Below are 47322 nucleotides of genomic sequence, written 5' to 3'. Positions count from 1 at the left end.
AAATAGCCGCGCAAGTTAGTGCCTGGCAAAATCAAAGAAATAATAAAATCTGTAAAATAAATTGGCAGTTCACAAATAAAGAAGCACGAGTGAAATTGAAAAGACTTTATCCGTCAATTGAGAATTAACATAACACTAGTAGATGTTGTTGTCATTTTCTTTTACTGTTGTGATTTGCTTTCATTCTTTGATTTACTGATATTTACCACAACTAAGGTACATAAAGGCTGCGTCGCGCCGCCGTTGTGATTTGCTTTCATTCTTTGATTTACTGATATTTACCACAACGTACTAAGCGGGAACGTTTTACGCGCCCAGTTGTGATTTGCTTTCATTCTTTGATTTACTGATATTTACCACAACTTAGCAGATAAGTTAGCTGGTAGGCAACGAGTTGTGATTTGCTTTCATTCTTTGATTTACTGATATTTACCACAACTGGTATTATGTCATACCTTAACGATCGTTTGTTGTGATTTGCTTTCATTCTTTGATTTACTGATATTTACCACAACTCATCATAGGTATAATCAGGGTCAAGCCTGTTGTGATTTGCTTTCATTCTTTGATTTACTGATATTTACCACAACCTCCCTTTGGTTTAGCTTTCTCGATATTGAGTTGTGATTTGCTTTCATTCTTTGATTTACTGATATTTACCACAACACAACGGCATGCGAGCCGGGCGTAACACGTGTTGTGATTTGCTTTCATTCTTTGATTTACTGATATTTACCACAACTTTATAACCCATTGTCGAACCCCCACCGCAGTTGTGATTTGCTTTCATTCTTTGATTTACTGATATTTACCACAACTGCTGCTGCTTATGCTGCTGCTGCAAGTTAGTTGTGATTTGCTTTCATTCTTTGATTTACTGATATTTACCACAACTGTGCCGGTTTTGCAATCGGCTCTTCCGCGTTGTGATTTGCTTTCATTCTTTGATTTACTGATATTTACCACAACTAAGGCGCACGTGTAGGTGTATTCTGCCAAGTTGTGATTTGCTTTCATTCTTTGATTTACTGATATTTACCACAACTTCTCGAGGAACTTTGTTTACTTGACGGTGTTGTGATTTGCTTTCATTCTTTGATTTACTGATATTTACCACAACATCCCTTCCAAGAGTTCCAACGGCATCCGAGTTGTGATTTGCTTTCATTCTTTGATTTACTGATATTTACCACAACAATAACAGCTTACATATTGGATCTGAAAGAGTTGTGATTTGCTTTCATTCTTTGATTTACTGATATTTACCACAACGTTTGGGATTAACCAATGGCACTCAGGAGGGTTGTGATTTGCTTTCATTCTTTGATTTACTGATATTTACCACAACTCGATGTAAATTGAAAACGGTAGTGTGTTGTTGTGATTTGCTTTCATTCTTTGATTTACTGATATTTACCACAACGACTCTATTTGCGACCACGCCAACAGAGGTGTTGTGATTTGCTTTCATTCTTTGATTTACTGATATTTACCACAACTGTCGAGAGTACGGAACGAGAAAACCATGGGTTGTGATTTGCTTTCATTCTTTGATTTACTGATATTTACCACAACTAGCATGGACTTATAATTTATAGTAACAAGTTGTGATTTGCTTTCATTCTTTGATTTACTGATATTTACCACAACATACCAGCATTCAAAGTATTTATTATCAGTAGTTTAAGTCAAAAATTAGAATTAAAAAAATCCGGTTGCTAAGCTTCCGGATTTTAAATTCTAAAACAATTCTAATTGCTGCGGTGTTTTCGGGCGCTCTTTTTCGTCTTTTCCATAGAATAATTCCATCATGCCGAATTGCTTATCGGTGATCGTCATAATCCCAACATGCCCTTTTGGTGGTAATATTTTCTTCACCCTTTTGATGTGTACATCTGCATTTTCCCTGCTGCTGCAATGCCTCAAATAGATGGAAAACTGAAACATGGCAAATCCATCACGCATAATATCTTTACGAAATCTGCTGTATATCTGCCTTTCCTTTTTCGTTTCGGTGGGCAGGTCGAAAAATACTAAGATCCACAAAATCCGGTATTCATTTAGACGCATTGATCAAAAGGGTAAAGCATCGTCATTTGTACTGCTCTCAGGCTTATCTGGCTCATCTACCAACTTTACTTCAGAGTCATCAGCCAGATCATTATAAATTGATTTATATTTTGATCCAAAAGCTTTTATTGCCGGGTAATTAATTCTTCGTAAGCTACCCTCATAACATTTGGCGAGGGAAGAAGTGGTACTTTGCAAGCCAACCATTAATGGACTTTTGCCCTTGTCAAATTGTACATCCACACTCGCAATACCCAGCAGCTGTGATTTGATTGATGTGCCCAGCTCCAGAAAATTTTCACCTTTGTCGATAATTTTTAATACGATCCTGTCAACATAAGGACGGTATGGCTCCATGATATCATCAGCAAGGCAATAGGCATTATACTTATTCCTGTGATGTATTCCTAAGGTGGGAAGTAAGCCGGAACAAACCAGACCTCGTGCTACTATGGCTCTTAAGATCGCATATCCATAATTTAACAGATTATTAGGCGGGTCGCCTTCACGGCCTCTAAAGAATTCTATTTTCTTGGGGAATACATTTTTCCAGTAATAGGCTGCCGCACGCCCTTCATAATTATCAGGATCGCCTGAACGTACAGATCTGGCCCAATATAGCATGTTTTCATGTTCTATGTCCCGTTCTGCAAGTACAGCGGCCTGATTCATTATTTTAGCCTGAACGGTTTGCTGCCAGAGTTGCTTTTTTAAGGGTTGAGATGCATCGATCTGGTAACGGAAGCGCTCACTTTGGATATCATGTCCGTCTATAGGCAGCATCATACCGGTAGGGTGGTGGGTTTGGTTACAGGTAATGATTGCGGCATTATTTTCAAGAAGTGCGGCCATGCAACCATGTGTAATAGTGATTTGCTGATGGTCGAGAAGTACAATTCCAATGTCTTCGATAGGGACAGTTTTTTGAGATTCTTTTTCACCCAAATCTTTTAAATGGGGGAGTTTGATTGATAATTGATCCTGTTGCAGACTAAGATAGGCCGGGTTACTGAAAAGGAGTGTTCTTTTAATCATATTTCCTATTTGCCTGTATATGTATGGGTTATCTATTTGAATATACTCATTAAGCCTGAAAATTTAAAATTGTTTACATGGTAATGAGCGTTCCGGCTGGCAAGGGGAAATATTGATGGTTGGTGATAACATCAATTATAGGGAATAGAAGACACCAAGTATGGGAAAACCAAAGAAAGGACCCTTAGGCCTCTTTCAAGATGGTAGCTCTAAGCCATGGGAACAAAAACTTAAAGTACTACCTCTTGTATGGTGATATTATTGGATTAATACCTCCAGATATCGTCGAAGCCATTCTTAATTTGCTTAAGCTCATCCGCAGATATTGTTCCTATTTTACGAACCAGCCGTTCTTTGGAAACGGAGCGAATATGAAAGATAAGAATTTCAGAACTTTCGCGCAGTTTATTTAATGCATCAGGTATGAGCAACACATTGCCCTTATATCCTTTGAGCTTTGTTGTGAGTGGACAACAAATCAGCGTGCTTAAATACGTGTTTGCAAGATTTCCACTCACAATTACTACCGGACGGGTTCCGGATTGCTCGCTCCCTTTAACAGGGTTCAGATCGGCGTACCAGAGCTCACCTTGCTTCATTTTCCAGTTGCTCAAAATATTCTGCCATGCCTTCTTCGGCTATTGCCAGTAAATCGGCATCTTCAGCCATTTGCTTATAAGAACGGATATAGGAAGCCCTGTTCAGGTGATCGAGGTAAAGCCGGAGTGCCTGTTCAATCAGCTTATTTTTGGGCATTGAGAGTTCTTTTGCTTTCTCTTCAAGCAGTTGAAGGAGCCCGTCAGGAAGGGAACTGGTAAAAGTTGCCATACAATATATTTATATAATGCAAATATAAAATATATTTACAAAATTTATAGTATGATGATTTTGAAGGTTATTCTGGATTCGAGAATAGTACGGATGTGCTTTAATTGATATTACTACTTAAGAGATGAAGGAGTTGAGGAGTCTGGAGACTCCTCTTCATTTGCCTATCCGTAGAGGCGCTGCGCTGAAACTGTACAACAGCAAATTATTGTTGTATTGAAAAATCAATTTTCGTAATCGATGGAAACTCTACGGACAGGGGGGACTCCTCTTCATTTGCCAATCAGTAGGAGGCACTGCGCTGAAACTGTACACCTGCGATATAATTATGTACAAAAACTCTTTTTGATAATCGCTGCAAAACCTCTGGACAGTTGAGAGGTTCCATCAATAGGGCTAAAGCCCCATGTAGTTCCTTATAGCTTTCTGAATGTTGGGCTGAAGCCCGAAAACGAGCAAAATCTTAGCTCCAGCTAAAGCTGGAGCCTATTGAACGACCGTACTGATGTGAGGTCATAAACTGTACAACAACGATTTAATTTTGTACAAAAAATCAATTTTGGAAATCGCTGGAAACACTAAGGGCAGGGGGGTAATAAGCACTATGTTTTATTCTCAGGATTGATCTCTGTACTTGTTTATTCTCCTAAGTTCTTCTATGTCGGCAAGGTCTTTGGCACGGGAGGTTCCTGATTTGGTCAATACCTTATCTGAATCTTATTTTTTTATTCATTGGCCTACTTAGTTCGTCTGCAAATAGTTTTCGGATAAGGGCATTGACATTTTGGAGATGTTCAGTCGGTGATAGGGCTGCCATTTCTTTTGCGAAAGCTTCATTAGCATCTTCATTGGAACTGAAAGCTTTCAAATTGTGCTTTTGATATGCAGTTTGAGACCCCGGTTTAATTCCTTTCATTAACTTCATATTTTTCATGATCGATGTGATATTAGGTTATATTCAACTTTTCCAATACTGTCCCTGATTTTATTTAAATCATAATGTATCAAACCCCGGTCATATATCTTTACAGATTGTATGCTGATTAATGGGTTTGCGGGTAAGATTAGACCGCTTGTGCCTAAACCTAAGGATCTGATAAAGTCTGTACGGTTCATTCTTTATGCTTTTGAGATGTTGCCTAAACTATCCAGTTTAAGTTTAATGCAAATGTCTTTGATTTGTTTACCGTCAAGACTTGCTGTTTTTGTATCAAATGAACCTATTATTTTGCTTTTCTTTTCATCATAATGCATATCTACTTCTTTTGCAATGATTGCCTGTGCAATACTATTTGGGGTAAAATAACAAGTCGAAGAAAAGTCATTTACATTGTATAGTCTTTTCTTTTGTTCATTCGTCAAATTGGCAAAATCTATTACAATGTTATTATTCAATTCATCACCAGTTGGAACATACACCAAATCATTTGGCGATAGAATTATATAATCATCTGTATCTTTTACATCATTATTTCGGTTTAATATTTTTTCTTTTTCATCTTTTATTGCAAATCGAAGGGGAATCGTTTCATGATCAATATTTCCATCATTTTTTGCAATTTTAAAATGATAATTACCTCCTGTTTCTACCCATTTATGATTATTTGTTTTTTTCTTTCCTATAGAGAATTTAAGTGAAGCACTTTCTGCGATAGGTAGTCTTTTTACGGAGAATTTTCTACACTTATTAAATTCATCAATTCCCTCAATAGAAAAAGCCCTGTCAATATCATCGTCATTATTTTTCAGATGAAGTAATAATTCATTCCTTAGTTTTAAATCGGCTACTTTATTGATTCTGTCTTTTACAGCATCTATAGTGGATAAAGCCCCAGTTCCCGTTCTTATAGAAAGATTTGTGATAGGTTGTCTTTTTCTGTATTTAATATTCAAAATTTTAAAATCAGTATATTCAATAGGTTTCTCATCTATAATAATTGGATTTTTAGACAAATACTTTTTAACTTCTCCAATTTTATTGTCGTGCATTCCTGAAATTTCTTTAACCACATCTCTAATTCGGTTATCTATTATTAGCTCAGCTTTTCCTGTATTCTCTATAATTTTTAGCCTATCAAATTGCAGTGTTATCTTTGAACTTGGATTGTCGGTATGCAACGCCTTTCTTATGCTCCAATGTTTTTGATTCTTATTATTTTGGCTGATAAATTCCTTGACTGGCTTTCCGTTTTTATCCAATCTTAAGTTTCCATTCTCATTATAAAAGCTTTCATATCTATTAGACGATTTTGATACCAGTTTAAAATCATTTTTGAATGAAATGATGCAATGCGAAAGTGCTTCTAAAACTACTTTTTTGTAATCTTTACTTGCAACGTCAGAATAATTATTTTGCCAATCCATATCTGCAACCGATGATTTGTCGTTACCTGCAGATGATTTCATTCTAAAAGAACCGGGCAGCATATAAATCCAAACTTTTTCTTTCGGATTTTCCTTGTCGGGTTCGCTGTACATTATTTGCCGTTTAATTCCTGCTCTTTGTTTTTTTATGGCTTCTGTTTTTTCTTTCTTTTTATTTGTGATTCCGGAATTGATATTGTTAATGAACTGAACATGGTTTTCGGTACAAAGAGCTACAATTAAAGCATCTAAAGCGTGATGCCGGTGGTCTAATCTTTTCAGCTCAAAATTTTTGTTTTGTTCTAAAATATATTTGGTATCAATATCAAAATATCGGTGTCCGCTTTTTGAAATCTCATACTTCCCAAAATCTTCCGAGTTGTGTAGTGTATTCAATCGTTCAAATCTTGGCGTTAAAAGCTCTGTCCAGACCTCATTAAACTTCCATTCCCTTTTAAGCCTATCCGTAATCATTCCTGAAACCGGAAGCAGATTTTTTGAACGAAACTCCACTTCACCTTCTTCTCGCACCACGTGACTGAGCAGCTCCATTGCTTTTCGGGCAATGTGCTTTGAATTGTTCATCTGGCTGTCCGTAAAACCGGTAGGAACTTCTTTTGATAGTAAAATGAACCTCTTAGCATCTCTGAATTGAGTTTTTACCAAACTCACATACGCATCTTCATCCACCAATTCAAATGTGATATTCTTATTTAGATTTTCATCAAAAATAGTGTGTGATTTTCCGCCAAATTGCGCAATAAATTCCCTTGCGGTTTTGTCGGACTTAAACCTGTTTAAAAATGCTTCGCAAACCACTTTATTATTCAGCGAGTCATTTGTTACAGAAGCTCTTGGCAAAATATGGTCAATATTGTACTTGTTTCCGTTGAACAGGTCGGTAAGTGTTATGGGCTTATTGGTATAAGGAGAGCGGTATCCCTGTTCTATCCAAAGTTTGTATTTTTCAAAATCCGGTTTACTTATTTTTTGCTTTTTCAGAATACTCTCAATCTCTTTTTTATCAAATTTTTCGATATTATTAGCATAAAAATCTTTCTCTGAATAGCTTCTTCCCTTTGCTCCTTCTTCCACAATTTTCAAGCGCTCGAAATGGTCTTGATTTCCTCTTTTGGCATTATATGGCGATTGACTTAAAAATTCTTCTAGAATATTTCTCAATCTTTCATTTTCTGTCCTGCTATTTTTTTGTCGTTCGGTAATTTCTTTCTTTTCTTGATTGGACTTTTGCAATTCCCTTGCTACTTCCAAATGAATTTCAGAAAAGAAATTTTTGGTTGATGCACCATAAATTTCCCAAATATCCGCCACTACTTTCATCGTTTCTTTTAGTACTTTTTCGGCAACCGGATTATTCAAAGAATGGTGTTTCAATTCTTTGTTTATTTCCTCTCTTATTTTCTGCGGACTGTCCCAATATTTTGCCTGTGCTAATTCCGAATGGCGACCATAAACCAAATATGAAGCCTTGGTTAAATTCAAATTGGTAAAATCTTCGGGCTTATTAAAAGTTTTGAACGTGTTGAACAACCCTTTAGGAAAGGACAGGTTATCTTTATCAATACTCATCACTTTAGAATAATCAATCTCATCTGACGAAAAATCAATAATTTTTAGCTTTTGTAAAATTTCATCAATTCGCTTGTTGATAGAGTATTTCCAGAGAGCTTCATACAGATTTTGACGTTTTTTTTCTAATATTCGTCTCTCATCATCACTAAGTGACTTCAGTTTTTCTTGTGTGATTTCAAGGTAAGCGGGGATTTTTGCTTTTTGAAATTGTATCTTTTCTATATCCGATTGAAAATTTGAAATATCAAACTTCCCTTTAAAGCTGTTATCGCCCATCCTTATAAATTGAAGAATTTTCTTCAATGCTTTTTCAGAGTATGCACAATACTTTGACGGAAATTTTGGGTAATTATTAAAGTCTTTTACCAGTTTTTCTTTTATTTCATCTGAGGCGTTACTACCATTCAAGAATTTGTTGAAGAATGACTTAATACTTTTACAATCTTCATATGTACGTTCTTTCTGATTGACAGAATATAGATAATGCCACAGTTCTATCTCTTTTTCTTGCGTCATAAACCTGTCAAGATCTTGAAAGCCACATCTCTTAAACCTGATTTCAAAGCTTTTTCTGGTTTCGTTTCCTTTAAATCCTTCTTCTTCGGGATAGTTCCACAAAATTTTCCGTTCTCCTTTCTTGCCAATATCTAATCCGAATTGCGTCTTGCAAAACTCCAAAAAATCATTAATTGCAACTGTTGAGCGTTTATTGAAATGCTCAAATAATACCTGATAATCCTCTGGCTTAAAATACTGGGACGTTATATCAACATTGGTTTCAGATTTTCCTTCTGCATCTTTTGCCTCTAATTGTATCAATCTGATGTTATGGATTTTATCCCATATCCGAAACTCCTGAAACAATGGGTGCGAGGCTGACACCACTTTTTTATAGACAGGTCTTTTGGTAACTTCTCCTGTCGTTGTATCAACCTCTTCTTTCCAATAATCAATTTCATATTTACAATCCGAAATCTCCGATTTTTTCGGTTGCAAAGGTCTTTGATACAGCAAAATATCTTCAACAAGCAAATGGGCGAGGGCATTTTTATTTTGCAATAATGCTTTTGCGTGTTCCGCGTTATGAGGATATAAAAGTTTTACACACTTCTCAAAAACTGACTGGTCTTCAAATGTTTTGTAAAATTGTTTTTGTGTAGCAATTATTTGCTGAAGCTCCTCACGGTAAAATTTCCTGTCAATGGTTTGAAATAAACCACCAATAATTTTGGTAGGTTCGCCAGTTTTCGCATCATTTATCAATACATTATAAATTTTCGGAGAGATATAATATTTAGCACTGTTATCCTCATTTATATATCCTTTATCAATATTAAACTTAATGGCGTCTTTTTCAGTTTTCTTTTTTAATAAAGTCCAGTCTTTGCTTCCTTCACTGTTAAAGTCAGGTATTTTTATGCTCGGAATGAGCGTTTCAGGCTGTCCTTTGAAATTGTATTTATTGGAAATGACAAACAAATCAGAAAAGATTTTAGGATTTTCCTTTTTAGATTCATCTTCTAACTTTTTTTCTAAACTATTATACGGTTTGTTCCATTTTTCTTTTTTCTTTTCATTTTCCCAACCGTTAGAGTAAATGAAATTGTATATATGCTTGAATTTTTTGTCGTCCGTTTCTTTGTGTTCTATTTTTGAAAGAGTGAGGTTGTATAAATCATTGATTTGATATATCACTTTTTCTTTTTCGATATTTCCGGCATCGTCTAATTTTGAAATTTTCAAAACCTCTTTTATATCATCTTTGAATGTAAGTTGCTCGTTTGTATATTCCTTATAGGTAAAGTTTTCGGCATCGTTGAGTGTTATTTCATAAAAAGTACCGTTCTTATCCGATTTTGGATCAGAGCTGATTACTTTCAAATCCAGCAACTCTTTTATTTCGTCAGATTTCTCATTCTCGTTTTCAATTTCATCGAGTTCTGTTCCTCTTTTTTGATTATAGCTTAGAAGTACCCAAGCCAGTTCTTCTAAAGAGATTTTTTCTTTCAGGGCTTTTTGTCTTAAGTAATAAATTGTCCAGTCTTTCGGTACTCTTTTGCCTTTTTCATTTTTAATTTCGGGATTTACTTTTTGTATATCCTTCACCATTTCTTCAAAAGCATCTTCAAAATAAAATGAGCGTTTGTTCTCGCTATTTTTAGTAGGTAAATAAGCAATTTTAGGCTCAGTTTCGTCTTTGAATTGTCCGCATTTTTTACCATTTCTTTCAAAATCAATTTCAATTTTGTAATGTCCTGGCAATGCTTCCAATAAATTCAAAACCAAATGCAAGCGGTCTCTTCTTAACAGATACCGTTCCTTTGTAATTCTTGCTCGGTGCAGCGTTGTTCTGTTTCCGGCAGCACTCGTGATTTTTTGTCCGGCATTGAATTTTGAAAATTCCTGTCCGTCCATCGGGATTATACGACTACCTAGACCCACAATTTTCAATAGTTTCTTTTCATGGTCAATATCAATCAACGCCCACCCTATACTATTCGTTCCTAAATCAAGACCTAATATTTTTTTCATAAGAGTATATTTTGTTGTCGAACGAAAATGAATCGAACTTAAGCGAATTCTTTAGTACTAAACAATATCCGATTATTTTTTAATTATAACATATTCTGGATGGTTCATATTTAAGCATTATCGTCAAACTTAAATAGATGTTCATTTATTTTTTAACGGTTTCCCGTATTTGATAGGTTAAAGAATGTTGTATATTTGTATTGAAAGCAAATCACAATAAGGATTATTCCGTTGTGAAAACATTTAAGGCGGGGCAACTCGCCTTTTTTATGCACTAATGTTTTGTAAATTGATTTTCAGGATGAAATAAAATTTATTCTTAGGCAAAAGTGGCGTCATGGTTTAAGCAATCTTAATCCGGATTCCCAATTTTTCTTTTATGTGGGAATATCATTTCTTCAGAAGGATTGGAATTGGTTTTAATGAGATTAAACAGGCCTTGTGGAAAAGTGAGCATGTTGTTTTTCATTCTAGAGATATCAGGAAATGTGAAAAGGAATTTAAATATTTGTTTGATTTGGATCTTAAAGCCAGGTTTTATAAAATGCTGGATCATGTAATCAGCAATTCGGACTATAAAATAATAGCATCGGCTATTCAGAAGGAAAAATATATCAAATTATATGGAAGACTTTCTGATGATGTTTATGAAATCAGCTTATCATTTATTATAGAGCGGGCGATTTTTTATTTAGATGGCCTCAAAGAAGAAGATCTGTCACTGGAGATCATCATTGAAAAAAGAGGGTTTAAAGAGGATAAGAAACTGCAAGAGCATTTTCAAAGGATATTGTCAAGAGGAACAGGCTATTTACAGTCTGATAGATTGGGGAAATATCACTTGACTATTAGTTTTAAAGATAAAAAAGAAAATATTAATGGCTTGCAATTAGCAGATTTGATCGCTTATCCTATTGCAAGGCATATTCTGGAGCCAGATCGCATCAATCCCTCATTTGAAGTTTTTAAAGATAAATTTTACGGGAGATTAGGAAAGAGATACGGACTTAAAATTTTTCCTTAAAAAACAAAGCCGGTTTTACCCGGCTTCGTTCCGATTGGGGACACCCCGATCCAATGTTTTTGACCATACAAATATCAGATTATTTTTTTTTTAGCCGGAAAATTAATTTGGAGTTTTGTTGTGATTGAATCGTAATTAAGATCATTTCCTTAGCTAAACATTTAAGGCTGGTAAATACTTCCTTTATTCCAGGCACATTTTAAATCGTATTTTATTCTCCCGTCCCCCGTATAAATTCAAAACTCCAAGCTTACAATCAATTATGTATTTTTGCCCTAAGCTTAAGAATGAAACTACTCCGACTGTTATTATTTCCTTTCTCAATCCTTTATGGCCTCGGAGTGATACTCCGAAACCTTGCCTATGATTTTGGGATATTTAAGTCGCAGAAATTTGAAAGCTCTGTAATCTCTGTCGGGAATTTGTCAGTTGGAGGTTCCGGTAAAAGTCCGATGACCGAATACCTTGTCCGTTTTTTAAAGGATAAGTATAAAGTTGCAACATTAAGCAGGGGCTATGGCCGTAAAACATCAGGATTTCTATATGTTGATACAAATTCTCTAAGTTCAGAATCAGGTGATGAACCGCTTCAGTTTAAACGTAAGTTCAGGGATATTACAGTGGCTGTGTGTGAGAACAGGGTGACTGGAATCACTGAACTTGAAAAAAATCATGAACTGGTCATCCTCGACGATGCTTTTCAGCATCGTGCAGTGAAGCCTGGATTAAGTATTTTGCTTTTTGAGTACAGTACTTTGCTTAAACAACAATGGCTTCTTCCCACTGGCGACCTCAGGGAGCCTCTATGGGCGATCAACCGTGCCGATATCGTGGTTATATCCAAGTGCCCGGAAAAGATGAACTCCGAGCAACAAAATGTGATACATAGTAAATTTCGTACTGATACGTTGTTTTTTTCTTTTCTTAAGTATGGGAATTTAAAATCATTCAATGAAGATACTCCCGGGCGGAGTCTTAATTCGATAAATGAAAAAAGTAAGGTCATTTTATTAACGGGTATTGCCAATGCAGCTCCATTGTTTGCAGAGCTGGCATCCTATGGCCCTGAACTGATCCACCATCAATATCCTGATCATCATCAGTTCAGCGAAAAAAATATCGCTAAACTTGTAAATGCATTCAACGAGCTTAGCGGGGATGACAATTTGATCATCACTACTGAAAAAGATGCTCAGCGATTAAGAATTGCGGGCATCAGAGAGCAATTAAAAGACTTAGCTCTTTATTACCTGCCGGTTGAAGCAGCGTTTAAAGAGCCGGAAAAGACGAGATTTAATAATTTAATAGAAGAATATGCATCAAAATCTGCAGGCAACAACTGATTACATCAAAAAAAAGATAGGTGATTTTGAGCCCGAGATCGGAATTATTTTAGGAACAGGTTTAGGAGGATTGGTAGAGGATATTGAAATTCTTCATAATTTAATGTATTCCAATATTCCGAATTTTCCGATTTCAACCCTGGAATTTCATTCCGGGAAGTTGATTTTTGGGATGCTAAGTGGAAAAAGGGTTGTTGCTATGCAAGGCCGGCTTCATTGTTATGAGGGTTATGATATGAAGCAAATTACTTTTCCTGTCCGTGTGATGAAAATGCTTGGGATTCAAAAATTGTTTGTTTCAAATGCAAGTGGTGCCCTGAATCCGGAATATCGCAAAGGCGATCTGATGATCATTCATGACCATATCAATATGCAGAGTGATAACCCGCTTCGTGGAAGGAACACTGAAAGTCTGGGTCCCCGTTTTCCGGATATGAGTGAACCTTACGACAGGGCAATGATCGAAAAGGGCATGGAAATTGCCCTTAAAAATAATATTCGGTGCCATTCAGGAGTTTATGTTTCTGTAAATGGCCCGAATCTTGAAACAAGGGCTGAATACCGTTTTTTACGTTTGATCGGAGCTGATTCGGTCGGCATGAGTACGGTGCCTGAAGTTATTGTTGCCAATCATATGGCTCTCCCTGTTTTTGCTATTTCAGTACTAACAGATGAGGGCTTTCCAGATACACTGAAAGTAGTATCATTAGAAGAGATCATAAAAACTGCAGAGGAAGCTGAACCCAAAATGACTAAAATATTAAAAGACCTCATTCTGGAACTTTAATGATCAAACGCTTAGCCTTAGGATTATTTTTAGTACTGTATCTGTTTGTTCCGGAGGCATTTGCTCAAAGAACAATCAGGGCAGAGGGGAGTGTGGGCTCTTCAGGCCGTATGGGCCAGACCGGTGAACGGGACACTTCTCTTAATAAAACCAGTGATGCGGATTCTATTTATTATTATGCCAGACATATCCGTTATACCAATATTAATTTACTAAAGGAAGGTACCCAGACAAGGGGAATTGATACAACCGTACATAATTTTCAGAATTATAGTCCATTGTATCAGCCTAAAAGGCCTACTATCGGACTTGGAAATGCTGGAATCGCTTATCGTGAAATGCTTTTTAGCCCGTCAAAAACAATTGGTTTCGATGCAGGATTTCATAGTCTTGACCTCTATCGCCTGATACAGGATTCAATTAAATTCTATCGGGCCAAATCGCCCTATACTGAGTTATATTATGTCAATGGAAAAATACACGAACAGACGTTTAAAGTAACTCACTCGCAGAATATAAAACCCAATTTGAATATTGGGGCGCACTATAACCGCCTGACCGGCGATGGTTTTTATGTGAATCAGAAGGCTGATCATTTGAATGCAGCACTATTTGCCTGGTATGAATCACCCAAGAAACGCTATAATATCCTGGGCGATGTTATTTTCAATACTTTAAAAGCAGGTGAAAACGGATCCACAAGGAACGACACTATTTTTAAGGCCAGTTCCCTTGATAAAAAAGCTGAGCCTGTTTATTTGAAAGCCACAGGGGCCGATCGCCCTATGCAGACCTGGCGACAGACTCAATTCTTCCTGAAGCAGCTTTATTATATTGGCAGAATGGATAGTCTTCAGGGGCCCGATTCTTCTGAACGGATTTTACCTACACAGCGCGTTTCGCATACCCTAACTTATACCCGTGATCAGTATAAGTTTTTCAGGAATGAAGAGGATGTATATGGAGCTTTTCCTATACTTCCTTCTCAATCGTTTACATTGACCAACGATTCAACCAAATTATCGAATCTTAGAAATGAGTTTACTTATAGTTTTTACCTGAGGGGGAAGGCATTGAGTTTTATAAAGAATGAACTTAAGCTCGATCTGGGTATTCAAAATGAGTTATATCATTATGAACAGTTGGCTTATGAAACGAATTTCTCGAATACAATGCTCAAAGCAGGTCTCGGATATCGTTTCAGTGATAAGGTAAATATTGATGCAGATCTGAATCAGATAGTACAGGGAAAGAATGCAGGGGACTTTTTCTATGAAGCTAATACCAGCTTCTTATTGAGCAAATCGATTGGCAGGATTGTACTTGGAGCATACGTTCAAAATAAATCTCCTGAACAGATGTATGAGCGTGTCGATTATCAATACCATAGCTGGAATAGAAACTTTGATAAGTCAAAGATCAGCAACCTCTCCTTTCTGTACCAGAATCTGAAATATAAACTGGCGGCAAAAGCTGAATATTTTCTTGTCAGTAATTATCTCTATTTTAAAGAAACTGCAAGTGCAAAACAGATTACACCAGACCAATTTGGCACCAATATCAATCTGCTGAAGCTTAGCCTGTCAAAGGATTTTAAGTTCGGAAAGTTTAACCTTGATAATCATATAGTGTATCAAAAGACTGATTTTCAATATATTATCCGGACTCCTGAAATATATACCTATAACAGTTTCTATTATGCGAGCAGGCTCTTTAAGGTGCTTTACACCAATGTTGGCTTCGACCTTCGCTTTAATACCCCGTTCAAAGCCCCGGCCTATGCAATCAATATTAGCCAATTTTACAATGACAATACTCCCCTTGAATATTCTACTTATCCGGTAATGGATGTTTGGGTAAGGGCAACTTTAAAGCGGGCAAATCTGTTTCTGAAATACGATTACGTCAATCAGGGATGGCTCTCCAAAGGATATTACACAGTCAGATCTTACCCGATGCAGGATAAAGTGTTAAAGTTTGGAGTGAGCTGGAAATTCTATAATTAGTTGACAGTTGTCAACTAAATCTTAAATCCCTTTCACAGCAGATTAATTATAGTTAATTTTGGTTCTTAATGAGATTCCTGTCGCCCGGATTTTTATTTGCCCTACTGACAATCGCCATACCTGTCATTATCCATCTTTTTAATTTCCGGAAGTTCAAGAAAGTTTATTTCAGCAATGTTCGTTTTTTAAAGAATGTGCAGATTCAGACGTCTTCACGTCAGCATCTAAAAGACAGATTGATTCTGGCCACAAGGATTCTTGGTATAAGTTTTCTGGTTTTCGCATTCGCACGCCCATACATCCCGATGGCAGATCAGCAAAATGCGTTTCAGCAAGAGGTTTTGAGCATTTATATTGACAATTCCTACAGTATGGAAGCCGTGAATAAAGAAGGAACCCTGCTGGATGAGGCGAAAAGAAGAGCCCGGGAGATCGCATCAGCCTATACTCTAAACGATAAATTCCAGCTCCTCAGCAATGATTTTGGAGGTAAATACCAGAGGCTGCTGAGTTTCGAAGAGTTTCAGACGGCTGTTGATGAAGTGAGTATTAGTTCGGCTAATCGGAAACTGGATCAGATAATCAGCAGGCAAAAAGATGTTTTTCTGAAAGAGCCAAACTCCCGAAAAACAATATACCTCATTTCTGATTTTCAGAAAAATATGCTTTCGGCAACCACTATTCCTGCTGATAGTACCGTAAAAACACGTCTTATCAGGTTAAATTCAAATTCCCAACCAAATATTTCGATTGATTCAGTATGGTTTAGCACTGCTATTCATAAACCGGGTGATTCTGAGAAACTGATGGTCCGTCTTCAAAATAATTCAGATGAAGAGGCCATAAATATTCCGGTAAAATTGCAGGTCAATAAGGTTCAAAAATCCATCGCCAGCATGACTATTAAACCCCGCAGCACTAAGACAGATACCCTGACTTTCAGTGGATTGCAATCGGGCTGGCAGGAAGCTGAATTAGAAATCACTGATTTCCCCGTAGTTTTTGATGATAAGTTCTTTTTTAGCTTTAATGTTCAACCATCTCTTTCAGTACTGATAATTAACGGCAGTAAAGAAAATGAGTATTTGAACTCGGTGTACCGCTCTGATCCATTTTTTAAAGTGCTGAATGTTGCTGCAGGTAATATTAATTATTCAGGATTGGCAGAATATCCATTGATTATACTTAACGAAGTTGCTGCAATCAGTGATGGATTGGGCCAGCAATTGAACAACTATACTCGGAATGGAGGAAGCCTGATTGTATTCCCTGATCTGGAAAACGATCAGTCCGCTTTGAAGAAATTTCTTAGTTCGGCAGGTACAGATGTCCCGGTTGAGGTTTTGAATACCGAAAATAAGGTTTCATTAATCAATCTTGAGCATCCTGTATTCCAGGGTGTTTTCGAGAATGTCCCTAAGCAAATTGACCTGCCTGTTGCGAAGAAATACATTCAATACAGTTCACAGAATACTACAAACCGGCAAATTTTACTAGAAATGCCAGGTAAAGTCTCATTCTTTAGTGAATACAGGCTTGGTTCAGGAAAAATATATCTGTCGGCAGTACCTTTGAGTTCAGAAACGAGTAATTTTGCCAGACATTCAGTTTTTGTGCCTATCATGTACCAGACGGCTCTTTTATCTCTGCGTAACCAGGACTTGTTTTATAAATTGAACAGGGAGCAGCAAATTGAATTACCAAAAATATCCTTAAACTCAAATCAAACTCTTAAATTGAAGAATGAGAAGTTTGAGGCAATACCTGATTTGAGGCAAAATGAGAATTTTTCACAACTATACATTGCTGATCAGATCAAACAAGCAGGAAATTATCAGTTATTGAAAAACGATAGTCTGATAGCAGTATTTTCTTTTAATGAAGCCGGTTCTGAATCAGATATGAGCTATGCAAGTGATGAACAGATAAAAGAATTGTTTCCTAAGCAGAAAGTTGAAATTTTGAATACAGATCCGGGTTCTTTGACGAATGCTGTAAAATCTATTAATCAGGGAACTTCTTTATGGAAAGTTTGTCTGATATTGGCCTTAGTTTTTTTTGCTGCTGAGATTTTGCTCATCCGCTTTTACAAAAAGACTCAAATTAAACCGTTAAACAATTGAAGAATTTATTAATTCAGTCTGCAAAAATTTTAGATCATCGAAGTCCTTTTAATGGAAAGATTGCTGATGTTTTGATCCGTGATGGAAAGATTTCTGAAATAGGGAAGAACATCAGTTTTTCGGACAAAAGCACTATTATTATCTCTGCAAAAGGGCAGGTACTATCGCCCGGCTTTTTTGATCTCAATGCGAATTTTGGGGAGCCCGGTCTCGAAACCAAGGAAGATATGGGAACTGGATGTATGACAGCAGCAGCAGGAGGCTTTACAGGTCTTGCTCTGATGCCAAACACGCAGCCTCCGATTCATTCAAAGGCAGAGGTTTCTTACCTGATCAGTAAATCCAAAAATAATCTGGTGGATATTTATCCCCTGGGATGTATAAGCCATAACAGGGAAGGTAAGGAACTTGCAGAAATGTATGATATGCAACAATCCGGTGCCATTGCTTTTACAGATGGTAACAGACCTGTGTCAAATGCGGGTTTAATGAGCAGGGCTTTATTGTATACCAAATCATTTAACGGACTTATTTTCGCATACGCTGAGGATCAGGATATCGCTGGCAAGGCGAAAATGAACGAAGGGCTGATGAGTACCTATCTGGGTATGAAAGGAAATCCATCCCTTGCCGAGGAGTTGATGATCTCCCGTGACCTTTATCTTGCAGAATACAATGATTCCCGGATACATTTCAGTACGATCAGTTCTGCAAAGAGTGTGGATCTGATCAGAAAAGCTAAGAAAGCGGGAATTAAAGTAAGCTGTGATGTTGCGGTTCACCATTTGATATTTACCGAGGATGATCTTGAAGGATTTGACAGCAATTTTAAGGTAAAACCACCGCTGCGGACTAAGAAAGATCAGAAAGCTCTCATAGCAGGTCTAAAAGATGGAACCATTGATGCGATAGTTTCTCAGCATTGTCCTCATGAAATAGAATTTAAAAATGTGGAATTCGAAATTGCATCTTATGGTATCACCGGTTTACAAACCGCATTACCTGTTGCACTGAAAGCCGGTTTAAGTTTGGAGACAATTATCGAAAAAATGGCAATTGCCCCAAGAAATATTCTCGGAATTTCAATTCCTGAATTGAAAACCGGAAATTCTGCTAACTTTATTCTGTTTAATCCGGAAGAAGAGTGGGAGTTGAATGAGGAGAGTAACAGATCCAAATCATCGAATTCACCTTTTTACGGACAAATATTGAAAGGGAAAGTGAAGCTTGTATACAATAATGGCCAGTACATTATATTTTAATCGAAAATTATGAATACAAGTATAGATCAGGCAATGAATGCGGCTTTGACGCAGTTTGCTTCAGTAAATAAGCAGGATTGTAAGTCATTTTCCAAGGCTTTGACAGGTGTTTTTAATCTGGAAAAACCATATCTCGAAAAAGTGGATGCGCTGGATAGTGTTTTTGATGATCAACCCGTTTTTGAACCACTACGTGAATTATTCTTTGATTTGTTACTGATCAACTTTCTAAACGAAGATGTTCGTAAACTGGAGGAGGACTATCTCGATTCACCCGAATGGGAGAAAATAGAAGAGAGTACGATTGATCGTGGGACCGAGCTTCTGAATCTCTTGCTTTATTTACAGGAATGTCAGGATGAAGCGATTGAGCCGGAACTGAGTGATTTTCTTCGTGAGTTTTTGCTTGTAGATGAAGATGAGTTTCAGGATGAACATCGTATTTATGAAGAAGTTATCGCTAACCAAATTCTGGTTGAAAGTGATCTGAAAGAACTGGCTCGGGTAACTGCCGAAATACCTGATGATTCTGATTTAAAGGAATTGTTTTACCCGATGATTGGCTTTTTCAGGGATTCTGACCCTTCAGAACATGATTTCAATGATTTTGTAAGCCACAGTGCAAATCCGGACTTTGATTCTGCAGTATATTCTCTTTTAATTTCATATAACTCTCAAAACTAAACTAAACCAAACTAAAAAAAAATGGAATTGTCATTAGAAAACTTAAACAAAGCCGCAAGCACTAATGGGGTGATTATCGGCATTTTATCTACAGTGATCGGTGTGGTTACTTATTATGTATTCCCCTCGCTGCTTGGCTCAATGTCATTCGGAATCGGAACACTGGTTGTCTCCCTGCTGATCTATATCTTTTTTACCCTTGACCTGAGAAAGAAGATCGGTGGATTCTGGACTTTCAAAGAAGCTTTAAAAGGAATTTTTCTGATGTCCTTTATTGCAGGATTGATCTACTCATTAGCGAACGTTGTTTTTTATAAATTCGTAGAGCCAGGTGCCTTTGAAAAGATTGCAGGATTTATGGAATCAGGTATGTCTCAGACCTTCGAAAATATGGGTATGGAACAGGAGAAGATTGATGAGGCAGTGGCTAAGCAGATCGAAGGAGTTAAAGCTCAATACGATCCAACATTTGCACAGTTTTTTAAGAATCTGGGAATTGCAGTAATCATCCAGTTTGTAATGTCTCTTATTTTTGCAGCGATATTTAAGAAAGAAACTCCGGTATTCGCTTCAACCAGTGAGGAAGAAGAGGAATAGTCTTTCAAAATAATCTGACGTGCAGGTTTTATCAATATTATTGATGAAATTTGCACGTTTTTAATTGTTAAACAATCGGGATTCTATTATCTCATATCTCACATCTCATATCTAAAAATGGATATATCCGTAGTTGTTCCTTTATTCAATGAGGCAGAATCTCTGCCCGAACTTCTCAATTGGATCAACAGGGTGATGACTGAGCATGGATTTAGCCATGAAGTGATATTGGTTGATGATGGAAGTAATGACGAATCATGGGAGGTAATTGAGAAATTAAAGCAGGAATTTCCGGCAATTGTAGGAATCAAATTCCGTCGCAATTATGGCAAATCAGCAGCTTTGAATGTAGGTTTTGAAGCCTGCCAGGGTAATGTGGTCATTACAATGGATGCCGATCTTCAGGATAGTCCGGATGAAATACCTGAACTTTACAGAAGAATTGTTGAAGAGAAATTTGATCTTGTATCAGGTTGGAAACAAAAGCGTCATGACCCGCTTTCAAAAACTATTCCTACAAAATTGTTTAATCTGGTTACCCGCCGCATGTCGGGCATACATAATCTTCACGACTTTAATTGCGGTTTGAAAGCCTATCGTAAAGAGGTTGTCAAAAGTATAGAAGTTTACGGTGAAATGCACCGTTATATTCCTGTGATCGCCAAATGGGCAGGTTTTAAGAAAATAGGCGAGCAGGTTGTAGAGCACCGTGCACGTAAATACGGCTACACCAAATTTGGGTTCAGTCGCTTTATCAATGGTTTCTTAGATCTGTTATCCATATTTTTTGTCGGTAAGTTCGCCAAAAGGCCAATGCACTTCTTTGGTACCATGGGTGCCTTGAGTTTTCTGGCCGGTACCATCATTGCCTTATGGATCATCATTGAGAAGCTGTATCACATCAGCATGCATATCAAATACTCTCGTGAAATTGTTGACCAACCGCTTTTTTACATTGCGCTGGTAGCTATAGTTGTTGGTTTCCAGCTCTTCCTTACCGGTTTTATAGCAGAGCTTGTTTCGAGGAATTCCCCTGAACGCAACAGCTATCAGATTGAGAAGACTGTTTGATTATTTATCCTCTAGACTCTAATCAAAATGTTTTTTTCAATCATCATTCCACTTTATAACCGGCCTCAGGAGATTGATGAATTGCTGCATACATTAATAAAGCAAAGCTACCTTCAGTTTGAGGTTCTGATTATTGAAGACGGATCGAAAATTGACGCAAAGGAAATAGTTAACTCATACACGGATCGGCTGGACATCAGCTATTATTTTAAAGAAAATGCCGGGCAGGGCTTTGCCCGTAATTACGGCTTTGAACGTGCAAAGGGAGATTACTTTGTAGTATTTGACTCAGATTGCCTGATACCAGCAAATTACCTTGAAACGGTTAAAAATTACCTGCTGGAGCATCAGCTGGATGCTTATGGCGGTCCGGATGGTGCACACCCATCGTTTACCCCTGTTCAAAAGGCCATCAGTTATTCTATGACTTCACCATTCACTACCGGTGGTATCAGAGGTAACAAAAAGCATATCGGGACTTTTCATCCGAGAAGCTTCAATATGGGTATCTCACGTGAAGTATGGGAAAAGACAGGAGGGTTTATTCTGACCCGTTTGGGTGAGGATATTGAGTTCAGTATCCGTATTCATTCTTTAGGCTTTAAGATCGGACTGATTCCTGAAGCAGTGGTTTATCATAAACGACGTACTGATCTTTTTCAATTTTATAAACAATTGCATTTCTTTGGCAGAGCCAGGATTAACATTTATAAACACTTTCCTTCAGAATTGAAGATGGTCCATTTTTTTCCAGCTTTTTTTACTATATTTTTGTTGCTGAGTTTATTTTTAAACCTTTTTGGCAGCGCATTAGCTGAATTATGTAATACCTTGCTGGCTGTTTATATTTTGTTGATATTTTTCCATTCCTGGAAGGTAAACAAATCATCAAAAGTTGCATTTTTGAGTATTGCTGCTTCATTTGTGCAGTTAACAGCGTATGGACTCGGGTTTATGCAGGATTTTTGGAAGAGAATTATTTTAAGAAAACAATAATATATGGACAAATCATTGTCGGTGAATGAGATATTGGCAGATGCCTGGGAACTGGCCAAAAGAAATATCTGGGTTTTGCTTGGCTTCACTGCTGTACAGTTTGCTTTTATTCTGATCATTACCACTATACTTACAAGTGTGTTTGGAGGTGCCAGCGGGGCAGGTGTATTGATTCAGAATATTATTCTGAGTCTGTTCGATGCCTTTTTTACCGTAGCTTTTTATCAGGTATTCTTTAAACTTATTGATGAGGATACTGATCCTGAATTCCCTGATTTTATTCCCAATCTGGTAAAAGCTATAAATTTTCTGATTGTCAAGCTCATAATCGGTTTGGTACTGGTGTTTATCATCGCTGTAATAAGCTCGGTTTACTTCTATAATAAGCAGGATATTGATACCAGTAACCCGTTTAGCTGGGATCTATTGCCTGTTTTTGCACTTATTGCTATTCCGCTGGTATTTCTGACAATCAGACTATGTTTTGTGGTTTGCTTTATCGTTGACCAGGAATCGGGTGCTTCAGAATCAATCAGTCAGAGCTGGGCAATTACCAAAGGGCATTTTTGGTTTATAACGCTTCTTTTCCTGGTTATGCTTGGTTTAAACGTCCTTGGGGCAATGGCATTATTTATAGGATTGTTATTTACTGTTCCATTTTCCAGCTTAATTCTGATTATTGCCTATCGCCACTTGGTAAACACCTATACCGAAGAAGAAGAGATTCTGCTGGATGATACGGAGGATAAGTATGGGAATTAAATCCTGGTTGGCTAAGCCTCTTGCAGCATTTGCCGTAAGGCAGATCAATAAATGGAAGAATAATCCCATTGCTGCACAGGAGCGTACATTTGAGCGCCTCATCAGAAGAGCCAGTGCAACTGCCTTTGGTAAGGACCATGATTTTGTTTCAATTAAAACATACGATGATTTTAAAAAGCGTGTTCCCGTTGCTGATTACGAAGATCTGAAGTCTTACATTGACAGGGTTGTTCAGGGGGAATCGGATGTGATGTGGCCGGGAAAGCCGATTTATCTTGCTAAAACATCAGGTACAACTTCCGGGGTTAAGTATATCCCGATCTCTAAAGAATCAATGCCCGAACACCTGAATGGGGCTCGCAACGCATTGTTCTCTTATATCCATGAAACCGGAAAATCTGAGTTTATCGATGGCAAAATAATTTTTTTACAGGGGAGTCCGGTTCTTGAACGAAAGAACGGGATTAATTTCGGACGCTTGTCGGGTATCGTGGCTAACCATGTTCCTGCTTACCTTCAAAAGAACCGTTTGCCATCATACAAAACCAATTGTATCGAAGATTGGGAAGAAAAGGTTGATGCAATTGTAGATGAAACCCTTTCTGAGGATATGCGTTTGATCTCCGGAATTCCACCCTGGGTTCAGATGTATTTCGACCGGCTTAGAGCCCGTACAGATGGAAGGAAAATAGGTGATATTTTCAAGAATTTCTCACTTTTTGTTTATGGAGGAGTGAATTTTGAACCTTACCGTGCCCGCCTGGAAGAAAGTATCGGGCGGAGGGTCGATTCAATTGAGACCTATCCGGCATCAGAGGGCTTCATTGCATTTCAGGATTCACAACAGGAAAAAGGCTTACTTTTATTAGTAGACTCAGGTATTTTTTATGAATTCATCCCATCTGATGAATACTATAATGAAAACCCATGCCGGATATCCCTTGAGGATGTGGAACTGGACAAAAATTATGCAATTATTTTAAATACCAATGCAGGACTCTGGGGCTATAGCATTGGAGATACCGTTAAGTTTGTTTTCAAAAACCCATATCGGATTCTGGTCAGTGGTAGAATCAAGCATTTTATTTCAGCTTTTGGCGAACACGTAATTTGCGAAGAGGTAGAACATGCAATTTTATCGGTAGCAGGTGAGGAGGGGCTTGAAATCACTGAATTTACGGTCGCCCCGCAAGTTAGTCCTGAAGATGGCTCTTTACCTTACCACGAATGGTATGTTGAGTTTGCAAAAGCTCCTGAAGATATACATAGTTTCAGCCTCAAAGTAGACCTCGCCTTACAGAAGAAAAATTCGTATTATTTTGATTTGGTAGAAGGAAAAGTGTTGCGTCCACTGGTTATGCATAAGCTTGAAAAAGATGCCTTTAGGAACTATATGAAATCTAAGGGTAAGCTTGGCGGGCAGAATAAAGTGCCGCGTTTGTCAAATGACAGGCATATTGCAAATGAATTGAATGAATGGATACGCAGATAGATCAGGAATCTCAAAAAAATTAATAAGTTTAGGCAATTTCAGTTTTGAATTAATAAATCGGGTTCGGTTTGATGGGAAAAAGTTTTAATAATGGTTTTGCTTTAAAGAATATCGCTATTCTGGGTTCAACAGGTAGTATTGGTACTCAGGCGCTTGAAGTTATCCGGCAAAATCCGGATCGTTTCCGTGCCTTTGTGTTGACGGCAAACAGCAATGCCGGACTTTTAATAAAGCAGGCTCTGGAATTCAATCCGGAATATGTTGTTATTACTGAACAATCAAAACTGGATGAAGTAAAAAGGGCATTAAGAAATACGAAAATCAAGGTTTTATGCGGGCAAGATGAGCTCTGCGCGACTTTGGAACTACCAGAAATTTCTCTGGTGCTAACCGCTATGGTTGGGTTTGCAGGTCTGATCCCAACTCTGGCTGCAATCAGAGCAGGTAAGGACATCGCTCTTGCAAATAAAGAAACGCTTGTGGTAGCAGGGGATCTGGTTACCAGTCTGGCAAAAGAGCATGGGGTTAAAATATTGCCGGTTGACTCCGAACATTCGGCTATCTTTCAATGCCTGGCAGGAGAAGAACAAAATCCGATTGAGAAAATTTACCTGACAGCTTCCGGTGGTCCATTCAGAGGGAAGGACAAGAGTTATCTGGCAAGCATTACACGTAAAGAGGCTCTTAAGCATCCCAACTGGGTAATGGGTGAGAAGATCACGATTGATTCGGCAAGCTTAATGAACAAGGGTTTGGAAGTGATTGAAGCAAAATGGCTTTTTGATCTGGATGTTTCACAAATTGACGTCATTGTTCATCCGCAGTCAATAGTTCATTCCCTGGTTCAGTTCAGGGATGGTTCAATGAAAGCCCAAATGGGTTTGCCCGATATGAAATTGCCTATTCAATATGCAATGGCCTATCCCGAAAGGATAGAAAATACGTTCCCGAGATTCAATTTCACTGATTTCCCGAATTTGAGCTTTGAACAGGCTGACAAAACGACGTTCAGGAACCTTGCTCTTGCATTTGATGCTTTAAATTCTGGTGGTAATATGCCATGTGTGATCAATGCAGCCAATGAAGTAGTTGTGGCAGAATTTTTGAAAGATAGAATTGGATTTTTGAAGATGAGCGATATCATCGAACAATGTATGTCTGAAATTACGTTTATAACAGATCCCTCACTTGACGATTATATCGAATCAGACAGGATTACACGGATTTTAGCACAGGAATTAGTAACAAATAGTAAATCATAGAGTTTAAATATAAAATAAGAGAAAAGGCATGGATGGATTAGTAATGACAGGTCAACTGTTATTGGGATTATCAATTTTAATCATATTACACGAAGCAGGACACTTTTTTGCTGCAAGGGCATTCGGAATCAGGGTAGAGAAATTTTATCTGTTCTTTGATGCCTGGGGCTTCAAATTGTTCAGCTTTAACTATAAAGGGTGTGAATACGGTATAGGATGGCTGCCATTGGGTGGTTATGTAAAGATTTCAGGAATGATCGATGAGTCGATGGATACCGATCAGCTTGCCGGTCCGCCACAACCCTGGGAATTCCGCTCTAAACCGGCCTGGCAACGACTTATTGTCATGTTGGGTGGAGTTACCGTGAATATTGTACTGGGTATCTTCATTTTCTGGATGCTTACGCTGAAGAATGGAGAGACTTTTATTCCGAATGATAAACTACCTGATGGCATTGCGCCCGGGATTATAGGGCGGGAGATTGGCCTGCAGGCAGGTGATCGCATTACAGCAGTGAATGGTACTCCCGTTAAACGCTTTGAAGAATTAACCAGTTCTAAGGTATTGTTAGGTAATACTGAACTCACTGTGCAGAGAAATGGTCAAACTATTCCTGTGCAGGTACCGGGAGATGTGCTCGAAATGGTTTCAGATCTGGGAATCGGGCAGTTTGTTGAGCCAAGGGTCAGGATGTCGGGCGTGGTACAGATCGCTGCTGGAGGGAATGCCGAGAAAGCAGGTCTGAAGGTTGGCGATAGTATTTTAGCAGTCAATGCAAAGCCGGTAACCTTCTACGATGAATTTAAAACTGAGGTACAATCGGTTAAAAATAAAACAGTTTCAATTTCGGTTATTCGCGATCAGCAAGCCATCGAAATTCCAACTCAGGTTTCTGAAGATGGTACGATAGGTATTTATATATCACAATATCACAATATTCCGCTGGAGAGTGTAAACTATGGTTTCCTGGCAGCATTGCCTGTAGGAGCTGCCAAAGCATGGGGTTCTTTCATGGATAATGCCAAGGGGCTTGGTAAAGTCGCCTCCGGACAAGTGAAAGCGAACAAAGCCTTCACCGGACCCATTGGTATTGCGACCATGTTTGGGGGAACTGTGGACTGGGTGAAATTCTGGAGTCTTGTAGGATTATTATCGATGGCATTGGCATTAATGAACTTATTGCCTATACCTGCACTGGACGGTGGTCATGCAATTTTCCTGCTGATAGAAATGGTGAAAGGTAAACCACTTGGCGATAAATTTATGGAACGTGCTCAAATGGTAGGCTTCGTGATATTAATTACGTTGATGGTGTTTGTTTTCGGGAACGATATAGTTAAACACATTATTAACTGAGAGTTGAGAGTTGAGAATTGAATTGCTTATTAACTATTACTATTTTTTTTAAATGAATATGGATGTCATCCCGACGCAGGAGGGAACTTAGCAAATCTTAATGAAGAATTTAATGTCGAGACCCGATAGTCGTCAGGTTGAGCACTGCACCCAATCCTGAAATCCATTAATCCTAAAATCCATTAATCCTAAAATCCTATTCGTGAATTATTTCGAGTTATACGATCTCCCCCTTAGTTTTCAGATTGACAACACATTAGTCAAGAAGAAATTCTATGAGTTGAGTAAGCGCTATCATCCCGACTTTTATGTGAATGAAAGTGATGAAAAGCAGGCTGAGATTCTGGAGCTGTCTACTCTGAATAATAAGGCTTATCAGGTTTTATCAGATCCCCTGAAGCGCATTGAGTATGTTCTCTCCTTGAATAAGATGCTTGCTGATGGTGATAAGTATGTTTTACCACAGGATTTCTTAATGGATATGATGGATGTGAACGAGACTTTGATGGAAATGGAATTCGATCATGATGAACTGAAACTGGCAGAGCTGAGCGGGCAGATTGATGTGATGGAAATGGCTTTGTTTGATGAGTTGAAATCTGCTACGGATGAGTTCGATGCCAAAGCAGGGAAGGATGCTGAAAGTATCCTGCTGAGGATCAAGGATATCTGGTATCGACAGAAATACCTCTTGCGCATTAGGGAAAGTCTGAACAAATTCAGAGTCTGAATCCTGTAAATTATTAAAATTTTATTTATGTTTGCATCCCGCAACGTAGAGCGAATTTTTGTTAAACGTAATACAAAATGCCCAGCTGGCGGAACTGGTAGACGCGTCGGTCTCAAACACCGATAGGAAACTGTGCCGGTTCGATTCCGGCGCTGGGTACAATCAAAGCTCTCATTTTTTTGGGAGCTTTTTTGTTTTTGGAAGTGCCGGTTCGTCCCTATGGCTATCGGAGCCGGCACTGGGTACAAATCACGCAAGGCCCAAGGAAGCTGTGGATAGCCTTGCGCTTTTCGTATAGAGCAGTCCAATTTGAAACTCCTTCCTTGATCTTTTTTTGAAATAAGAAGAAAATAGCATTATCTTTGTACCAGATTGGTACATAAGTTCAAATCATGGTAATTATAAGCAGTAGAGAGTTTAGGGAAAAGCAGGCGGAATATATGGACCTGGCCGACAATGGTGAACAGATCATCATACAGAGAGGGAAGAATAAGGCTTATTCTATAACACCGGTACTTAAGGATGACTTGTATTTTAGTCCTCAGCTCGTTGAAAAAATCCGTAAAGCGCTGAAACAGGCTGAAGAAGGTAAAGTAACCCGGGTGAGCGGAAAACCGGCCCTCGAGCAGTTTCTTGATGCGCTTTGAAATACACGCTTGAATTTACCGAACAGGCAATTGACGACCTTAGATTGCTTAAACGCTCTGAGCCGTTAGCCTATAAGAAAGCGCAGAAACTGCTCTCAGAGCTGATGAAACATCCGAGAACAGGAACAAGTAAACCCGAAATGAAAAAATACGATCTGGCTGGCTTATTTTCCAGACGGATCAGCCAAAAGCATCGTCTTGTCTACCAGATCAGGGATGAGACTGTGACCGTTATAGTAATCACTGCGGCCGGGCATTACCATGATAAATAGAAATATAAGCGGGTACAAGGCGTTAGAAGATAAAAATCAGCTGTCCGTAGTTTAGCGAAGCGGCTCTATGGATTATCCAATGGTAAGGTTCTCCTGACTCCTTTAATTAATTTAAGACTCTACCTTCTAAAACCATTGAACTATTTTTGTATCTAGTTGTGGCGGGAAGATTCTTCTTAAGAACCAATTTCAAGCTTATACCCTTTGCCACGAACAACAATAATTTTAATATTCGGATCAAACTCCAGTTTTTTTCTGAGTTTTGATATGAACATATCCAGGCTACGGCCCACAATAACACCTTCATCTTCCCATATTTCTTTTTGCAGACGGCTTCGCTCTATGGTTTCGTTTGGAGATAATGCGAAAATGAGCAATACCCGGGTTTCCGTTCCGGTAAGGTCTATTGTTTTTCCATTTATCAGAAGATTACGGTTCTTCGAATCGAACAGCACCGGACCCAAACTGAAAATACTGGTAGACTGAACATCTTTTAGACCTCTCCCGGGCTTAGCAGATCTCAAAAAAATAAAACCAACAAATGCTAAAAATGGCAGGCTGCCCAGAAGATATCCATTCTTTGCTATTAGTATACCCTTCGGTTCAAACCTGATATTAATCATGTAACATGCTGTGGGTTGTTCTCTTCCTGAACATGCGACAATCGTATTTTTTTCATTTTTGGATATAGCGTATGCAAATGCTACGCTGGCGTTGCTGCAGTTCAGAACGTTAACAACATAATCACCTGCGAGCGGGTCTTTGGCCAGCAAACGCCGGGTAGTATTCACCAGGCTGTCTGGTTGAAAAGTAAGATTATTCTCAAACCTGATCTGGTATTCATCCGCTGCAATCTTATTTACGGGCAGCACCCTTGATGTACTGTCGCCCGACTGTAAGAGGAGTTCATGTCCGATCCTGCGGAGTAAAACTTCCCGCCTCGCAATATCAAAGTCATCGTCTGCCGCAATACTGAAAGCCACGCATATCACAGAGATAAACAATAATATCAATGCGAAGAGGTATTTGCGTTTCCCGGAAATGAAATTTTGGCTAACAAGCATGATGTCAAGATTTTATTTACAAAGTTTACATTTTTATTTACAATTCTAATTGCTCAGAAAAAAAACATCAATGTAGCTTTACTGAATCAACCGAATAGGGTTCACTTAAAATTAAAGAAAATGAAAAAATCATTTGTGTATGTTCCTGCCTTCCTCATCGTATTATTTCTTTTAAATTCTTTTGTACTCAAAGAAAAGGAAGCGGGGGAGAATACGGCCGCAGGGATAAAATTAATTAATGACCCGGGGCCTGGTGATAGGTCCTCGATAAATCCATCCGCAAAAGACTCAGTATTCAGACCAAATGGAAATAAACCGGGACTTGTAAACAGCGTTTTCAAATCTACTGATGGCGGCCAAACATGGCAGGACATTAGCGAAGGACTCCCTGAAATTGAACAGTCTGTAAATTTCTTTGCCGGAGAGTCAGATCTCTATTTACAAGTAAAAAATGAAATGTATCGGCTTAAGAGTAATCTTATGATTCCTGTTTGGGAAAAAGAGAATATACCTGATCCGCAAAGTGCTTCGATTGCTTTCAATCGTTCGGGTATCATGGCCTTCAATTATAAAGGACAGATCTATCAAAAGACGTCCGCTACACAAACCTGGTTGCCGATACATACAAATTTCAACAAACATTCAATGCGAACTATTTTTGAAACCTCTGATGGAACGGTATTCCTCGGCTATGACCACGGTCTTTATAAATCTACCGACAAGGGAAAAAACTGGAAGCAGGTACAAAATGAAGGCTGGGTAATGAATATCGTGGAGTCGGAAGGAGTTCTCATTGCGACAGGTCAAAAAGGTATCATGCGTTCGACAGATAATGGTGAACATTGGCAATGGGTAATCAGTGAGGGTGGCGTGGGTATAGCTATTGAACGTATCGAAGGTGGATTTGCTGCTATATCCTGCAACACAGAAACCGAATCAAGAAGAGTACGCATTTCATTGGATAGCGGAAAAACCTGGCAGGCCATTGATGAAGGACTTCGGCCTACTTTGTTCATATCATCGATCAAACAAGTTGGCAAATATTTAATACTTGGTCATCCGGATGGCATATTCCGTACATCTGACAGGGGTAAAACCTGGAAAAGTGTTCATTCTGGTGCTGATGAACAGGTTGATAAAAAGGAGTTTAAATTTGTACCAAGCTGGAACAGACAGGTCAGTGAACCTGGAAATGTATTTAAGATATTTGTTTCCGGTAATGCAATGTATGCTGTGGCGGTGAGTGCCGGATGTTGAAAATAAGCTGCTGTCGGTAGTTTAGCTTAGCGGCTCTTCCTTTAAAACTTTCCCCCGATGCTATCGGGAGATACCAGGCCTGATACGAAAGCGTCGGGCCTGGTTGTTTTGTCAGATATAAGAACGGAGTCTAATAGTACTGTTATTGAATAATCAGTTTCGCGTTGCGTTTAAGACTAAGGACAGGAGGGTTATGGCTCTACCGTCTAAAATCCAGTTAACTGTAGATATCCTATTTTTTACCTTAAGAAGCTTCATGAATCATTGTTTTACCGTCAAGATTCTTATAAACGGTAAATATTTGATTTTTTACCGTCAGTTTGTTATCTTTGTATATGCAAGAAAGTTATAAAGTAAACCCTGATAGGACTAAGCCATGGAATGATATGCCAGAACTTCCAATTGCGGAGGAGCTTTATAAAGACATAGATATTTTTGAGCAATTGGTCTTAGCCAGGGCATCATTAGCGAGATTACAAGGCAGAAGTATAGCTATCCCTAACCAGGGATTACTAATTAATACCATAAGTTTACAAGAGGCGAAGGCTTCGAGTGCTATAGAGAATATTTTTACTACTGACGATGAACTTTATAAAGCTTACAGTGATCAGAAATATCAAATGCCACAAGGTGCCTCAAAAGAAGTTCTGAGATACCGTGAAGCACTATGGGCAGGTTATCATTATCTATCAAAACTCCCTGGATTTGATCAAAACTATTTCATCAATATATATCAGGAAATTAGCCAGGTAAGTGATGGAATAAGACCTGCGTTTTTAAATACAGTAATTAAGCAAGGAGGGTCAGGTTTGAATGCAGGAACAATTGTTTATACACCTCCAAGAGGAAATGGAATAGTGGAGCAGAAACTTCGGAATCTGATCCAATTTCTGAATAATGTCGATGATAAAACAGATCCATTAATTAAAATGGCTATCGGACACTTTCAGTTTGAAGCTATTCACCCTTTTCGTGATGGCAACGGAAGAACAGGTAGAATATTCAATATTCATTATCTTACCAAAATGGGCTTACTGGATTATCCTATATTGTTTTTAAGTCGTTATATTATTGAACATAAAGATGATTATTATAATCTGTTAGGTGGTGTTTCACAAAGAGGTAGATGGAAAGAATGGATATTTTATATTTTAAAAGCAATAGAAGTTACTTCCAATATTACCTATGATAAAATCAATGATATTCTGGCAACAAAAGAAGCCATAATGGAGGAGGTAGTGAAACATAAGGATATCAGGAGGCCTGATCGATTAGTTGATCTGATTTTTACACAACCATTTACTAAAGTAAAACATCTTGAAGATGCTAAATTATATGCTGAAAAAACAGCGAGAAACTACTTGAACAAATTAACTGAACTGGGGATTTTGGAGCGAAGATCTATAGAAGGAGGACATTATTATTTAAATCTTGAGCTCTACAGGATATTATCCGAATAATAGGAGTGATGGCACATGCAAAAATAGGGGCACTACTGACAGCTGTGGAGGTATAGAAACGGAGTCTGAGACTCCTATTTATTGAATAATCCGTAGTCCCGCTGCGCTTAAGACTACGGACAGTAGGAGCTTAGTTATATTGGTAAATTTAGAATCGGATTGCGAAACTCCTGCATATTAGATAACGCTCTATGAGTTGATAAGTTCTCTGATCGTTTTCATCGGGATAAACATTCTTGAGCTACTTTCCAGATGGATGAAACCGTATTTTTTGTAAAATGCTGCCGCGGAATCATCTATCGGGTCGACGATTATTGCGAGACTGCCAATGGCATCTGCGGCGAGCAGGCACTTTTCAAAGGCATCCTGTAAAAGAAACTTACCATAACCTTTTCCTTTATGTTTCAGGTCAACTGCGAGCCTGCCCAGCATTATTGCCGGTAGGTTTTGGTAATTTGGTGGAAGTCTGAGCTTTTTCAGCAATTCTACAGGTAAGCCTTCCCGTTGTATAGAATTACTTGAAAGCGTATAGTAGGCCAAGACTATGCCTTCATTATCTTGTAAAACATAGCAAGCAGATAAGTCTCTCTTAACATCCTGTGAGGCTTGCTTTTTGATGTATTCATCTAACAGCGGAGTATTACTGTTAAATCTTTCCTGATCATGTTGCTTTTCAAGGGGTACTATTTCCACTTTTTTCGCTCTCCTTAAATTTTAAATAATCTAAACGAGCCTGCTTAAGGGCATTATTGGGAGCCGGTGGATTTATTAATGCTTCTAAAAATATCCTTTTATCCTCAATCGTATGCAGGATAGTATTGTTATCCTGTATGATTTTGCTGGCCTGTGCCTGGATGTGAAAAACTATAAATTCAGAAAGACTCTTAAATCCGCTCAGTTCGGATGCGTACTTAATTAACTCTTTTTGTTCTTTGCTAATGCGAACATCGATTCTATCGTTAATTACTGTTGCCATTTTATTCCGATCTTTTCTTATATAATTATATTGTACTTCTTCTTACAAATGTACGTAAATTTACCGTACAAATAAACTTGTTTTTAAATTAGGTGTTTAGCAAACACTAAGAATCATTAAACCCGGTTTATCTGACTTGTTAAGCGCCAAAGCAGTGCCGAAGTCCAGATCATGGGTAAAAACAATATGATTATGTTTTCTTGCCCAATCCATTAGAATAGGTAGAATCATATTTGCCAATGGTTGACCAATGAACTGCCTCTATTTCAATGAGTTTTAATTCTTGTGCCCATTAAAGGCAATGTCAGAATTTTAGAATCCAACTCATCAGCGAATGACCTTGTTTGTAATATTGAAGAAATTCCGGCCTTAGCTGACAAGCGTTGTTGGGCGTAAGGAGGTTCCTGCTTTCGTTGATCTGACCTTGTAATATATGTGGCGGGAGGTTCTCGCTTCCGCGAGAATGACAAGCGTGGGGGAATGAAGGAGATTCCTCTGCTGGAATCGCAATACGGAACCGTACGATAAATGATGATACCTTTTACTCATTTATCCAGACCGATTCCAGCGGAGGCTGTATTCCCCATATATCCCACCTGAATTGTCATTCTCGCGGAAGTGGGAACCTCCAATTTGTCAGCCGATAAAATCGGATCCCGCAAAAGCTGGAACCTCCCACCATAGTACATAGAGGTATTTTAACACAATGAATCTAACCGAACGCTTAAATTATGACGTTGCTCCCTCAGGGTCGAAGAACAAAAACTTTTACCAGACACCAGTGATTTTGTAAAATCCTCCTCTAAGCTTCTCCAACCCTAAACTCCCCCAAATACACACTATCCGATTGCCTGCTCCGGTCGGCAGCGATAAAAGCAAGGTAAACATGATAAGGGTTGGGCGATGCGTGAACTGGTACCAGTACTTCACCCGAAGTTCTGTCACTGCTTAAAACTTCACCATATGGACCGAATTCCAGTCGGTAAGCCAATACCATGGCCTGATCATATAGAAAGCCCCGTTCCCTATTTGGGGTCCAACTGATGCGGAAGGTGTTTGGCTCCTGCAAGCTGCATTGTATATTTTCTGGAAGAGGTAAATTCCCTGAACTGATCTTTACAAGAGCCGGATCAATCCGGATTTCACCATCAATTACCTGCATGCAATTCTTCAGGAGCCACGATTTGGCTGCTGCAAAACCCTGAAATCGTTCATTATAACCCTTGAATCCTACCCTGACGAAATCCTTGATAGGCAGGAGCCAGGCATGAGCAGCTGCAAATTTTTTGCGGTTAAGGATCTCTCCTTCTTTTGGTTTTTTGGTCCTTTTTTTATAAAGTCCCTTTATATACCCTACTCCATTTACGGTATAACCAATCACGGATCCTGCCTTTCCTATGAAGGGTCCGTTGATGCCATTGATCAATCTTGCCATAATGCTATGGTTTATGTCCATATTGAATCTAAGAATAATTCAGGGAAAACTTAAATTTAATATAAGATATACACTAAGTAAACACTGGGCAAACTCTAATACACTTGTGTTTACCTAGTGTTTTGTGTGCGTTTACTATGCGTTTACTCAGGGTTTTTATGCTATAAGATATTGATGTGTCTTTATCATGCCTTATACACTATCTGCCTTGCTTAGGGATCGAATAATCATTAAGGATAAGATTCTTCGTGTAAAAAATATATACGCATTAGCCTAAAATTCAACAAATATTTTTGGAGATAGAATTCTTTTGTATTTTCACCGAAGGAATGTTTACGAAAAGTAAGAATTTTAAAGTCTATAGTCATTTTCATTTGTCCCTGGGTACAAATTTGAAGTACGGCATAATTGCTTTTCTTGCGCTTTTTTACTTTTTCGGCCAGACTTCTGATACCAGGGCCAGTGAAAATAGGTTCTTGCATATCGCATCGGTTCATCAGTCCGATTTTTCATCCAATACGATCCATACCCCATCCCATCTGCCTTTTGAAACGGCACATAAAGATTGGCTAAATGAGGATAAGGAAGAAGATGAAAATAAACTCTACTGGACCTGTTCATTTGAACCTCGAATCAGTAAGTCATTCAGATCAGATTCGTTTCTATCGGTTTTAAATTTAAACCATAAACAGGCTAAAGTCCCGCTTTTTATACTTTACCACGCCTGGCGCACATTTCTCTCTTAGTTAAATAATTTCTCAAATTTCTTCTGTACGGCTTATCCCATGCAGAAACCTTGTCTATTCGTCCGGCTCGCTGGCTGGATCTTCTTGTTATTTAACTTAAATCAAAATTATTATGAAGAGGATATTCATTCTCAATTGTTTGTTATCACTATTAATTTATACAAGCTGCACAACCCAGGAACACAAAAAGGAAATGGAAACCAAGTTTCTGGTGACCAGTCCTATTCAAAGGGATACTTTTATTTATAAAGAGTATGTCAGTCAGATCCAATCTATTAATCATATAGAAATCAGATCTCAGGAACGGGGCTTTCTTCAGACCATTTATGTTGACGAGGGCCAATTTTTAAAGAAGGGTCAACTGATGTTCAAGATCATGCCCCTTATTTACCAGGCCGAAGTGGCGAAAGCAAAAGCAGAAATGAATTTTGCAGAGATCGAATACAAAAATACCAAAAGCCTGGCCGACAATAATGTGGTATCGCCCAATGAACTGGCCCTCGCAAAAGCCACACTCGACAAAGCAAAGGCTGAGCTGGCTCTGGCTGAGGCTCATTTAGGCTTCACTGAAATTCGGGCTCCTTTCGATGGCATAATGGACCGCTTTCAAAAGCGTATTGGAAGTCTGATTGAAGAGGGCGAATTGCTCACCACACTTTCTGACAATAGCCGGATGTGGGTTTATTTCAACGTTCCTGAGGCTGAATATCTTGATTATGTTAAAAAAGCAAAATCTGAAAGTACAAAAAATGTACTCCTCAAAATGGCTAACAATGAACAGTTTGATGTTCCCGGTGTAGTAGAGACCATTGAAGCCGATTTTAATAATGAAACAGGAAATATTGCTTTCAGGGCAACATTCCCTAATCCGAAGGGAATACTCCGTCATGGCGGAACCGGAAATATACTCATGCCGATCAATCTCAAAAACGCAATCATCATTCCACAAAGGGCAACTTTCGATGTACTAGATAAAAAGTATGTGTACATCGTTGACGATAACAAAGTACTGCAGGCAAAACAAATCACGATTGCCCAGGAATTACCTCACCTCTATGTAGTTGCTTCCGGCCTTAATGCAAATGATAAAATTCTTGCAGAAGGTTTAGGCAAAGTGAAGAATAACGTGAAGATAAATTATGAGTTTGTGTCTTTTGCGAAAGAACTAACCGAGCTCAATAATTTACATGCTGAATAGATTAGGAACAAAAAAAAATTTAAAAATATGTTTGATAAATTTATTAAAAGACCGGTTCTTGCTATTGCATTATCTGTAGCAATAGTCTTTCTGGGATTATTGGCTATAAAAACCTCGCCGGTAGCACAATTCCCGGAAATAGCACCACCAAGGGTAAATATCTTCATTGAGTTTCCCGGCTCTAATGCCGACGTTCTGGTTAAATCAACACTTACTATTCTTGAGCGTGCAATCAATGGTGTGCAGGGAATGCAATACATACTTTCTGATGCTACGAGCGCTGGTGAAGCAAGTCTTCAAGTGATATTTGAACCAGGTACTGATCCTACACTGGCAGCAGTGAGAGTAAAATCAAGAGTGGATCAGGTAATGACCAACCTTCCGCCATTGGTTCAAAGAGAAGGTGTAATCATTTCTCCCTTACAACCCAGTATGTTGATGTATTTAAACTTGTATAGCAAGGATAAAGGCATTGATGAAAAGTTTTTATTCAACTATGCAAACACTTACATCCTGCCTGAACTTCAACGGATAAAGGGAATGGGTCTTGCACAGGCAATTGGTAGCCGTTCATTTGCGATTCGGGTATGGTTAAATCCCGAAAGGATGCGGGCATACAAAGTTTCTGCCGAAGAAGTTTTAGAGGCTATTGATGAGCAAAGTGTATTGGCACGTCCCGGTAGGGTAGGCCTAAGCTCTGGAAAAACAGCACAGTCCCAGGAATATGTTTTCACTTACAAAGGTTGGTACAATACGCCTGAACAATACCAGGACATCGTAATCAGGGCAAACGCTAATGGTGAGATTTTAAAGCTGAAAGATATTGGTGAAGTTGAAGTAGGTAGTGAATTCGTTGATATTTATTCCAATAAAGACGGTAGCCCTTCAGCTTCTCTGGTATTGAAACAAAATCCCGGCAGTAATGCTAGTACGGTCATAGATGAAATAAAGATAAAACTTGAGGAATTAAAAAAGGATTTCCCTCCGGGGATAGATTATGAAATTAACTACGACGTATCAAAGTTTGTAGATGCTTCTATTGAGAAAGTATTACATACTTTAATTGAAGCCTTTATTTTAGTGGCTTTGGTTGTATTTATCTTCCTTGGCGACTGGCGTTCTACCCTGATTCCCATTCTTGCAGTTCCGGTATCCCTGATCGGTGCCTTTATTTTCATGCAATACTTTGGCTTGAGTATCAACCTCATTACCCTATTCGCATTAGTACTGGCTATTGGTATTGTGGTGGATAATGCGATTGTGGTTGTAGAAGCAGTGCATGTGAAGATGGCCGAGGAGCATCTCGCTCCATTTCCAGCTGTGAAGAAAGTTGTAGGTGAAATCAGTGGTGCCATCATTGCTATTACCCTGGTTATGACTTCGGTATTTGTTCCGGTTGCATTTATGACCGGACCGGTTGGGGTGCTTTACCGTCAGTTTTCACTTACGATGGCAGGGGCTATTGTTATTTCAGGTTTTGTGGCGCTTACCCTTACACCGGTGCTTTGTGCCATTCTTTTGAAAAATACACATGGGAAACCAAAACGGAGAACACCTGTCAATATGTTTATCGATTGGTTTAACAGATCCTTCGAGCGTGTTACGGGTAAATACACAAAGTTTCTTACACTTATTGTAAACCGAAGAGTAATTACCTATGGAATTTTAATTGCTTTTGCATTTGGCATTGCAGGGATAAACAAAATTCTTCCTGCCGGCTTTATCCCGAGTGAAGATCAGGGACAGGTTTATGCGATCATTCAAACCCCACCCGGGACCACGCTCGAACGGACGAATGAAATCTCAAGGAAACTTCAACACTTAGCCAAAGAGGTAGAAGGTGTTTCTTCGGTTACTTCCCTTGCAGGGTATGAAATTCTTACAGAAGGCAGGGGTTCGAATGCCGGCACCTGTTTGATCAATCTAAAAGACTGGTCCGACCGGGAACATTCGGTAAAGGAAATTGTAGAAGAGTTAGAAGAAAAGACAAAAGACCTTCCTGCAAATATCGAATACTTTGAACCTCCTGCAGTTCCTGGCTATGGTACCTCGGATGGTTTCTCTGTGCGATTATTGGATAAAGGCAGTGATGTGGATTACCAGGAGTTTGATAGGGTCAATGCAGATTTTATCGCAGCACTGAAAAAAAGGAAGGAGTTGGAGGGCTTGTTTGGTTTTTACTCGGCCAAGTATCCACAGTATGAAATATTCGTAGATAATGCCCTGGCTGTGCAAAAAGGAGTTTCAGTGGGTGCAGCTATGGAAAATCTGAACATCATGATTGGAAGCACCTATGAGCAAGGCTTCATTCGCTTTAACAATTATTACAAAGTGTACACCCAGGCAGGGCCGGAGTTCAGGAAACAACCATCCGACATTCTGAACATGTTCATTAAAAACAATCGTGACGAAATGGTTCCCTACTCTGCTTTTATGAAAATAAAAAAGACCCAGGGGCCAAATGAAATTGCACGTTACAATCTTTACATCTCATCATTGATCAATGGTATGCCAGCGAAGGGTTACTCTTCAGGTGATGCAATTGATGCAATCAAGGAAGTTGCAAAAGAAACGCTGCCACATGGTTACGATATTGCCTGGGAAGGGCTTTCCTATGATGAAGCAAGGAGAGGAAACGAAGCATTATACATTTTCATTGTAGTGCTATTCATTGTGTATCTGATCCTTGCAGCACAATATGAAAGCTTTTTTCTACCCCTTGCAGTTTTACTTTCTATTCCTCCTGGCATCTTCGGATCCTTCCTCTTGTTAAAAGTGATGGGTTTAGCCAATGATGTGTATGCCCAGGTGGGGCTTATCATGCTGGTTGGTTTGCTGGGTAAAAATGCTGTGTTGATTGTGGAATTTGCTGTTCAGAAGCACAACAAGGGAGCAACTGTTATGGAAGCTGCCATTGAAGGTGCAAGAGCCCGTTTCCGGCCAATCTTAATGACCTCCTTCGCATTTATTGCGGGATTAATTCCGCTGGTGATTGCAACAGGTCCGGGTGCAGTGGGTAATCATACCATTGGTGCATCCGCTTTGGGAGGGATGTTGTTCGGTACTGTTTTCGGAGTTATTGTGGTGCCTGGTCTTTATTACATTTTCGGTAAAATGCAGGAAGGCAGACATCTCATTAAAGATGAAGATGAGAATCCGCTGAGTGAACAATTTGTGGAAAGCGGATCTGAAAGTGCTCTGACTAACCGAATCAAAAAAATTATCAAACGAATCATAAATAAAAATGAAAAAGATAATAACAGTTAAATACCTGATCCTTCTTTTCTGTTCCGTAGGGCTTGGTGCCTGTAAAGTACCAGCTATTACCGGGAAGGAGGAGAGCAAATCAGTTCCTAAGGCTTTTCACAATTCGCAGGATACACTGAACTCCACAAGCATTAAGTGGAGAGCATACTTCAGCGATCCTAATCTGCATGCTATTATTGATACTGCCTTGCTTAACAATCAGGAGCTGAACATAACCCTGCAGGAAATTGAGATGAGCAAGAATGAAATCATGACCCGTAAAGGTGAATATCTGCCATTTGTGAATCTGGGTATTGGCGCTGGCATTGACAAAGCAGGCAAATATACCTGGGATGGAATTTCGGAGGAAGATTGGAAGCATAATCCCGATAAAGATCATGAATACATAGGTGATTTCTTTGCAGGGGCTAACTTCTCCTGGGAGCTCGATGTTTGGAATAAACTCAGGAATGCAAAAAAATCTGCAGTGCTGAAATATTTGTCCACCACCGAAGGGAAAAACTTTATGGTGACAAACATCATTGCAGAAATTGCTGAATCCTATTATGAGCTGCTGGCACTCGATAATTTGATGGCCATTATTCAGCAGAACATAGAACTGCAAACAAATGCCCTCAAGGTGGTGAAGCTTCAAAAAGATGCGGCTAAAGTTACCCAATTGGCTGTAAACAGGTTTGATGCGCAACTGCTCAATACAATTAATTTGCAATATGAAATTCAGCAAAAGATCATCGAAACAGAGAACAGGATCAACTTTTTGGCCGGTCGTTTTCCGCAGCCCATTGCAAGGAATTCAGCAGACTTTAATAACAGTCCGCTGGATATGATCCAAAGTGGTATTCCATCGCAACTGTTGGTTAACCGCCCGGATATACGCCAGGCTGAACTGGAATTAGCTGCTTCAAAAATTGATGTGCAGGTTGCAAAAGCAAATTTTTATCCCTCATTCAGGCTTACAGCCGGACTTGGTTTCCGTGCATTTAATCCTGCTTACCTTGTTAAACCTGAATCAATCCTTTACAATTTAGCAGGTGATATGGTTGCACCATTAATTAACAAGAATGCGATTAAGGCTAGCTATTTGAATGCTAACCTACAGCAGATACAGGCAGTTTATAATTACGAGCGTACTATTTTGAATGCGCATATCGAAGTAGTGAACCAACTTTCAAGGATCGGGAACTTCGCCAAGAGTTATGAAATAAAGTCGAAGGAAGTTGAAATACTTACGCAATCGATTACGATATCAAATAGTCTCTTTTATTCAGCAAGGGCAGATTATATGGAAGTATTGTTAACTCAAAGGGAAGCTCTGGAATCAAGAATGCAGCAAATTGAAATCAAAATGAAACAGTTGAATGCCAAAGTCAATATTTATAAGGCTTTGGGAGGAGGCTGGAATTAATATAATGACGTTGCCCTTCATGGCCAATTTTGGAATTACAAATTTTATTACAATAATTAGGAGTGATAAACCTGAATGGGTTAGAAAGTCCAGATCTGATATGAAATCATCAGGTCTGGATTTTTTATTTGTATCAACGCATCATTTGGGATTTGTAAATAAAATTACAATCATAATTTTAAACATTAATCCACTTTTAAAACTCCCAAATTCATATTTTTTAGCAAAAAGCATTTTATCGTTGCTTTTTTCTTAATTCTCTGAATGAAATGAAAAAAAATAGAATTCCGAATGTTTTATTTAATTTAAAGAACTCAAACTCTTAATTGAATAAGCGATAAATGAAGATTAAATCTGTCCTGATTGTATTGACTGCACTTATAGCTCCTTATAGAGCAGGAAATGCTTTCATGAGTCCAACAAAACATGTTCAGTTTAAACAAGAGCGCTATTACACTGTTGAAGATTTTAAATCAGTTAAAAAGTTCGATACCCACATCCATATCAACACGGAAGAGAGCAAATTTATTAAACTAGCTCAGGAAGATAATTTTCAGTTTCTGGATATCGTTGATGACCGGCCTTTTGGATTGCCATGGGCCGAGCAGCAGAAATTTGCCTTTCTTCATTTGAATAATTTTCCAAAGCAAATGGAAGTGGCAACCACCTTTTCGGTAAAAGGTTTTAATGATAAGGGCTGGGCTGAAAACACAATCAGGGACTTAAAACAATCCCTGTCAAAGGGAGCCCGGGCGGTTAAGATCTGGAAAAACATAGGAATGGATCTCCGTGATGACAAGGGAAAATTTGTGATGCTTGATGATCCCAGGCTTGCACCCATATTCAGGTTTCTTGTACAAAACGGTATTCCATTGATCGGGCATAATGGCGAACCCAGGGATTGCTGGCTTCCCCTTGATAAAATGACTTTCAGTAAATCCTATTATGGTTCTCATCCCGAATATCATATGTATCTGCATCCGGAATATCCATCTTATGAAGATCATATTCAGGCCAGGGATAATCTGCTGGAAAAGTACCCCAATCTGAAATTTGTAGGGGCACATTTGGGAAGTCTGGAATGGAGTCTTGATGAATTAGCTAAACGGCTCGACCGCTTTCCGAATATGCGTGTCGATTTATCAAGAATCACTAATTTACAATTGCATACCTTAAATGACAGAGAAAAAACCCATAATTTTTTCATTAAATATCAGGACAGGCTGGTTTACGGTACTGATAAAGCAATTAATTCAAGTACTGATCCTGCAGGATTATCTAAAACTATTCATGATTCATGGGTACGCGACTGGATTTTCTTTGTTACGGATGATGCGATCAGCTTACCGGGATATGGAGATCTCAAGGGACTAAAATTACCTACAGATATAATCGATAAAATATATTATAAAAACGCTAAGGACTGGCTATCAGCCGGGATCCCGCACAAGCGAGACTAAAAAACAATTGTATAATGAAAGAAACAGAAATATCCCATGAACATACTCAGGCAACAGGAGCTGCAATAAATCCTGCATTGCCTCAAAATCGCGTCGCATCAGTGGATGTCTACCGTGGCTTTGTGATGCTGCTAATGATGGCCGAAGTTCTTTCTCTTCAGGATGTTGCCAAAGCACTACCTGATAGTAATTTTTGGCAGTTCATTGGCTTCAATCAATCACATGTTCCATGGACATGGCTGAGTTTGCATGATATGATCCAGCCATCTTTCACCTTCCTGGTAGGAGTGGTTTTGCCTTATTCCATTGCCAGCAGAAAAAATAAGGGAGCAAGCTTTGGTAATATACTTGGTCATACGATCAAGCGTTCATTCATTCTGATATTTCTGGGGATATTTCTCCGGTCGATGCATTCTGAACAAACCTACTGGACATTTGAGGATACCTTGACCCAGATCGGTTTGGGATATACCTTTTTGGTTTTGGTATCCCTGTACTCTCAGCGGATACAGATTGGTATTCTGGTATTTATTTTAGTTGCCTATTGGCTCGCTTTTGCACTTTATCCACTTCCGGGAGCTGATTTTAATTATACAGCAGCCGGAGTGACTGCCAACTGGGAGCATAATTTAAGTGGCTTTGCAGCACACTGGAATAAGAATACCAATTTTGCATGGGCATTCGACCAGTGGTTTATGAATATCTTTCCTCGTGAGAATCCCTTTTTATTCAATGGTGGAGGGTATTCAACTCTGAGTTTCATACCTACTCTTGGCACCATGGTATTGGGTCTGCTGGCTGGTAATATTCTCAACTCTTCAGTTACAGCCCGTAAAAAGCTGAACAGTTTTGCTTTGTATGGTATTGGTCTGATTCTGCTTGGAATCATCCTTCATTTTGCAGGAATTAATCCGATTGTTAAGCGGATCTGGACACCGGCCTGGACAATATTTAGCGGAGGAATATGTTTCCTTTTCCTCGCGATGTTTTATGGTTTGATTGATATGAAAGACCGTAAAAAAGGAACCTTCTTTCTGATGGTGATTGGAGTAAATTCAATTGCGGCTTATGTCATTGCCGATGGTGGAATGCGAAACGTGATCAATGATTCATTATTCATTCACCTGGGCAAAAATTTTGATCAGATTCTCGGTTCGGCGTATGCTACTCTGATCAGTGGCGGACTGGTTCTATTCTTCGAATGGCTGATCCTGTACTGGATGTATAAGAAAAAATTATTTATAAAAATTTAGACCATATTTAATTGATTATGAAATTACTTTCAAATTCACGCTATGCAAGTATGCTGGCGCTTGCTCTGTTCATGCAGAATTGTACTCAATCAGGCAAAACTTCTTCAGAGGGGGAAAGCTCTGATACCACTTATTATTCAATGGAAGATTTTCGGAAGGTTGAGAAGTATGACACCCATGCTCATATCAATGCTTACGATACAACTTTCATTGAACTTGCTAAAGAAGACAATTTCAGACTTCTTGCTTTAAATGTTAATCCCTCAAGTTATCCTACCGTTGAGCATCAGCAGGATGTAGCAGTAAGGATGGTTAAGGCTTACCCGGAGCAGGTGGCCTGGGCAACTACCTTTACTGTAGCAAACTGGGGGACAGATAAATGGCTGCCCCAAACACTGGATTATCTGAAGGGTTCATTTGATAATGGAGCGATAGGAGTGAAGGTCTGGAAGAATGTTGGTATGGAACTTCGCGACAAGGATGGGAAGTTTGTGATGATTGATGATCCTCGCTTCGACCCGGTGATTGATTTCATAGAAAAGAACAATAAAACATTTGTAGGGCATTTGGGTGAACCGCGTAATGCATGGTTGCCGGTAGATCAAATGACTGTTTCAGGAGATAAAAGCTATTTCAGCAAGCATCCTGAATACCATATGTTCCTGCATCCCGAATACCCATCCTATGAGGATCAGGTAAATGCAAGGGATAAAATGCTTGAAAAGCATCCCAATCTCCGTTTTGTAGGTGTTCACCTCGGGAGTTTGGAATGGAGTGTAGATGAACTCGCAAAACGCCTTGATAAGTTCCCGAATATGGCTGTTGATATGGCCGAGCGGATTTGCCATCTGGAGTATCAGTCGATAAAGGAGAGACAGAAGGTCAGGGATTTTATGATCAAATACCAGGACAGACTTATATATGCAACGGATGATTGGGTTGGACCTGATTCAGATCCTGTTGAACTTAAAAAAGATATTCAGGAGACCAGATTAAGTGACTGGAAGTATTTTGTAACCGATGAAGAAATGAGTGTTCCTTATTTTAAGGAAAAGATTAAGGGTTTAAAATTACCAAAGGAGGTTATCGATAAGATCTATCGTAAAAATGCTGAAAAGTGGTTTCCGGGTATTTAAAAGGAAAAAAAATCGCAGACATTATAAATAATACTTTATTTTAAGGGACTGAATATTTAAAACCTGATTACAGGTCTGATTATAATTATTAATGCCGCCTGAGCGGATAAGTTGAAAATAATATCTAGAAAATGAAGAATAACCGTAGAGATTTTTTGAAAATAAGCAGCCTGGCAGGGCTTGGTCTTGCCGGAGGTAGTGTAATGAAGGGTTTTGCATCGGAAACAGAGCAATCAAATCCAATGGATTCGATGTATGGACATTCCACTGTACAAACCTTTAACATGAGTGGCTATGCAGCGCCTAAAATTCCAATTGTTCGGGTTGGTTTTATCGGACTGGGACAGCGTGGTCCAAGTCACCTGAATGCAATATCAAAAATTGAAGGTACTGAGATTAAAGCTTTATGCGATTTACGTCCGGCAAGTGTTGAGAAAGCTAAGAAAGTGATTGATGGTACCAGTCATAATCCGACCCTCTATTCAGGCGGCCCGGATGAATGGAAGAAACTATGCGATCGTAAGGATATAGATCTGGTTTATATCGCAACCCCATGGCATCTCCATGTTCCAATGGCAATTTACGCTATGAATCAGGGTAAACATGTGACCATTGAAGTTCCGGCAGCGGTTTCTATGCAGGAATGCTGGCAATTAGTAGAAACTTCTGAGCGTACACGCAAACATTGCATGATGCTGGAGAACTGCTGTTATGACTTTTTTGAATTGCTTACCTTAAACATGGCAAGACAAGGCTACTTTGGTAAGCTTGTACATACTGAAGGAGCGTATATTCATAATCTGATCGACCTTAACTTTAGTGATAAGGGCTATCAGGATATGTGGCGATTAAGAGAGAATGCAACCAGAAAGGGTAGTCTTTATCCTACTCATGGTCTGGGGCCTGTATGTCAGGCTCTGAATATTAACCGTGGAGACAAAATGGACTATCTGGTTTCTGTTTCTACCAATGACTTCCAGATGGGTGCCCGTGCGAAAGAACTGGCAGCAAAAAATGATCTTTATAAGGAGTTTGCCAATAAAGACTTTAACGGTAATATGAATACGACAACTATTCGTACCACGCTGGGAAAGACCATTATGATTCAGCATGATGTAACTTCACCACGACCTTACTCAAGGATACACCTGCTTAGCGGTACCAAGGGTACAGCATTAAAATACCCTGTACCTAGTATCTCTAACAGCCATGAAGGTTGGGTTAATGCGGCTGAATTTAAAGCATTAGAAGAAAAATATACTCCAAACATTGTCAAAAAAGTTGGCGAACTGGCTAAAAAGGTTGGTGGGCATGGAGGAATGGACTTCTTAATGAACTGGCGCCTGATCGATTGCCTCAGAAATGGTTTACCTCTTGATCAGGATGTTTATGATGCAGCTTCATGGAGTGCAGTATGGCCATTGAGTGAATGGTCTGTGAACAACCGCTCCAATTCGGTAGATGTGCCAGACTTTACCCGCGGTTCATGGCAAAAGAATGAGCCACATGATATTGATTTGAAAAAGGGTGGTGATACTAAGGTGAAGATATAGCGCAAAGCTTTATCGCATCCAGTTCAGGGATGAGAAAATGAGTTTAAAAAATCCAGATGATTGCGATCGTCTGGATTTTTTTATGGTGAGCAGGAAGGGGGGCAAATGTTTATAGATTTATTTTTTAAGGAAGATCCCGACCCTGAAGCTATCGTGTGGACACATCTTTAAACAGGTGTCAAAGTATCAAAATTTATTATTAAGTAGGGATTTAGGCGCTATGCTGTGCCCCTTTGGAGGGGCTACGGGGAGGTTCCACCCCCTTTAATTCCCCC

At 38.8% G+C, this 47322-nt stretch carries 38 protein-coding genes, 1 tRNA gene, 1 pseudogene and 1 CRISPR repeat array; of the genes and pseudogenes, 29 read left to right on the top strand and 11 right to left on the bottom strand.

Going from position 1 to position 47322, the window contains the following annotated elements:
• Window positions 1–128 (top strand): annotated as a pseudogene (locus tag Q8M41_RS13580) (IS630 family transposase); the annotation flags it as partial.
• A 114-nt stretch (window positions 129–242) separates the two neighbouring features.
• Window positions 243–1650: direct repeats of the CRISPR family, unit length 46 nt; unit sequence GTTGTGATTTGCTTTCATTCTTTGATTTACTGATATTTACCACAAC.
• A 90-nt stretch (window positions 1651–1740) separates the two neighbouring features.
• Here the strand turns inward: Q8M41_RS13580 and cas2 are convergent.
• From cas2 to cas9, 6 genes are all read right to left on the bottom strand, one after another.
• Complete coding sequence (cas2, locus tag Q8M41_RS13575) at window positions 1741–2070, bottom strand: CRISPR-associated endonuclease Cas2 (protein WP_305365822.1); 330 nt, start codon at window positions 2068–2070, stop codon at window positions 1741–1743.
• A gap of 3 nt (window positions 2071–2073) precedes the next feature.
• Entirely contained in the window at window positions 2074–3105 is a 1032-nt protein-coding gene (cas1, locus tag Q8M41_RS13570) for a type II CRISPR-associated endonuclease Cas1 (RefSeq protein ID WP_305365821.1), read from the bottom strand.
• 266 nt (window positions 3106–3371) lie between these two features.
• On the bottom strand, window positions 3372–3719 hold the full coding sequence (locus tag Q8M41_RS13565; protein ID WP_305365820.1) for a type II toxin-antitoxin system PemK/MazF family toxin: 348 nt from the start codon (window positions 3717–3719) through the stop codon (window positions 3372–3374).
• Window positions 3691–3933, bottom strand: a complete 243-nt coding sequence (locus Q8M41_RS13560; RefSeq protein ID WP_304759752.1) for a ribbon-helix-helix protein, CopG family — start codon at window positions 3931–3933, stop codon at window positions 3691–3693. Before Q8M41_RS13560 ends, Q8M41_RS13565 begins: the two co-directional genes overlap by 29 nt.
• A gap of 706 nt (window positions 3934–4639) precedes the next feature.
• Window positions 4640–4849, bottom strand: a complete 210-nt coding sequence (locus Q8M41_RS13555; protein ID WP_305365819.1) for a hypothetical protein — start codon at window positions 4847–4849, stop codon at window positions 4640–4642.
• Between the two features lie 203 nt (window positions 4850–5052).
• Window positions 5053–10422, bottom strand: coding sequence for a type II CRISPR RNA-guided endonuclease Cas9 (gene cas9, locus Q8M41_RS13550; protein WP_305365818.1), 5370 nt, complete (start codon window positions 10420–10422; stop codon window positions 5053–5055).
• Between the two features lie 379 nt (window positions 10423–10801).
• On the opposite strand from cas9, the gene Q8M41_RS13545 reads away from it, so the two are divergent.
• The 18 genes from Q8M41_RS13545 to Q8M41_RS13460 all read left to right on the top strand — a co-directional run bounded on the left by Q8M41_RS13545 (window position 10802) and on the right by Q8M41_RS13460 (window position 28837).
• A complete protein-coding gene (locus Q8M41_RS13545; RefSeq protein ID WP_305365817.1) occupies window positions 10802–11446 on the top strand; it encodes a DUF3800 domain-containing protein in 645 nt (214 codons plus the stop codon).
• A gap of 287 nt (window positions 11447–11733) precedes the next feature.
• Window positions 11734–12789 carry a tetraacyldisaccharide 4'-kinase gene (gene lpxK, locus Q8M41_RS13540; RefSeq protein WP_305365816.1) on the top strand — a complete coding sequence of 352 codons (1056 nt, stop codon included), beginning with the start codon at window positions 11734–11736 and terminating at the stop codon, window positions 12787–12789.
• Entirely contained in the window at window positions 12761–13576 is an 816-nt protein-coding gene (locus tag Q8M41_RS13535; protein WP_305365815.1) for a purine-nucleoside phosphorylase, read from the top strand. Before lpxK ends, Q8M41_RS13535 begins: the two co-directional genes overlap by 29 nt.
• Window positions 13576–15582 carry a putative porin gene (locus tag Q8M41_RS13530; RefSeq protein WP_305365814.1) on the top strand — a complete coding sequence of 669 codons (2007 nt, stop codon included), beginning with the start codon at window positions 13576–13578 and terminating at the stop codon, window positions 15580–15582. Before Q8M41_RS13535 ends, Q8M41_RS13530 begins: the two co-directional genes overlap by 1 nt.
• A gap of 68 nt (window positions 15583–15650) precedes the next feature.
• Window positions 15651–17705, top strand: a complete 2055-nt coding sequence (locus Q8M41_RS13525) for a BatA and WFA domain-containing protein (protein ID WP_305365813.1) — start codon at window positions 15651–15653, stop codon at window positions 17703–17705.
• The gene (locus Q8M41_RS13520; protein WP_305365812.1) at window positions 17702–18967 is read left to right on the top strand and encodes a dihydroorotase; all 1266 of its coding nucleotides are present in this window, start codon (window positions 17702–17704) and stop codon (window positions 18965–18967) included. Before Q8M41_RS13525 ends, Q8M41_RS13520 begins: the two co-directional genes overlap by 4 nt.
• A gap of 9 nt (window positions 18968–18976) precedes the next feature.
• Entirely contained in the window at window positions 18977–19651 is a 675-nt protein-coding gene (locus Q8M41_RS13515) for a hypothetical protein (protein ID WP_305365811.1), read from the top strand.
• Between the two features lie 21 nt (window positions 19652–19672).
• Window positions 19673–20248 carry a DUF4199 domain-containing protein gene (locus tag Q8M41_RS13510; RefSeq protein WP_305365810.1) on the top strand — a complete coding sequence of 192 codons (576 nt, stop codon included), beginning with the start codon at window positions 19673–19675 and terminating at the stop codon, window positions 20246–20248.
• Window positions 20249–20365: 117 nt separating this feature from the next.
• Window positions 20366–21319 carry a glycosyltransferase family 2 protein gene (locus Q8M41_RS13505; RefSeq protein WP_305365809.1) on the top strand — a complete coding sequence of 318 codons (954 nt, stop codon included), beginning with the start codon at window positions 20366–20368 and terminating at the stop codon, window positions 21317–21319.
• Window positions 21320–21346: 27 nt separating this feature from the next.
• Entirely contained in the window at window positions 21347–22315 is a 969-nt protein-coding gene (locus Q8M41_RS13500; RefSeq protein ID WP_305365808.1) for a glycosyltransferase family 2 protein, read from the top strand.
• A 3-nt stretch (window positions 22316–22318) separates the two neighbouring features.
• Window positions 22319–23077, top strand: coding sequence for a DUF975 family protein (locus tag Q8M41_RS13495; RefSeq protein WP_305365807.1), 759 nt, complete (start codon window positions 22319–22321; stop codon window positions 23075–23077).
• Complete coding sequence (locus Q8M41_RS13490) at window positions 23067–24569, top strand: GH3 auxin-responsive promoter family protein (RefSeq protein WP_305365806.1); 1503 nt, start codon at window positions 23067–23069, stop codon at window positions 24567–24569. Before Q8M41_RS13495 ends, Q8M41_RS13490 begins: the two co-directional genes overlap by 11 nt.
• Before the next feature lie 71 nt (window positions 24570–24640).
• On the top strand, window positions 24641–25831 hold the full coding sequence (locus Q8M41_RS13485; RefSeq protein ID WP_305365805.1) for a 1-deoxy-D-xylulose-5-phosphate reductoisomerase: 1191 nt from the start codon (window positions 24641–24643) through the stop codon (window positions 25829–25831).
• A 28-nt stretch (window positions 25832–25859) separates the two neighbouring features.
• Complete coding sequence (rseP, locus tag Q8M41_RS13480) at window positions 25860–27188, top strand: RIP metalloprotease RseP (protein ID WP_305365804.1); 1329 nt, start codon at window positions 25860–25862, stop codon at window positions 27186–27188.
• A gap of 202 nt (window positions 27189–27390) precedes the next feature.
• Window positions 27391–27918 carry a Fe-S protein assembly co-chaperone HscB gene (gene hscB, locus Q8M41_RS13475; protein WP_305365803.1) on the top strand — a complete coding sequence of 176 codons (528 nt, stop codon included), beginning with the start codon at window positions 27391–27393 and terminating at the stop codon, window positions 27916–27918.
• A 79-nt stretch (window positions 27919–27997) separates the two neighbouring features.
• Window positions 27998–28077 (top strand) — tRNA-Leu (locus Q8M41_RS13470).
• A gap of 233 nt (window positions 28078–28310) precedes the next feature.
• Complete coding sequence (locus Q8M41_RS13465; protein ID WP_305365802.1) at window positions 28311–28565, top strand: hypothetical protein; 255 nt, start codon at window positions 28311–28313, stop codon at window positions 28563–28565.
• Window positions 28562–28837 carry a Txe/YoeB family addiction module toxin gene (locus Q8M41_RS13460; RefSeq protein WP_305365801.1) on the top strand — a complete coding sequence of 92 codons (276 nt, stop codon included), beginning with the start codon at window positions 28562–28564 and terminating at the stop codon, window positions 28835–28837. Before Q8M41_RS13465 ends, Q8M41_RS13460 begins: the two co-directional genes overlap by 4 nt.
• A gap of 176 nt (window positions 28838–29013) precedes the next feature.
• Here the strand turns inward: Q8M41_RS13460 and Q8M41_RS13455 are convergent, their stop codons facing one another.
• Window positions 29014–29901 carry a winged helix-turn-helix domain-containing protein gene (locus Q8M41_RS13455; protein ID WP_305365800.1) on the bottom strand — a complete coding sequence of 296 codons (888 nt, stop codon included), beginning with the start codon at window positions 29899–29901 and terminating at the stop codon, window positions 29014–29016.
• 120 nt (window positions 29902–30021) lie between these two features.
• Between Q8M41_RS13455 and Q8M41_RS13450 the strand changes: the two genes are divergently transcribed.
• Window positions 30022–31158, top strand: coding sequence for an exo-alpha-sialidase (locus Q8M41_RS13450; protein WP_305365799.1), 1137 nt, complete (start codon window positions 30022–30024; stop codon window positions 31156–31158).
• 335 nt (window positions 31159–31493) lie between these two features.
• Window positions 31494–32618: a Fic family protein gene (locus Q8M41_RS13445; RefSeq protein ID WP_305365798.1), complete on the top strand. Its 1125-nt coding sequence runs from the start codon at window positions 31494–31496 to the stop codon at window positions 32616–32618.
• A 189-nt stretch (window positions 32619–32807) separates the two neighbouring features.
• On the opposite strand, the gene Q8M41_RS13440 is transcribed toward Q8M41_RS13445, so the two are convergent.
• From Q8M41_RS13440 to Q8M41_RS13430, 4 genes are all read right to left on the bottom strand, one after another.
• On the bottom strand, window positions 32808–33311 hold the full coding sequence (locus Q8M41_RS13440; protein WP_305365797.1) for a GNAT family N-acetyltransferase: 504 nt from the start codon (window positions 33309–33311) through the stop codon (window positions 32808–32810).
• A complete protein-coding gene (locus Q8M41_RS13435) occupies window positions 33292–33594 on the bottom strand; it encodes a DUF1778 domain-containing protein (protein WP_305365796.1) in 303 nt (100 codons plus the stop codon). The genes Q8M41_RS13440 and Q8M41_RS13435 overlap by 20 nt, the downstream gene beginning before the upstream one ends.
• A gap of 96 nt (window positions 33595–33690) precedes the next feature.
• On the bottom strand, window positions 33691–33807 hold the full coding sequence (locus tag Q8M41_RS18235; RefSeq protein ID WP_370870510.1) for a DUF5615 family PIN-like protein: 117 nt from the start codon (window positions 33805–33807) through the stop codon (window positions 33691–33693).
• A gap of 589 nt (window positions 33808–34396) precedes the next feature.
• On the bottom strand, window positions 34397–35029 hold the full coding sequence (locus tag Q8M41_RS13430; protein ID WP_305365795.1) for a DUF6266 family protein: 633 nt from the start codon (window positions 35027–35029) through the stop codon (window positions 34397–34399).
• 392 nt (window positions 35030–35421) lie between these two features.
• Between Q8M41_RS13430 and Q8M41_RS13425 the strand changes: the two genes are divergently transcribed.
• The 8 genes from Q8M41_RS13425 (at window position 35422) to Q8M41_RS13390 (ending at window position 47047) form a co-directional block, all read left to right on the top strand.
• Window positions 35422–35775: a hypothetical protein gene (locus tag Q8M41_RS13425; protein ID WP_305365794.1), complete on the top strand. Its 354-nt coding sequence runs from the start codon at window positions 35422–35424 to the stop codon at window positions 35773–35775.
• A gap of 112 nt (window positions 35776–35887) precedes the next feature.
• Complete coding sequence (locus Q8M41_RS13420; RefSeq protein ID WP_305365793.1) at window positions 35888–36973, top strand: efflux RND transporter periplasmic adaptor subunit; 1086 nt, start codon at window positions 35888–35890, stop codon at window positions 36971–36973.
• A 27-nt stretch (window positions 36974–37000) separates the two neighbouring features.
• Window positions 37001–40240: an efflux RND transporter permease subunit gene (locus tag Q8M41_RS13415; protein ID WP_305365792.1), complete on the top strand. Its 3240-nt coding sequence runs from the start codon at window positions 37001–37003 to the stop codon at window positions 40238–40240.
• The gene (locus Q8M41_RS13410; RefSeq protein ID WP_305365791.1) at window positions 40218–41645 is read left to right on the top strand and encodes a TolC family protein; all 1428 of its coding nucleotides are present in this window, start codon (window positions 40218–40220) and stop codon (window positions 41643–41645) included. The genes Q8M41_RS13415 and Q8M41_RS13410 overlap by 23 nt, the downstream gene beginning before the upstream one ends.
• 341 nt (window positions 41646–41986) lie before the next feature.
• Window positions 41987–43105, top strand: a complete 1119-nt coding sequence (locus Q8M41_RS13405; protein WP_305365790.1) for an amidohydrolase family protein — start codon at window positions 41987–41989, stop codon at window positions 43103–43105.
• Window positions 43106–43119: 14 nt separating this feature from the next.
• A complete protein-coding gene (locus tag Q8M41_RS13400) occupies window positions 43120–44358 on the top strand; it encodes an acyltransferase family protein (RefSeq protein WP_305365789.1) in 1239 nt (412 codons plus the stop codon).
• Between the two features lie 17 nt (window positions 44359–44375).
• Window positions 44376–45494: an amidohydrolase family protein gene (locus Q8M41_RS13395; RefSeq protein ID WP_305365788.1), complete on the top strand. Its 1119-nt coding sequence runs from the start codon at window positions 44376–44378 to the stop codon at window positions 45492–45494.
• 131 nt (window positions 45495–45625) lie between these two features.
• Window positions 45626–47047: a Gfo/Idh/MocA family protein gene (locus Q8M41_RS13390; RefSeq protein ID WP_305365787.1), complete on the top strand. Its 1422-nt coding sequence runs from the start codon at window positions 45626–45628 to the stop codon at window positions 47045–47047.
• Window positions 47048–47322 lie beyond the last annotated feature (275 nt).

The sequence above is a fragment of the Daejeonella sp. genome, from assembly GCF_030684675.1.
In the GTDB taxonomy this organism is placed as follows: domain Bacteria; phylum Bacteroidota; class Bacteroidia; order Sphingobacteriales; family Sphingobacteriaceae; genus Daejeonella.
This window is presented reverse-complemented; position numbering and strand designations above follow the sequence as displayed.

What these genes read in the sequence shown, in the direction of transcription:
- Q8M41_RS13410 (WP_305365791.1), top strand. Translation starts at nt 40,218, where the DNA reads ATGAAAAAGATAATAACAGTTAAATACCTGATCCTTCTTTTCTGTTCC.
- Q8M41_RS13415 (WP_305365792.1), top strand. Translation starts at nt 37,001, where the DNA reads ATGTTTGATAAATTTATTAAAAGACCGGTTCTTGCTATTGCATTATCT.
- Q8M41_RS13455 (WP_305365800.1), bottom strand. Translation starts at nt 29,901, where the DNA reads ATGCTTGTTAGCCAAAATTTCATTTCCGGGAAACGCAAATACCTCTTC.
- Q8M41_RS18235 (WP_370870510.1), bottom strand. Translation starts at nt 33,807, where the DNA reads ATGGATTGGGCAAGAAAACATAATCATATTGTTTTTACCCATGATCTG.
- Q8M41_RS13445 (WP_305365798.1), top strand. Translation starts at nt 31,494, where the DNA reads ATGCAAGAAAGTTATAAAGTAAACCCTGATAGGACTAAGCCATGGAAT.
- Q8M41_RS13435 (WP_305365796.1), bottom strand. Translation starts at nt 33,594, where the DNA reads ATGGCAACAGTAATTAACGATAGAATCGATGTTCGCATTAGCAAAGAA.
- Q8M41_RS13390 (WP_305365787.1), top strand. Translation starts at nt 45,626, where the DNA reads ATGAAGAATAACCGTAGAGATTTTTTGAAAATAAGCAGCCTGGCAGGG.
- Q8M41_RS13510 (WP_305365810.1), top strand. Translation starts at nt 19,673, where the DNA reads ATGGAATTGTCATTAGAAAACTTAAACAAAGCCGCAAGCACTAATGGG.
- Q8M41_RS13530 (WP_305365814.1), top strand. Translation starts at nt 13,576, where the DNA reads ATGATCAAACGCTTAGCCTTAGGATTATTTTTAGTACTGTATCTGTTT.
- Q8M41_RS13560 (WP_304759752.1), bottom strand. Translation starts at nt 3,933, where the DNA reads ATGGCAACTTTTACCAGTTCCCTTCCTGACGGGCTCCTTCAACTGCTT.
- cas1 (WP_305365821.1), bottom strand. Translation starts at nt 3,105, where the DNA reads ATGATTAAAAGAACACTCCTTTTCAGTAACCCGGCCTATCTTAGTCTG.
- Q8M41_RS13535 (WP_305365815.1), top strand. Translation starts at nt 12,761, where the DNA reads ATGCATCAAAATCTGCAGGCAACAACTGATTACATCAAAAAAAAGATA.
- Q8M41_RS13505 (WP_305365809.1), top strand. Translation starts at nt 20,366, where the DNA reads ATGGATATATCCGTAGTTGTTCCTTTATTCAATGAGGCAGAATCTCTG.
- Q8M41_RS13515 (WP_305365811.1), top strand. Translation starts at nt 18,977, where the DNA reads ATGAATACAAGTATAGATCAGGCAATGAATGCGGCTTTGACGCAGTTT.
- Q8M41_RS13395 (WP_305365788.1), top strand. Translation starts at nt 44,376, where the DNA reads ATGAAATTACTTTCAAATTCACGCTATGCAAGTATGCTGGCGCTTGCT.
- Q8M41_RS13490 (WP_305365806.1), top strand. Translation starts at nt 23,067, where the DNA reads ATGGGAATTAAATCCTGGTTGGCTAAGCCTCTTGCAGCATTTGCCGTA.
- Q8M41_RS13405 (WP_305365790.1), top strand. Translation starts at nt 41,987, where the DNA reads ATGAAGATTAAATCTGTCCTGATTGTATTGACTGCACTTATAGCTCCT.
- lpxK (WP_305365816.1), top strand. Translation starts at nt 11,734, where the DNA reads ATGAAACTACTCCGACTGTTATTATTTCCTTTCTCAATCCTTTATGGC.
- Q8M41_RS13430 (WP_305365795.1), bottom strand. Translation starts at nt 35,029, where the DNA reads ATGGCAAGATTGATCAATGGCATCAACGGACCCTTCATAGGAAAGGCA.
- cas2 (WP_305365822.1), bottom strand. Translation starts at nt 2,070, where the DNA reads ATGCGTCTAAATGAATACCGGATTTTGTGGATCTTAGTATTTTTCGAC.
- Q8M41_RS13465 (WP_305365802.1), top strand. Translation starts at nt 28,311, where the DNA reads ATGGTAATTATAAGCAGTAGAGAGTTTAGGGAAAAGCAGGCGGAATAT.
- Q8M41_RS13545 (WP_305365817.1), top strand. Translation starts at nt 10,802, where the DNA reads ATGTGGGAATATCATTTCTTCAGAAGGATTGGAATTGGTTTTAATGAG.
- Q8M41_RS13500 (WP_305365808.1), top strand. Translation starts at nt 21,347, where the DNA reads ATGTTTTTTTCAATCATCATTCCACTTTATAACCGGCCTCAGGAGATT.
- cas9 (WP_305365818.1), bottom strand. Translation starts at nt 10,422, where the DNA reads ATGAAAAAAATATTAGGTCTTGATTTAGGAACGAATAGTATAGGGTGG.
- Q8M41_RS13525 (WP_305365813.1), top strand. Translation starts at nt 15,651, where the DNA reads ATGAGATTCCTGTCGCCCGGATTTTTATTTGCCCTACTGACAATCGCC.
- Q8M41_RS13555 (WP_305365819.1), bottom strand. Translation starts at nt 4,849, where the DNA reads ATGAAAGGAATTAAACCGGGGTCTCAAACTGCATATCAAAAGCACAAT.
- Q8M41_RS13495 (WP_305365807.1), top strand. Translation starts at nt 22,319, where the DNA reads ATGGACAAATCATTGTCGGTGAATGAGATATTGGCAGATGCCTGGGAA.
- Q8M41_RS13400 (WP_305365789.1), top strand. Translation starts at nt 43,120, where the DNA reads ATGAAAGAAACAGAAATATCCCATGAACATACTCAGGCAACAGGAGCT.
- Q8M41_RS13450 (WP_305365799.1), top strand. Translation starts at nt 30,022, where the DNA reads ATGAAAAAATCATTTGTGTATGTTCCTGCCTTCCTCATCGTATTATTT.
- Q8M41_RS13485 (WP_305365805.1), top strand. Translation starts at nt 24,641, where the DNA reads ATGGGAAAAAGTTTTAATAATGGTTTTGCTTTAAAGAATATCGCTATT.
- rseP (WP_305365804.1), top strand. Translation starts at nt 25,860, where the DNA reads ATGGATGGATTAGTAATGACAGGTCAACTGTTATTGGGATTATCAATT.
- Q8M41_RS13420 (WP_305365793.1), top strand. Translation starts at nt 35,888, where the DNA reads ATGAAGAGGATATTCATTCTCAATTGTTTGTTATCACTATTAATTTAT.